The sequence below is a fragment of the Luteimonas terrae genome, assembly GCF_031457535.1.
GTDB lineage: Bacteria > Pseudomonadota > Gammaproteobacteria > Xanthomonadales > Xanthomonadaceae > Luteimonas > Luteimonas terrae_A.
The window spans coordinates 115344-173014 of record NZ_JAVDWO010000004.1 but is presented as its reverse complement, the minus strand read 5'-3'; the positions used below and the strand labels follow the sequence as shown (position 1 = coordinate 173014).

General features: G+C 67.6%; 50 protein-coding genes and 2 pseudogenes (2 of these 52 cut by a window edge). All 52 read left to right on the top strand.

The genetic code is table 11. The annotated features are described in order from the left end of the window. Window positions 1-144, top strand: partial view of a flagellin gene (locus J2W68_RS06390; protein WP_310233906.1) — the final stretch only. It extends 690 nt beyond the left edge of the window; 144 of the gene's 834 nt are visible here — the last part of the coding sequence; its start codon lies beyond the left edge, outside the window; the stop codon is at window positions 142-144. A gap of 303 nt (window positions 145-447) precedes the next feature. Continuing rightward, window positions 448-1734, top strand: coding sequence for a DegT/DnrJ/EryC1/StrS family aminotransferase (locus J2W68_RS06385; RefSeq protein ID WP_310233751.1), 1287 nt, complete (start codon window positions 448-450; stop codon window positions 1732-1734). A gap of 75 nt (window positions 1735-1809) precedes the next feature. After that, complete coding sequence (locus J2W68_RS06380) at window positions 1810-2904, top strand: hypothetical protein (RefSeq protein WP_310233749.1); 1095 nt, start codon at window positions 1810-1812, stop codon at window positions 2902-2904. 14 nt (window positions 2905-2918) lie between these two features. Then, window positions 2919-3683: a class I SAM-dependent methyltransferase gene (locus J2W68_RS06375; protein ID WP_310233746.1), complete on the top strand. Its 765-nt coding sequence runs from the start codon at window positions 2919-2921 to the stop codon at window positions 3681-3683. Continuing rightward, window positions 3680-7381, top strand: coding sequence for a glycosyltransferase (locus J2W68_RS06370; protein WP_310233905.1), 3702 nt, complete (start codon window positions 3680-3682; stop codon window positions 7379-7381). The genes J2W68_RS06375 and J2W68_RS06370 overlap by 4 nt, the downstream gene beginning before the upstream one ends. A gap of 143 nt (window positions 7382-7524) precedes the next feature. Continuing rightward, the gene (gene fliD / locus J2W68_RS06365) at window positions 7525-8862 is read left to right on the top strand and encodes a flagellar filament capping protein FliD (RefSeq protein ID WP_430539679.1); all 1338 of its coding nucleotides are present in this window, start codon (window positions 7525-7527) and stop codon (window positions 8860-8862) included. Window positions 8863-8935: 73 nt separating this feature from the next. Continuing rightward, window positions 8936-9355: a flagellar export chaperone FliS gene (gene fliS / locus J2W68_RS06360; RefSeq protein WP_310233742.1), complete on the top strand. Its 420-nt coding sequence runs from the start codon at window positions 8936-8938 to the stop codon at window positions 9353-9355. Continuing rightward, window positions 9352-9645, top strand: a complete 294-nt coding sequence (locus J2W68_RS06355; RefSeq protein ID WP_310233741.1) for a hypothetical protein — start codon at window positions 9352-9354, stop codon at window positions 9643-9645. Before fliS ends, J2W68_RS06355 begins: the two co-directional genes overlap by 4 nt. Further along, window positions 9642-10214: a PilZ domain-containing protein gene (locus tag J2W68_RS06350; protein ID WP_310233740.1), complete on the top strand. Its 573-nt coding sequence runs from the start codon at window positions 9642-9644 to the stop codon at window positions 10212-10214. The genes J2W68_RS06355 and J2W68_RS06350 overlap by 4 nt, the downstream gene beginning before the upstream one ends. 61 nt (window positions 10215-10275) lie before the next feature. Further along, a complete protein-coding gene (locus J2W68_RS06345; protein ID WP_310233738.1) occupies window positions 10276-10908 on the top strand; it encodes a response regulator transcription factor in 633 nt (210 codons plus the stop codon). A gap of 176 nt (window positions 10909-11084) precedes the next feature. Continuing rightward, on the top strand, window positions 11085-12491 hold the full coding sequence (gene rpoN, locus J2W68_RS06340) for an RNA polymerase factor sigma-54 (RefSeq protein WP_310233736.1): 1407 nt from the start codon (window positions 11085-11087) through the stop codon (window positions 12489-12491). Window positions 12492-12501: 10 nt separating this feature from the next. Then, window positions 12502-12897, top strand: a complete 396-nt coding sequence (locus tag J2W68_RS06335; protein WP_310233733.1) for a response regulator — start codon at window positions 12502-12504, stop codon at window positions 12895-12897. Beyond that, window positions 12894-14354, top strand: a complete 1461-nt coding sequence (locus J2W68_RS06330; protein WP_310233731.1) for a sigma-54 dependent transcriptional regulator — start codon at window positions 12894-12896, stop codon at window positions 14352-14354. The genes J2W68_RS06335 and J2W68_RS06330 overlap by 4 nt, the downstream gene beginning before the upstream one ends. A 224-nt stretch (window positions 14355-14578) precedes the next feature. After that, window positions 14579-14962, top strand: coding sequence for a flagellar hook-basal body complex protein FliE (gene fliE / locus J2W68_RS06325; RefSeq protein WP_310233729.1), 384 nt, complete (start codon window positions 14579-14581; stop codon window positions 14960-14962). 29 nt (window positions 14963-14991) lie between these two features. After that, window positions 14992-16692, top strand: a complete 1701-nt coding sequence (gene fliF / locus J2W68_RS06320; protein WP_310233726.1) for a flagellar basal-body MS-ring/collar protein FliF — start codon at window positions 14992-14994, stop codon at window positions 16690-16692. Between the two features lie 10 nt (window positions 16693-16702). Then, window positions 16703-17692, top strand: a complete 990-nt coding sequence (fliG, locus tag J2W68_RS06315) for a flagellar motor switch protein FliG (RefSeq protein ID WP_310233903.1) — start codon at window positions 16703-16705, stop codon at window positions 17690-17692. Continuing rightward, entirely contained in the window at window positions 17689-18303 is a 615-nt protein-coding gene (locus J2W68_RS06310; protein ID WP_310233723.1) for a FliH/SctL family protein, read from the top strand. Before fliG ends, J2W68_RS06310 begins: the two co-directional genes overlap by 4 nt. Continuing rightward, window positions 18300-19691: a FliI/YscN family ATPase gene (locus tag J2W68_RS06305; protein WP_310233721.1), complete on the top strand. Its 1392-nt coding sequence runs from the start codon at window positions 18300-18302 to the stop codon at window positions 19689-19691. Before J2W68_RS06310 ends, J2W68_RS06305 begins: the two co-directional genes overlap by 4 nt. Further along, window positions 19688-20143 carry a flagellar export protein FliJ gene (gene fliJ, locus J2W68_RS06300; RefSeq protein ID WP_310233720.1) on the top strand — a complete coding sequence of 152 codons (456 nt, stop codon included), beginning with the start codon at window positions 19688-19690 and terminating at the stop codon, window positions 20141-20143. The genes J2W68_RS06305 and fliJ overlap by 4 nt, the downstream gene beginning before the upstream one ends. After that, window positions 20140-21195, top strand: a complete 1056-nt coding sequence (locus J2W68_RS06295) for a flagellar hook-length control protein FliK (protein WP_310233718.1) — start codon at window positions 20140-20142, stop codon at window positions 21193-21195. Before fliJ ends, J2W68_RS06295 begins: the two co-directional genes overlap by 4 nt. A gap of 342 nt (window positions 21196-21537) precedes the next feature. Beyond that, a complete protein-coding gene (locus J2W68_RS06290; RefSeq protein ID WP_310233717.1) occupies window positions 21538-22023 on the top strand; it encodes a flagellar basal body-associated FliL family protein in 486 nt (161 codons plus the stop codon). 10 nt (window positions 22024-22033) lie between these two features. Further along, complete coding sequence (fliM, locus tag J2W68_RS06285; RefSeq protein ID WP_310233714.1) at window positions 22034-23044, top strand: flagellar motor switch protein FliM; 1011 nt, start codon at window positions 22034-22036, stop codon at window positions 23042-23044. Then, entirely contained in the window at window positions 23041-23391 is a 351-nt protein-coding gene (gene fliN, locus J2W68_RS06280; RefSeq protein WP_310149434.1) for a flagellar motor switch protein FliN, read from the top strand. The genes fliM and fliN overlap by 4 nt, the downstream gene beginning before the upstream one ends. Before the next feature lie 224 nt (window positions 23392-23615). Continuing rightward, window positions 23616-24008: a flagellar biosynthetic protein FliO gene (gene fliO / locus J2W68_RS06275; protein ID WP_310233901.1), complete on the top strand. Its 393-nt coding sequence runs from the start codon at window positions 23616-23618 to the stop codon at window positions 24006-24008. Window position 24009: 1 nt separating this feature from the next. Then, a complete protein-coding gene (fliP, locus tag J2W68_RS06270) occupies window positions 24010-24780 on the top strand; it encodes a flagellar type III secretion system pore protein FliP (protein WP_310233712.1) in 771 nt (256 codons plus the stop codon). 10 nt (window positions 24781-24790) lie between these two features. Next, window positions 24791-25060, top strand: coding sequence for a flagellar biosynthetic protein FliQ (locus tag J2W68_RS06265; protein ID WP_310233710.1), 270 nt, complete (start codon window positions 24791-24793; stop codon window positions 25058-25060). 28 nt (window positions 25061-25088) lie between these two features. Then, on the top strand, window positions 25089-25889 hold the full coding sequence (fliR, locus tag J2W68_RS06260) for a flagellar biosynthetic protein FliR (RefSeq protein WP_310233708.1): 801 nt from the start codon (window positions 25089-25091) through the stop codon (window positions 25887-25889). A 116-nt stretch (window positions 25890-26005) separates the two neighbouring features. Then, window positions 26006-27142 (top strand): flagellar biosynthesis protein FlhB, encoded by a 1137-nt coding sequence (flhB, locus tag J2W68_RS06255; RefSeq protein ID WP_310233706.1) that lies wholly within the window; start codon window positions 26006-26008, stop codon window positions 27140-27142. After that, the gene (flhA, locus tag J2W68_RS06250; RefSeq protein WP_310233703.1) at window positions 27139-29223 is read left to right on the top strand and encodes a flagellar biosynthesis protein FlhA; all 2085 of its coding nucleotides are present in this window, start codon (window positions 27139-27141) and stop codon (window positions 29221-29223) included. Before flhB ends, flhA begins: the two co-directional genes overlap by 4 nt. Window positions 29224-29494: 271 nt before the next feature. Further along, a complete protein-coding gene (gene flhF, locus J2W68_RS06245) occupies window positions 29495-31072 on the top strand; it encodes a flagellar biosynthesis protein FlhF (RefSeq protein WP_310233899.1) in 1578 nt (525 codons plus the stop codon). Further along, window positions 31059-31916 (top strand): P-loop NTPase, encoded by an 858-nt coding sequence (locus J2W68_RS06240; RefSeq protein WP_310233701.1) that lies wholly within the window; start codon window positions 31059-31061, stop codon window positions 31914-31916. The genes flhF and J2W68_RS06240 overlap by 14 nt, the downstream gene beginning before the upstream one ends. After that, the gene (locus J2W68_RS06235; RefSeq protein ID WP_310233700.1) at window positions 31913-32677 is read left to right on the top strand and encodes an RNA polymerase sigma factor FliA; all 765 of its coding nucleotides are present in this window, start codon (window positions 31913-31915) and stop codon (window positions 32675-32677) included. The genes J2W68_RS06240 and J2W68_RS06235 overlap by 4 nt, the downstream gene beginning before the upstream one ends. 25 nt (window positions 32678-32702) lie before the next feature. Then, window positions 32703-33095: a chemotaxis response regulator CheY gene (cheY, locus tag J2W68_RS06230; RefSeq protein ID WP_310149411.1), complete on the top strand. Its 393-nt coding sequence runs from the start codon at window positions 32703-32705 to the stop codon at window positions 33093-33095. Next, window positions 33092-33697 carry a protein phosphatase CheZ gene (locus J2W68_RS06225; protein ID WP_310233699.1) on the top strand — a complete coding sequence of 202 codons (606 nt, stop codon included), beginning with the start codon at window positions 33092-33094 and terminating at the stop codon, window positions 33695-33697. The genes cheY and J2W68_RS06225 overlap by 4 nt, the downstream gene beginning before the upstream one ends. 3 nt (window positions 33698-33700) lie before the next feature. After that, window positions 33701-35674, top strand: a complete 1974-nt coding sequence (locus J2W68_RS06220; protein WP_310233697.1) for a chemotaxis protein CheA — start codon at window positions 33701-33703, stop codon at window positions 35672-35674. A 63-nt stretch (window positions 35675-35737) separates the two neighbouring features. Beyond that, window positions 35738-36478: a flagellar motor protein gene (locus J2W68_RS06215; protein ID WP_310233695.1), complete on the top strand. Its 741-nt coding sequence runs from the start codon at window positions 35738-35740 to the stop codon at window positions 36476-36478. A gap of 9 nt (window positions 36479-36487) precedes the next feature. Then, on the top strand, window positions 36488-37480 hold the full coding sequence (motD, locus tag J2W68_RS06210) for a flagellar motor protein MotD (protein WP_310233693.1): 993 nt from the start codon (window positions 36488-36490) through the stop codon (window positions 37478-37480). Then, window positions 37480-38259: a ParA family protein gene (locus tag J2W68_RS06205; protein ID WP_310233690.1), complete on the top strand. Its 780-nt coding sequence runs from the start codon at window positions 37480-37482 to the stop codon at window positions 38257-38259. Before motD ends, J2W68_RS06205 begins: the two co-directional genes overlap by 1 nt. After that, a complete protein-coding gene (locus J2W68_RS06200) occupies window positions 38256-39026 on the top strand; it encodes a chemotaxis protein CheW (RefSeq protein WP_310233689.1) in 771 nt (256 codons plus the stop codon). Before J2W68_RS06205 ends, J2W68_RS06200 begins: the two co-directional genes overlap by 4 nt. Before the next feature lie 85 nt (window positions 39027-39111). Further along, on the top strand, window positions 39112-39438 hold the full coding sequence (locus J2W68_RS06195) for an STAS domain-containing protein (RefSeq protein ID WP_310233688.1): 327 nt from the start codon (window positions 39112-39114) through the stop codon (window positions 39436-39438). After that, complete coding sequence (locus tag J2W68_RS06190) at window positions 39435-39800, top strand: response regulator (RefSeq protein ID WP_310233686.1); 366 nt, start codon at window positions 39435-39437, stop codon at window positions 39798-39800. Before J2W68_RS06195 ends, J2W68_RS06190 begins: the two co-directional genes overlap by 4 nt. Before the next feature lie 42 nt (window positions 39801-39842). Next, a pseudogene (locus tag J2W68_RS17995) lies at window positions 39843-40539 on the top strand (Hpt domain-containing protein); the annotation flags it as partial. A gap of 122 nt (window positions 40540-40661) precedes the next feature. Further along, window positions 40662-41834, top strand: a pseudogene (locus tag J2W68_RS17990) (chemotaxis protein CheA); the annotation flags it as partial. Window positions 41835-42332: 498 nt separating this feature from the next. After that, entirely contained in the window at window positions 42333-44489 is a 2157-nt protein-coding gene (locus tag J2W68_RS06180; RefSeq protein WP_310233682.1) for a methyl-accepting chemotaxis protein, read from the top strand. 94 nt (window positions 44490-44583) lie between these two features. Continuing rightward, window positions 44584-45354, top strand: coding sequence for a flagellar brake protein (locus J2W68_RS06175; protein WP_310233680.1), 771 nt, complete (start codon window positions 44584-44586; stop codon window positions 45352-45354). A gap of 90 nt (window positions 45355-45444) precedes the next feature. Then, complete coding sequence (locus J2W68_RS06170; protein ID WP_310233679.1) at window positions 45445-45924, top strand: chemotaxis protein CheW; 480 nt, start codon at window positions 45445-45447, stop codon at window positions 45922-45924. A gap of 101 nt (window positions 45925-46025) precedes the next feature. After that, the gene (locus tag J2W68_RS06165) at window positions 46026-46409 is read left to right on the top strand and encodes a hypothetical protein (RefSeq protein WP_310233678.1); all 384 of its coding nucleotides are present in this window, start codon (window positions 46026-46028) and stop codon (window positions 46407-46409) included. A gap of 65 nt (window positions 46410-46474) precedes the next feature. After that, complete coding sequence (locus J2W68_RS06160) at window positions 46475-48838, top strand: methyl-accepting chemotaxis protein (protein WP_310233677.1); 2364 nt, start codon at window positions 46475-46477, stop codon at window positions 48836-48838. Between the two features lie 153 nt (window positions 48839-48991). Continuing rightward, complete coding sequence (locus tag J2W68_RS06155; protein ID WP_310233676.1) at window positions 48992-51682, top strand: methyl-accepting chemotaxis protein; 2691 nt, start codon at window positions 48992-48994, stop codon at window positions 51680-51682. Window positions 51683-52257: 575 nt separating this feature from the next. Beyond that, on the top strand, window positions 52258-54351 hold the full coding sequence (locus J2W68_RS06150; protein WP_310233675.1) for a methyl-accepting chemotaxis protein: 2094 nt from the start codon (window positions 52258-52260) through the stop codon (window positions 54349-54351). Between the two features lie 233 nt (window positions 54352-54584). Beyond that, entirely contained in the window at window positions 54585-56840 is a 2256-nt protein-coding gene (locus J2W68_RS06145; protein WP_310233673.1) for a methyl-accepting chemotaxis protein, read from the top strand. A gap of 581 nt (window positions 56841-57421) precedes the next feature. After that, window positions 57422-57671: the start of a methyl-accepting chemotaxis protein gene (locus J2W68_RS06140; RefSeq protein ID WP_310233671.1), read on the top strand. 2009 nt of this gene lie beyond the right edge of the window; 250 of the gene's 2259 nt are visible here — the first part of the coding sequence; the start codon lies at window positions 57422-57424; the stop codon falls past the right edge of the window.

Sequence of the window (57671 nt, the reverse complement as noted above, 5' to 3'; positions counted from 1 at the left end):
GCGTCGCGCAGCCGCATCCAAGACACCGACTACGCCAAGGAGACGGTCGAACTGACCCGGACGCAGATCCTCCAGCAGGCCGGTACCGCGATGCTGGCGCAGGCCAAGTCGGCCCCGCAGAGCGTGCTCAGCCTGCTGCAGTAATTCCGCCTCGTAGTGCGAAAAATAGAACCCGCCTCCGGCATCGGAGGCGGGTTTTTTGCTGTCTGGCGAGCCTGTAGGCGCGGTGTGCCTATGCCGGTCTTCCCGCGCGGATCAAGGCCTGGCGAAAAGCCAGGCAGCTCACCGGACGATGGAGGTCAATCGCAGCTCCGCGTCACGAGAGACCCCGGCTGCGGTCACGGCGCAGCCGGGGATCCGATGCACGTCGCACGCCCCGGCACGCCTCTTGCAACGTCAGCGGCATCCGGCGGCCGTAACGACCGCTCGTCCTCCTTGGAGCCTGCGATGTCTGTCGACGAAGCCTCATCTGCACGGTTGCACAGCGTATCTGCCACTCATGGCAGCGCCGTCGACAGCGTGCTGCTGAACGCACTGCCCGGCTTCGGGCCGGCAGCACAGCGGACGACGCATACGGAAGCCGCGACGTTGCCCGCGCCGGAGCCGGAGCCGGAGCCGGAGCCGGAGCCAATCTATGTCACCCGCCCCCACCTGCCACCGCTGGAGGAGTTCATCCCCTATCTGCAGGGCATATGGGACAGGCAGATCCTGACCAACAACGGGCCGTGCCATCGGGAACTGGAGGTCCGGCTGGCCGAATACCTGGGCGTCGAACACATCTCGCTATTCGCCAACGGCACCCTGGCGCTGCTGACCGCGCTGCAGGCGCTGCGCATCACTGGCGAGGTCATCACCACCCCTTACAGCTTTGTGGCGACCTCACATGCGCTGCTGTGGAACGGCATCAAACCGGTGTTCGTGGACATCGACCCGCGGTCGCTGAACCTCGACCCGACGCAAATCGAAGCCGCGATCACGCCACAGACCACGGCGATCCTGCCAGTGCACTGCTATGGACGTCCTTGCGATGTCGAAGCGATCCAGACAATCGCCGACAACTACGGGCTGAAGGTTGTCTACGACGCCGCCCACGCCTTCGGCGTGCAGGACATCGGCGGCAGCATCCTGCGCCACGGCGACCTGTCCGTGCTCAGCCTGCACGCCACCAAGGTGTTCAACACATTCGAGGGAGGTGCCATCGTCTGTCCGGATGCACGCACCAAGCGCCGCATCGACCACCTCAAGAACTTCGGTTTCGTCGACGAAACCACCGTGGTCGCGCCGGGCATCAACGGCAAGATGAGCGAGATCAATGCCGCTTTCGGCCTGCTCCAGCTCGAGCACATCGACACGGCGCTGGCGCAGCGCCAGCGAATCGTGGAGCGCTACGAGGCAGGCCTGAACGGCGTGCCCGGGATCACGCCGGTGCGCAGCGATGCATTCCGCCACAACCATGGCTACTTCCCGATCCTGGTGTGTCCGCACTACCCGCTGTCCCGCGACATGCTGTACCAAGCCTTGAAGGATGCCGGCATCCATGCGCGCCGCTACTTCTATCCCTTGATCAGCAGTTTTCCGATGTATCGGGGGCTGCCCTCATCAGACCCCGCACGGCTGCCGCACGCAAACGCGATCGCCGACCAGGTAATCTGCCTGCCGCTGTACCCGGGCCTGCCGCCCGAGGCACAGGACAGGATCATCGCCATCGTGGCTCGCGCCGCCGGGCCGGCGTGACGTCGGCAGAGACTGGTCCTGGACGCGCACCCCACCATCCGCTACGTGATCTTTTCCGGCGCCAACGAGCGCGCGGTGCTGGCGATCTGTCGCTCGTTCTCCAGACGAGACCTGCCCTGCTCCCTGGTCGCGCGGCCCGGCGCCGATCCATTGCGGCGAACCCGCTACCGCAGGTGGATCGAAGCCACCCGGCGTGTGGACACGTTGGACCTCGACGACATGATCGACTGCGTGCGCGCGCTGACCGCGCGGCATCCAGGCCAGGCATTGGCGTTCATGCCCACCGCCGAATCGATCAACAGGCTGGTGCTGCGCCACAGGCGACGCTTCGAACAGGCCGGGCTGGCCGTGCCTCTCGTCAGTGAGGCGATCTACGCGGCGGTCTCCGACAAGGCGAGCCTGCTGGAGCGGGCGGCGAGTTTTGGATTGCGCGTCCCGCCGCTCCTGGATGCAGCTGTTCCCGCGGCGCTGCCACTGGTGGCGAAGCCGCGATGCGAGTTTGCCGCGGACGGACGCAAGCTCTACCCGGAACTGATCCACGATGCCGTGGCGCTGGAAGCGTTTCTCAGGAATGCCGACCTTTCGCAGTACTTTTTCCAGTCCTATCTCGACGGCGCCAGCTACTACTATCTCGCCCATTTCGGCCGTGACGGCGCCGCCACGTTCGCTTATCAGCGCAACCTGCTGCAGCAGGCAAACGGCAAATCGATCATCGCCGCTGAACTGTGCGGATGTCCCGACGTGTCGACCCGCGAGCGACTGACCGCGCTGTTCCAGGGTCTGGGCTATCACGGCTACGCGATGATCGAGACAATGGAGCTGGAGGGCCTGCACTACCTCATCGAAGTCAATCCGCGCTTCTGGGGGCCATGGAGCCTCGCCGACCGCGCCGGGTTCCTGCCCGAGGCGTTCACCGGATACGGTCGCCCGCTGTCCGGCGACATCGCCGGCGGGCGCTATGTATGGCTGGGTGGCTGGTTGGCCGACTGGGGACACAAACGCCGGCCACGCATCTATCCGGCCGCACGCAAGCTGGGGCTCGGCGACTGCCTCGCGCTGCTTGCCTGCGACGTGCATTTCAAACGCGACAGCTTGTGCCTGTCTTTCAGCGAGATCGTCGGCGCGCTGAAGTCGCGTCTGTTTCACACCTCTCGTCCCATCAAACCATGACCACGGATTCCACCATGTCCGACGCCGTGTCCTCGCTGCGCGAGGCATTCGAACGTACCCGCCTCGGCAGCAAGCACGCCTGCTACCAGGAAATCCCGGCCCTGCTGTCGCCCCATCTGGCCGACAGCACTCTGCCCGTGCTGCGTCGATACGAAGCGGCGCGACTGCGCTATGTGCTGGACCTGATTGACGTGGACGGCCAAAGCGTCCTGGACATCGGCAGCAACGGCGGTTTCTTCCTGATGGAAATGCTGCGACTCGGCGCCAGTCATGCGACCGCCTACGAGGGCAGCCCCGACCACGCTGCGTTTCTCAATGCCGCACGGCGGGTGCTCGGGCTCGACGCACGCATGGAGGTCCATGCGCGCTACTTCGACTTCGAGCGCGAGCGAGGCCACTACGACGTCGCCCTGCTGCTGAACGTGTTGCACCACGTCGGCGACGACTACGGCGACAAGGCGCTGTCCGTGGACGGCGCCCGCGGCGAGATCATCCGCAGCCTGCGACGGATGCGCGAGCACTGCGACACCCTTGTGTTCCAACTGGGGTTCAACTGGAAGGGCGACCGAGACGCGGGCCTGTTCGAGCACGGCACCATCGACGAGATGGTTGCGTTCGTGGAGTCGGGCATTGATGGCGCATGGCGGGTCCGCCACGTTGGTGTCGCCGAGCGCGATACGTCAGGAGAGATCGTCTATCGCGACCTTTGCGATGGCAACCGCCATCGCAAAGACGATCTGGGCGAGTTTCTCAATCGACCGATCTTTGTACTTGCATGAACATCGTGACCGAGCCAACGCAGCGCAATCGCGCTCCGACAGAGGAGCGTGAGCGCACGTCCCACGCCGAAGCAGGCGCCCTGCATGCGCCCATCGTGCCGATCCCGGCGGCGTCCCCGCAAACCGGGCGCCTTCATCGCCGCGTGGAATTTCCCTACTACGTGGTCGCCCCGGACTACAGAGAGACCTCATCGGGCATCCAGTGCCTGCACTACCTTTGCCACGCACTGAATCTCGAGGGCGCGGACGCATACGTGACCGGTTGCACGACCGTCCACCCGCGGCTCAAGACCCCGCGCCTGACCGACGAGATCCGTGATCAGCACATCGCAGACCGCCGCCCTTTCATCGCGGTCTACCCGGAAACCGTGAGTGGCAATCCCCTGGGGGCGGACGTGTGCGTTCGCTACATGCTCAACAGGGAAGGCGTCATCGGCGGCAACACGATGGATGCGGCGCCCGGCGACATATTTGTCTATCACCGTGCGGAGTTCGTCGATCCGGCCCGGCCCGGCGAGGTTCTGACCCTGCCGATGGTGGATCCCGACACGTTCTCGCCAGAACCCGCGGAAGAGCGAACGCTCGCACTGCTGTATCTCAACCGGGTGCCGAAATCGGCAATCGATTTCCAGAAGCTCCCCGCCGATGTGCAGGTGCTCTCGCCGGATGCTCCCCTCCCTCTCGACGCGCTTGCCCCGCTCTTTCGTCGGGCGCGAGTGCTTTACACCTTCGAATCATCCACGACCTGCCGCTTGGCCGCGATGTGCGGTTGCCCGGTTGTCGCCCTGACGGCGCCGGGCTACGACCGCTATGCGTGTACGCCGCAGACGCGGGCAGACGTGGGCGGTGGCATCGTCTGGAACGATTCGCCGGCCTCGCTCGCCCAGGCGCACGCGGAGACTTCGGCAGTGCACCGCCAGCATGTGCAGGCCGAAGACCGTTTCTGGACCCGGCTGCAGGCCTTCACGTCAACGACGCAGGAGGTCATGCGCAAGAAGGTCTCCGGCGAAGATACTCCGAAGGTCGCGCCATCCATGCAGCAGTGGCTGGAGCGACGCATGCCGACCGCCGCCCAGAGCGCGATCGTGGCGCAGGCGCTGCAGACCGCGACGTGCCCGACGTTCGGTGTGATCGTCGTGGGCCAAGCACCCTCGCCGGATGCGGCCGCAGCCACCCTCGCAAGCCTGCAGCGGGCGCATGGCCTTTATCCGTATCTGCGACTCGACTGGCTGGGCAAGCCGCCTCCGATGCAAACGGCAGTCGGGAGTGCGACGGCACTGCAGATCCACTTCCATCCGGAGGGCAGCTACCCGGACGTCAATCGAATCGTGCAGAACGGTGACTGCGACTGGATCATCGTGGTCGACGCCGGCTCTGAATTCATCGCCTCCGGCATGCTGGCGGCCGCGCTCGAGCTGATTGCAACGCCACACACGCGCGCGCTTTGTGCCGACGAGATGATGCGCAGCGGTACCGGCGAACTGTCCGCCCTGCTGCGACCCGACTTCAATCTGGATCTACTGCTGTCGATGCCGTCGGGCCTGTCGCGTCACTGGCTGTTCCGCCGCGATGCGTTTCTCGACGCGGGCGGCTTCGATCCCGCGTTCGCCGACGCACCGGAGTTCGATCTCTTGCTCCGGCTGATCGATGCCGGCGGCATCGAAGGACTCGGACATGTGCACGAACCTTTGCTGATCCTGCCGCCGCAGGAAGTGCGCACGCGCGACTCGGAACTCGAGCTCTTGCATCGCCACCTGCGCAATCGTGGCTACGATCGCGCCTCAATCGAGGCGCATCAGCCCGGTTGCTACAGGATCGACTATGGACACCAGCCGACGCCGGGGGTTTCCATCATCATTCCCAGCCGGAACCAGTTCGGCCTGCTCAACCGATGTATCGAGTCGCTGCTGGAGAAGACGCGCTACGCGAACTACGAGGTGCTGATCGTCGACAACGGTAGTACCGACAGCGATGCCTGCAGCTGGCTGGACGGCATCGCGGCGATGGACAGCCCCCAGTTGCGGGTAATGCGCTACGCGCAGCCCTTCGATTATGCAGCGATGGTCAATCTCGCCGCGCAGAGTGCGCGAGGCGAGTATCTGCTGCTGCTCGACAACGACACCGCGGTCCTGCGTGATGACTGGCTGGACGCGATGCTCAATCATGCGCAACGCCCGGAGGTCGGGATTGTCGGCGCAAAATTGCTTAATCCTGATGGCACGGTGCAGCACGCCGGCTCGGTGCTGGGCTTGCATGGCCCAGCGGCGCCCGCGTTCGCGGGCGGGAAAATCGACGCGCCAGGCTACATGTACCGCCTGCAGGTGGACCAGAATTACAGTGCCGTCTCGGGTTCGTGCCTGATGATCCGCAAGTCACTGTTCGACGAGATTGGCGGTCTTGACGGCGGGGCGCTGCGCAACGCCTATAATGACGCCGATCTGTGCCTGAAGGTCGGTCAGGCGGGCTATCTGATCGTGTGGACGCCCCACGCGCTGCTCCTCCACGAAGGTGGCGCCAGCCAGGTTCGGGAAGACAGGACGAGTATTGAGACGAAAGCGCGGTTGCGCATCGAGGCGCAGGACGCGATGTACGCGAAATGGCTGCCGGTCCTCGCCCGCGACCCGGCATACAACCGAAACCTGACGCTCAACGGCGCTGCATTCAAGGTCGAAACGGACAGCACGTTCAACTGGAACCCCTTGCCTTGGCGTCCCCTGCCGGTGGCGCTTGTGCTGCCCGCCGATCGCTACGGATGCGGCCACTACCGAGTGATCCAGCCCGCCGCTGCAATGAACGACTTCGGGATTGCCGACGTCAGAACCGGCGACCGCTACTGCACGCCAGTGGAGATGGAGCGCCTCGCGCCTGACGTGGTGGTGTTGCAGCGGCAGATGCTCAAGAGCCAGCTGGAGCCGCAGAAGCGCATGCTCCGGTTCAGTCGCAGCTTCAAGGTCGCAGAACTCGACGACTACCTCCCCAATGTGCCAATGAAGAGTGCACACAAGGGGCAGTTGCCGAGCGACGTGCTCAAGACGATGCGCGATGCGCTGAAGCTGGTGGACAGGTTTGTCGTCTCAACCGCGCCGCTCGCGGAAGCACTGGACGGCCTGCATCCGGATATCCGTGTCGTCGAGAATCGACTGCCGCTGCCTTGGTGGGGCGCGGTGACGGCGCAGCGACGTCAAGGACGCCGCCCCCGCGTGGGCTGGGGCGGCGGTTCCGGACATCGCGGCGACCTTGAACTGATTGCCGATGTGGTGCGCGAGCTGGCCGACGAGGTCGAATGGGTGTTTCTCGGCATGTGCCCGGACAAGCTGCGCCCCTACGTGCACGAGTTCCATCCCGGCGTCGCGATCCAGGACTACCCTGCCCGACTGGCAGGCCTGAATCTCGATCTCGCATTGGCCCCGCTCGAGGACAACCTGTTCAACCGCTGCAAGAGCAACCTGCGACTGCTCGAGTACGGCGCCTGCGGGTTCCCCGTCGTGTGCAGCGATGTCGCGCCATACCGTGGCGACCTGCCGGTGACACGCGTCAAGCCGCGTTTCCGGGACTGGGTCGAGGCCATCCGGATGCACACCCACGATCTGGATGCCGCGGCCCGGGCTGGCGACGCGCTGCGCACGGCCGTCCACCTCGACTGGATGCTGGACGCGGAATACGCCGGGTTCTGGCTGTCGCAATGGCTGCCGGATTGAGCCGGGCGGCGAGCTTCCCGCTGCGGGCCGCGGTACGTTTCTTGCAACAGAGGGCTATACCTCAAGTCCAAGCGAAGTGGGCCGATATCCAAAGCGCTCCCGGTAAAACGGGGCTGCAGGAAGGCACGCCCCGATAACAGGAGATCGACATGGCTATTTCCGCGACCGGCTCCGGGATCGACATCCCCAGTCTCGTGGCCAGTCTGGTGAGCTCATCTCGAGCGCCCACCGAGCAACGCATCACAACGGTCGGCACAGCCGTCAACGCCAAACTGTCGGCGGTCGGCCAGGTCAGGAACGCGATGGCCAATCTGCAGACCGCGTTGAACCGGCTTTCGACCAGCGCCGATAAACCAGCTTTCAAAGCGACGACCGGCGCGGACGCTGGTTTTACCGCGACGGCAGCCACGGGCGCCGTGCCCGGGAGCTACAGCGTGCGCATCGATGCGCTCGCCGGCGCGCAGAAGCTGGCATCAGCCGGCCATGCGCAGGACGCCGCGCCCGGAAGCGGCACGCTGCGCTTCGCCTGGGGCGAGGATCAGAGCCTGGAGGTCGAGATCGGCGAAGGCGCGACGCTGGCCGACATCGCCAACGCCGTGAACCGGGCGGCGGCCGGCAAGGGTGTGGGTGCCACGGTCGTGACGTCCAGCCAAGGCCAGCAACTGGTCTTCACCGCGGCCGAAACCGGTCTTGCCAACAAATTGACCATTACCGCAGAAGGCGGAGATGGCGGCCTGCAGGCGTTGACCAACGGACCTAGCGGCGGACTGACCGAAACCGTCGCGGCGACCGATGCAGTCGTCTTCGTCGACGGCCTTGAGCGCCGATCGTCCAGCAACAGCGTTGCCGACCTCGTGCCGGGCACCACGCTCGACCTGACGCGCGTCACCGAAGGCACACAGACCCTGCGCATCGCCCAGGACAACGAGGCGCTCAGCGCGAACGTCGCCGCCTTCGTCACCGCGTACAACAGTGTCGTCAGCACGCTCAAGTCCAGCAGCAGCTACAACGCCACGACCAAGTCCGCGGCCGCGCTAAACGGCGACTCTCTGGTCCGTACGCTGCAGCAGCAACTTCGCGGCCAGATCGGCGAGCAGTCTGGAAGCCTCAAGGCACTCGGCGTCACCGCCGGCAAAGACGGCCTGCTGAGCTTCAGCGCCAGCGACTTCGCAGTCGCCATCGCTGCCGATCCGGTCGCTGCCAAATCGGTCTTCGGCGCCGAGGGCGGCTACACCGCGAACCTGTCGACGCTGCTCAAGGACAATCTCGATTCCATCAGCGGCAGTCTGGTCAAGCGGACCGAGGGTCTGAACAAGCAGGTCTCTGACCTGGAAAAGCAGCTCGACGCGCTCGACGTGCGCATGACACGCCTGTCCAGCCTGTACACCGCGCAGTTCACCGCGATGGAGATGATGGTCGTCCAGATGCAGAGCAGCAGCAGTTCGCTCAACAGCTTGCTGTCGTCCAACAGCAACAACTGAGCCTCAAGTCCGGGGCCCGCGCCGCCGATATCACTATGCCGGCATCCCGGCTTCGTCACTCCAGGGACATTTCATGTACGGATCCAACCGCCAGCATGCAGACCAGTACCGCCGGATGGCAGTCGCCACGAGCGTGGCCGAGGCCGATCCGCACAAGCTGATCGCGCTGCTGTTGGCGGGTGCCTGCGAGCGGATCCGGCTGGCCGAAGCCTGTATCGCCAACGGCGACCAGCTGCGCAAAGGCAAGGCGATCGGCGAGGCATGCGCGATTGTCAGCCATCTCAACGGCTCACTCGACCACGAAGCCGGCGGCCAGATCGCCGGCAATCTGGCGTCGCTTTACGACTACCTGGTCCGGCGCCTGACCGAGGCCAACCTGCACAACGACGTCGACGCCCTGCAGGAATCGCTGGCGCTGCTGGTGGAGATCGAGGCTGCATGGCACGCAATCCAGCCTGCCGCGGCGCCGATGACCGCCGGAGCGGCGGCGTGACCACGCCCGATTTGGCGGAGCTCCACGCGCGTCTCGACGCGCTCGGAACCGCCCTCGATGGCGATGTCCAAGATGCGAGTGAACAGATGGCCGCGTATCACGAGCAGTTGCACCTCTACATCGCCGAGGTCGGCCCACAGGCGCCCGTCGAGGCGCTGCGCGGCCTGCTGCAGTTGCAGAACGCCCTGCTGCTGCGGATGCATGCGCGTCAACAGGTCATCGGCGAGGCATTGCGTCTGGCCCGTCGCACCGAGAGCGCATCGCGCGCCTACGCCGGAGACGCCTTGTGAGCCCCGATGTCGACCCCCCGCAGGTCTACGATGCCGATGCGCAGCTGTTCGGTGACTCACTGAGCTGCGATATCGATCTTCCGGTTGCAATTGAGCCCACGTCGTCCCGCGGCCGCCAGGCCCAGGCGGTCACCCTGTTGCACGGCCTTGCGCAGATCGAGGACCTGCGCAAGGAGGAAGGCTCCGACGAGCATGGAGACCTGCCACTGCTGGCCCAGCGGATGGATGCGAAACTCGATCTGATCCTCGCACTGGTCGGGCGTCTGGCGATGCGCGCCGACGGCCTGTCCGAGCGGCCGCTTCGATGGTCGGCCGCGGGATTGCGGGTTGACCTGGAATCCGCGGGGGACTTGGCGCCCCAGACTGCAGCCCTGATTCGCCTGCAACCCGCGGCATGGCTCCCCGACCACCTCGAACTGCCCGCCCGCGTGATCGCACGGCGGGAGATCCCCGTTGGAATCCGCCTCTGGCTGGCCTTCGTCGACCTGCGCCCGGATCTGGTCGAAGCGCTCGACCGTCACCTCTTCCGGCTGCATCGCCGCGCCGTCGCCGAGCAGCGCCGGCGCTGAGGATCGGCGTCTGTCGTATCCTTGCGGCACCGGGCATGCCCGGGTGCAGGGAGAGCTGCTGTTGCGAGTACTGATCGTCGACGACCACACCCTTGTGCGGGCGGGCCTGGCCCGCCTGCTGCAGGGTTTCGGCGGTGTCGACGTCTGCGCTGAAGCCAGCCGCGCCGAGGAGGCGCTGGAGCTGGCCTTGATCCACCGCCCCGATGTCGTCCTCATGGACCTGTCGCTTCCGGGCCGCAGCGGCATCGAGGCGATGACCGCGATCCATGCGGAACTCCCCGCCGTACGGGTGCTGATCATGTCGATGCACGACGACGCCCAGCATGTGCGGGGTGCCCTGGAGCATGGCGCTGCGGGGTTCGTGGTCAAGGACGCTGCACCGCTGGAGCTTGAACTGGCGTTGCGGACCGCGCTGGCCGGCGAGGTGTTCCTCAGCCCCCGGCTGTCGTCTCGCATGATGGCGCCACTGTTCGGCCGGCCCAAGACATCGGGCGTGGACGCACTGTCGAACCGGCAACGACAGATTCTCGACCTGATCGGGCGCGGGCTGAGCAGCAAGGAGATCGGCGTCAAACTCGAGATCAGCGTCAAGACGGTGGAAACGCATCGCGCGCGGATGATGGAAGTGCTCGGCTGCCGCCGTGCGAACGAGCTGGTGCTGCTGGCGGCGCGTCAGACCCGCAGCGATCCCTGACTCGCCCCCCGACAAAAAGCCGCCACCTGCATGTCCGCCCCGCTGTCGGGGAAACCCCTACAGACGTGGGGCGCACCCCGGCGGGCATGGGAAACGCCCTGATAGCGGATCCGTCACCATGGCTTCACGATCCCTTTACTGGCGCAAGGCGCGCCACGACGGAATCCGGACACGCCATGAAAGCCAGCGCCACCACCTCGATGCAGCTTGGCCAGGGCCTGCAGATGACGCCGCAGCTGCTGCAGTCGATTCGCCTGCTCCAGCTCGACGGTCTGCAACTGGAGCTGGAAGTCCGTCGCGTGCTGGAGCAGAACCCGCTGCTCGAACTCGAAGAAGACACCACTGCAAGTCCAGTGCCGGAACGCGCCGATGGCGGCACCGAAGTTGCGGCATTCGACGAGTTGCCCGAGTCGTCGATGTGGGACGTGCGCGGCGGCAGCTGGAGTGGCGAGGACGAGGACGGCCTGCACCGGATTGCCGCGGCCGAATCGAGCGATCCGCATCTGCGCATCCTGCAGCGCCTGGCGACGACGCTCGACGCCGACGACCTTCCGATCGCCGCCTTCTGGCTCGAGCACTGCGACGACGCCGGCTACCTCGCTGCGCCGTACGCCATGCTGCTCGACGAGGCCGTGATCCGCTTCGGCCGCACGGCCGCCAGGGTGGAAAGCGTGCGTCGGACGCTGCTTGCCGGTGATCCGGCCGGCGTGGCCGCGCGCGATCTGCGCGAGTGTCTGCTCGCCCAGCTCGACGCCCTGCCCGGCCGCGTGGCCGGTCGCGGTCTGGCGCGGCGCGTGATCGACGAAGCCCTCGATCTGCTCGGCACCCACGATATCGCGGGCGTTGCCCGGCAGTTGCAGCGCGACGAAGCCGACATCCACGAGGCGGTGCGGCTGATTCTGTCGCTCGACCCGCGCCCCGCTGAAGCAGGCGCACCGGTCGAAAACACGGCGGTCGTCCCGGACGTCGTCGTGTGGCATGCCGACGCCGGCTGGCGCGTAGCCCTCAATCCTGCGGCCGCGCCGCGGGTGTCGATCAACGCCGGCTACGAGCGCGCGCTCAGCGATGGCGAAGCCAGCGGCCCGATGCGCGAGATGCTGCAGGAAGCACGCTGGTTCACGCGTGGCCTGTCCATGCGCTACGACACCCTGCTGCGCACGGCGCGGGTGATCGTCGAGCGCCAGGCCGCGTTCCTGGAGCGCGGCGAAGAAGAAATCGCGCCGCTGACCCTCAAGGACGTGGCGGATGCGATCGGCATGCACGAATCCACGGTGTCGCGCATCACCAGCGGCAAGTTCCTGCAGACCCCGCGCGGCACGATCGAGATGAAGCGGTTCTTCGCCGTGCGCCTTGATGGCGCGACGGTTTCCGGCGCCGCGGTCAAGGCCATGGTGCGCAGGCTGATCGAGGCCGAACCGGCGCAGCGCCCACTGGCCGACGATGCAATCGCCACCCTGCTCGCCCGCCATGGCGTGCACATCGCGCGTCGCACCGTGGCCAAGTACCGCGAACAGCTCGACATCGCCCCGGCGCGCGCGCGCCGTCGCGGTGCCCGCCCCACCCTGCTCGCCCGTGCGGGCTGAGGACATCGGAATGCAGACCATCCACGTACTTCTGGTCGACGACCACGAAGGCTTCATCAACGCCGCGCAGCGCCACTTCCGCAAGGTGGACTGGCTCAAAGTGGTCGGTACCGCCAGCAACGGCCTCGAGGCGATCGCCCAGTCCGAGGCGCTGCGTCCGGACGTGGTGCTGATGGATCTGGCCATGCCGGAGATGGGAGGCCTGCAGGCCGCGCGCCTGATCAAGGCGCAGGACGCGCCGCCCTACATCGTCATCGCCAGCCACTTCGACGACGCCGAGCACCGCGAACACGCGATGCGCGCCGGCGCCGACAACTTCGTCAGCAAGCTGTCCTACATCCAGGACGTCATGCAGATCCTCGAATCGCTGCACGCGGAAGCGCCGCGTGATGGAGTCGTGTCGTGAGTGAAGCCCGCATCCTCGTCATCGACAGCAACGGCGACCGCGCCGAGCGTCTGTGCACGCTGCTGGAGTTCATGGACCTGCGTCCGCGTTGGGTGTCGGAGCCCGGCGAAGTCTCGGCTGCACGCAATCGACCGAACGACTGGATCGCCGTGCTCGTCGGCGCGATCGACGACCCGTCCGCCGCGCAGGCCTTCTTCGGCTGGCTCGGGCAGGACGCCGTGCCGCCGCCCGTGCTGCTGCTTGACGACGAGCCCGCCGTCTTCGCTGCGACGCACGGCCTGCACGAGGCCGGGGTGTGGGCGCTGGAATCGCCCCTGCGCCACGCCCAGCTGGAGAATCTGCTTCGCATGGCCAGCCTCAAGCGACTCGACGCGGACGAGAAGGCCAAGACCGACGACGCAGGCGGCCCCACCGGCATGAGTGCGTCAGTGCAGGCGCTGCGGCGGATGATCGACCAGGTCGCACCATTCGATACGACCGTGCTGGTGCTCGGCGAATCGGGCTCGGGCAAGGAAGTCGCCGCGCGGGCGATCCACCAGCGGTCATCGCGTCGCAACGGCCCGTTCGTTGCGATCAACTGCGGCGCGATCCCGGCCGAACTGCTGGAAAGCGAGCTCTTCGGTCACGAGAAGGGCGCCTTCACCGGTGCCCTGTCCGCGCGCAAGGGCCGCTTCGAGATGGCCGAGGGCGGCACCCTGCTGCTCGATGAAATCGGCGACATGAGCCTGCCGATGCAGGTCAAGCTGCTGCGCGTGCTGCAGGAGCGCTGTTTCGAGCGCGTGGGCGGCAACCAGAGCATCAAGTGCGACGTGCGCGTGATCGCAGCCACCCACCGCAATCTCGAAGCCCGCATCGGCGACGGCCAGTTCCGCGAGGACCTGTTCTATCGCCTCAACGTCTTTCCGATCGAAATGCCGGCCCTGCGCGAACGCCGCGACGATCTGCCCGAGCTGGTGCGCACGGTGGCCACCCAGTTGGCCCGCAACGGCCGCGGCGAGATCCGCTTCGCCGCCGATACGCTCGATGCGCTGGCGGGCTATGCCTGGCCGGGCAACGTGCGCGAACTGTGCAACCTGGTCGAGCGTCTCGCGGTGCTCAATCCCGGTGGCCTGGTACGTGTGCACGACCTGCCGCAGCGCTATCGCGAGCATCTGTATGCGGACGTGGTGCCGGCGGTCGACGCGCCCCCCGCCCCAGCGGTGCTGACGGCCGTCGCCGCACCGCCGGCACCCGCACTGGCGGAAGCCTCTGCAGGCGTCGACGACAGCGCCCACTTGCCCGAAGACGGCATGGACCTGCGCGACCACATGGCGCGGATCGAACTGGGCCTGATCCGCGAAGCGCTGGAGCGCAGTGACGGCGTCGTCGCCCACGCGGCACAGCTGCTCGGCCTGCGCCGCACCACGCTTGCCGAGAAGCTGCGCAAGTACGGCATCGAGCGCGATCTCGCGGCCTGAGCAAGGGCCGCGGCCCCGCTGGTGACCACCGCCGGGGCCGCGTGCGCCCTGCGGTGTGGGATCCAGTGTGCCCGCCGGCCTGATCGCGCATCACCGCAGTGCGCGGCGGCGCGCAGGCGATCACCGCGCCGCCGTACGGGGCGCCGGAATCCCGCCTCCACCAGACCCGCGTTCCGGCACACGTCTTGCATCAACGCTGACAGGTTTCCGTCCCCGGCCATCCCATGAGCCACTCCGTCAATTCGATCCTGTCGCAGATCCGCAGCTACCAGGGCCAGGTGACCCAGTCGCGGCCCATGGCCGGCGACGTCGCGCGCAGCGACGCGATCGCCGTGCAGGGCGGCGTCGGCGGGATGCAGGGGATCGGGGCGACCGGCGCAGCGGCGCCGACCTTCGGCGCGACGCTGCGCAACGCGCTGGAAGGCGTGAACGGCGCGCAGCATAAGTCGGGGCAGCTGGTGCGGGCATTCGAACTGGGCGAGCCCGGCGCGGATCTGGCCAAGGTGATGGTCGCCTCGCAGCAATCGCAGGTGGCCTTCCGCGCCACCGTGGAAGTGCGCAATCGACTGGTACAGGCGTACCAGGACGTCATGAACATGCCGCTGTGATGCGGCCCGGACAGGAATAAGCGAACACCATGGCGATCACGCTGTCCAAAGAAGCCCTCAACACCGAGGCGGCCAGCCGCAAGGCGGTCGATGTGCTCGATCGTCTGGAGAAAATGCAGATCGCCGGGCGGCTGGCGAAGATGATGCTGCTGGCCGCAGCCATCGCGGTCGGGCTGATGGTGTTCTTCTGGGCGCAGAAGCCCGGCTATGTGCCGCTCTACGCCGGGCTCGACGCCAAGGCCACCGCGGAAGCCACCGACCTGCTGCGTGCCGCGCAGATCCCGTTCAAGATGGACCAGGCCTCCGGCGCGATCTCCGTGCCGGAAGCCAATCTCCACGACGCGCGCCTGAAGCTGGCCGGGTCCGGGCTGGGCGAGTCCGGCCGCATCGGCTTCGAGCTGATGGAGCGTGATCCGGGCTTCGGCGTCAGCCAGTTCGTCGAGAACGCGCGCTACCAGCACGCACTCGAAACCGAGCTGGTGCGCACCATCGCCGCCCTGCGACCGGTGCGCGATGCCCGCGTGCATCTGGCGATCCCCAAGCCCTCGGCCTTCACCCGTCAGCGCGAAGCGGCCAGCGCATCGGTCGTGCTGGAGCTGCGCGGCGGCGCGACGCTCGAGCGCGGCCAGGTCGACGCGATCGTGCATCTGGTCGCGTCCAGCATTCCCGACCTCTCGCCCGACCGGGTCACGGTCGTCGACCAGAACGGCCGCATGCTCAGCAGCGATGGCCAGGACCCCGCAGCCGCACTCAGCGCGCTGCAGTTCGAACAGGCGCGTCGCCAGGAAACCTCGTTCAACCAGCGCATCCGCGAATTGCTCGAGCCGATGACGGGCGCCGGCCGGGTCAATGCCGAAGTCACCGTCGACATGGATTTCTCCGTCAGTGAAGAAGCGCGCGAGCTGTACAACGCCGATCCGCCGAAGCTGCGCAGCGAGCAGCTGAGCGAGTCCTCCAGCCGCGATGCGGTGGCCCAGGGCGTCCCCGGCGCCACGCCGAACCTGCCGGACAACGCGATCAATCCTGCCCCGCTGGACGCCCAGGTGGCCGCTGCCACCGGCGGCGAGGCTGCTGGCGACTCCTCGCGCAGCTCCACCCGCAATTTCGAACTCGACCGGACCCTCAGCCACACCCGGCAGCCGCCCGGCCGCATCCGCCGGGTCAGCGCTGCGGTGCTGGTCGACCACGTGCCGCGCACCGGCGCCGATGGCACCTCCACCACGCAGCCGCTGACCGCCGCGGAGCTGCAGCGCGTCGAAGCGCTGGTGCGCCAGGCCGTCGGTTTCGACGAAGCGCGCGGCGACACGGTCTCGGTCATGAACGCACCGTTCGTGCGTGAGGCGTCGGAAGGATTCGAAGGTCCGCCGTGGTGGCAGCAGCCGATGCTGCGCGACATCGCGCGGCTGGCGCTCGGTGCGCTCGTGGTCCTGGCCCTGCTGTTCGGCGTCGTCCGCCCGGCCGTCCGCCAGATTGCCGGCCCGTCCAAGCTGCCTGCGCCGAAGAAGCCGGCGACGGCCGAGGTCACCCTGCTCGACGGCGATCAACCGCTGCCGGCGCTGGCCGACGACACCGCCAGCATCGACACACTGGCCGGTGCACGTGCGCCGATCGCATTGCCATCGGATGCCTACGAGGACCGTCTGCGCGTTGCGCGCGAGGCGGTGAAGACGGATTCCAAGCGCGTGGCGCAAGTAGTCAAGGGATGGTTGGACGATGAAGCGGCCGCATGATCTCAACGCCCTGACGGGCGTACAGCGCGCAGCCGTGCTGCTGCTCTCGCTCGGCGAAGTGGACGCGGCCGAGGTGCTCAAGCACATGGACGCCAAGGAAGTGCAGAAGCTCGGCCTGGCGATGGCGACCATGGGCTCGGTCAGCCGCGAGCAGGTCGGGCACGTGATGGAGGACTTCTCCGGCGCGCTCGACCGGCAGACCTCGCTCGGCGTCGGCGCCGACGACTACATCCGCGCGGTGCTGGTCCAGGCGCTGGGCGCCGACAAGGCCGGCGGCGTGATCGATCGCATCCTGCTCGGCCGCAACACCACCGGTCTCGACACGCTCAAGTGGATGGACCCGCGCGCGATCGCCGACCTCGTGCGCCACGAGCATCCGCAGATCATCGCCATCGTGCTGTCGCACCTGGACGCCGACCAGGCCGCCGATGCGCTGAAACTGCTGCCCGAACGCACCCGCGCCGACGTGTTGCTGCGCATCGCCACGCTCGACGGCATTCCGCCCAATGCGCTCAACGAACTCAACGAGATCATGGAGCGCCAGTTCGCCGGCAACCAGAATCTCAAGTCGTCCGCCGTGGGCGGCATCAAGGTGGCGGCGAACATTCTCAACTTCATGGATACCGGTCCCGACCAGGGCCTGCTCGCCGCGATCCGCAAGGTCGACGAAGTGCTGGGACAGCGCATCCAGGACCTGATGTTCGTATTCGACGATCTCAACGAGCTCGACGACCGCGAACTGCAGTCCGTGCTGCGCGAGGTCTCCGGCGAGCGTCTCGGTATCGCCCTGCGCGGCGCCGATCCCAAGGTCCGCGACAAGATCACCCGCAACATGTCGCAGCGTGCGGCCGAGATCCTGATCGAGGACATGGAGGCCCGTGGGCCGGTGCGTCTGTCCGACGTGGAAGCCGCGCAGAAGGAAATCCTGACCCTGGTCCGGCGCATGGCTGACGAGGGCACGATCTCGCTCGGCGGCGGCGCCACCGAGGCGCTCGTATGAACAGTGCCGTGCGTTGGTATGCACCTTCTATGGAGGAGCCAGTACCGCCGGTCTGCGAAGAAGAGCCGGTGGAGATGCCGCACCCGCCGTCGCTCGAAGAGATCCAGCAGATCCGCGACGATGCCCAGCACGAAGGCTTCAATGAGGGCATGGCCCAGGGCCACGCCGAAGGGCTGGCCCAGGCCCAGGGCGAAATGCGCCGTCTGACGGCGCAGATCGAGGGCATCCTCGACAACTTCTCGCGCCCGCTGGTCAGGCTGGAGAACGAAGTGGTCGCCGCGCTCGGCGACCTCGCCGTGCGCATTGCGGGCGGTCTGGTGGGCGGCGCGTACGAGGCCGATCCGGAACTGATGGCCGGCCTGATCGCCGAGGCCGTGGACGCGGCCGGCGGCATGGCCCGCGAGGTCGAGGTGCGCCTGCACCCCGACGACATCGCTGCGCTGGCGCCCCTGCTGACCCTTGCGCCGGCCACGCGCCTGGTGGCCGATCCGGCCCTGGCCCGCGGCGACCTGCGCGTGCATGCGGAAACCGTGCGCATCGACGGCAGTCTCGACGCCCGTCTGCGCGGCGTGCTGGACACCGTGATGCGCCGCGCGGGGACACGCACATGAGTCCCGTCGCCCTCCCCTTCGCCGATCCGGCCGACTGGCTGACCGCGCGCAACCTGCGCCTGGCCACGCGCCTGGATGCGACCGGCCCAGATCCCGCGGCCAGACGCGGTCTGGTGCGTGAAGGCATCCTGCGCCGCGCCGTGGGCCTGACGCTGGAAGCCGTCGGCTGCGAAGCGCCGATGGGCGCCACCTGCAAGGTGGAAGTCGATGGCGGCTGGGTCGAGGCCGAGGTCGTCGGCTTCGCCGGCGATCGCACCTCGCTGATGCCGAGCGCCGAAACCCACGGTCTGCTGCCGAATGCACGTGTGGTGCCGGTGCTGCGCCGCGGCGGCGTCGAGGTCGGCGAAGGCCTGCTGGGCCGGGTGATCGATTCCGACGGCGTACCGCTCGACGGCAAGGGCCCCATCCGCGCCGAAGGCAGCGTCGGCATGGCCGGCGTCTCGATCAATCCCTTGGCGCGCGAACCCATCATCCAGCCGCTGGACGTCGGCGTGCGCGCGATCAATGCGCTGCTGCCGATCGGTCGCGGCCAGCGCGTCGGCCTGTTCGCCGGTTCGGGCGTCGGCAAGTCCACCCTGCTCGGCATGATGACCCGCTTCACCGCGGCCGATGTCATCGTCGTCGGCCTGATCGGCGAACGTGGCCGCGAAGTGCGCGATTTCGTCGAGAGCACGCTCGGCGAAGAGGGCCTGCGCCGCGCGGTCGTCGTCGCCGCACCGGCAGACCGTCCGCCGCTGGCGCGCCTGCACGGCGCCTACCGCGCCACGGCCATTGCCGAATGGTTCCGCGACCAGGGCCTCAACGTGCTGCTGCTGATGGATTCGCTGACCCGCTTCGCCCAGGCCCAGCGCGAGATCGGCCTGTCGGTCGGCGAGCCGCCGACCACCCGCGGCTATCCGCCGAGCGTGTTCGCCAAGCTGCCGGCACTGGTCGAACGCGCTGGCAACGGCGCTGCCGGTCGCGGCTCGATCACCGCCTTCTACACCGTGCTCACCGAGGGCGACGATCCGCAGGATCCGATTGCCGATGCCGCGCGCGCGATCCTCGACGGTCACATCCTGCTGTCGCGCCGGATCGCCGATGCCGGCCTGTATCCCGCGATCGACGTGGAATCCTCGGTGAGCCGCGTGGTCACCGAGATCGCCGACGAGACCTGGCGCCAGCGGATCCGTTCGCTGAAGCGGCTGATCTCGGCCTACACCGCCAACCGCGACCTGATCGCCATCGGCGCCTATCAACGCGGCGCCGATCCGGCGGTCGACGAGGCCCTGGCGCGTTGGCCCGAGATCGTCGAATTCCTGGGCCAGGACATCGCCCATGCCGCCGATCTGACCCACAGCCGTGAAGCGCTCGAGCGCCTGCTGCATCCCGAGGAACCCGCCGCATGAAACAGTCCCGCCGCATCGATCCCCTGCTCAACCGCGCCCAGGAAACCGAAGACGCGGCGGCGCGCGTGCTGGCCGAGCGGCAGAGCACGCTGGCCCAGCACGAGGCCCAACTGGACGAGCTGCGCCGGTATGCCGACGAGTACGGGCACAGCCAGATGGCCGCCACCAATCCCGCCCAGCTGGCCAACCGCCGCGCCTTCATCGATCGGCTGCAGTCGGCAGTCGAACAGCAGTCGCGCGCGGTCGACAACAGCCGGCAGACGGTCGAAGTCGAGCGCGGCCGGCTGCTGCTGGCCAGCCGTGACAAGCAGGTGCTCGAGCAACTGGCCGCAAGTTATCGCGCGCAGGAGCGCCAGGTCGACGAACGCCGCTCGCAACGGGAGCTCGATGACCTCGGTGCGCGACGGGTGCGCCTCGCCCAGCTCGCCGCCGCGGATGGAGCAGATCCATGAACCCGTTGACTGCAGCGCCGCCCACACCCTCGCCAGCGCCCGCCTCGGCCAAGAGCGGCGCGCCCGCAAACGACGCCGGCAACGGTGAATCCAATGCGTTCGCCAAGGCGCTGCAACGGCGCCAGGCGGCAGACGGTGGCGCCGGAGCGCAGCGTGCCGCAAGCCCCGGACCGGAGGATCCGGCGACGCCGGCCGACATGGGCCCGCAAACACTCACGCCGAAGCGCGGCACGCTTGCGCCCGAAGTCGAACCGGCTGCGCCTGCCGCACCGGCCGCGATTGACGCGCAGCCTCCTGTTCCAGGCTGGCCACCCGCCGGTTTGGCCGGGCTGCTGGGTTTCGCGGACGACGATGCGGTGCCGCTGTCCGAGCCTCAGCTCAGTACGCCGGCACAAGCCCTGTTGCCGGAGGCGCTCGGCGTTGCCGGGCGCGCAACAACGCCAGGCCAGGCCGCAATCGCCGCCGCCCCGCTGTCCCTGGCGGCACTGCCGGCCCCGGACGAAGCGCTGCTGCCGGTGCCCGTGCTGGTGGCGGAACAGGCACTGACGATTGAAGGCGGTGAGCCCGCGCCCGTCACCTTCGTGCTGCCGGCGCCGGCCCCCTTGCGCGAACCGCCGCCGCTGCTGGCAACGCCGCTGCCCACCCCCCATGTGGGCGCGGAAGATTTCGAAGCGCAGTTCGGTGCCCAGCTCGAGTGGATGGCCGACCGCAAGATCAGCGAGGCCCGCATCCGGGTCACGCCGAACGATCTCGGGCCGGTCGAGGTGCGTCTGCACCTGGACGGCGATCGCATCCGCGCCGATTTCATCAGCGCCAATTCCGAAACCCGTCAGGCCCTGGAACACGGGATGCCACGCCTGCGCGACCTGCTGGGCGAACACGGCTTCCAGCTGGCCCACGCCAATGTGGGCAGCGGTCAGACCGGTACCGGCCAGTCCGGAGACTCGGGCCCGGGACGCAGCGACAGCACCCCCGGCGACGACGAAGGGAGCGGCACGCTTGCGCCCGCGCCGCGTGCGCGCACGCTCGGTCTGCTCGACGCCTACGCCTGATCCCGGCTGCGTCGCACGCGCATGGGTGACCGGAGCGCTGGCCGCGCAGCGCTGACGCGCGGGCCGGCCTTGGGAGTTCGGTCCACGTCCGCCCGCCTCGCGTCCGCGGGCGGTGTCGAGCGCCTACAACGCAGCGCATCGCAGCGGAGGACACGCGGCAGGCCGAGACCTGCTGCGGTGACGGAATTCCGTCCCAGCCCTCCGCCCTGGCTGCCACGCTGTCCGCGCCGCATCGGGCGCCACGGCTCGGAAGCCCGCTCCCGTCGGGCCTGACGGAAATCCGGCGCGGTTTCGGCATGGAGATTGCATCCCTTCCGGTGGATTCCCAACCGGTACAGACCCTTGACCGCCGTCAGCCCCGCGTCGCCCGCGCCGTCCAAGAAACGCCGCCTGCTCATGATCACCATCGGCCTGCTCGTGCTCGCTGGCGCCGGCGGTGCTGGCTGGTACATGTTCATGCACAAGGCGGCAGCCGAAGAGCCGGAAGCCAAGGCAGCGCTGCCTGCGCCCGCCCAATACCTGCCGATGACGCCTGCCTTCGTGGTGAACCTGGACGAGACCCCGTCGGGTCCCGGCTATCTGCAGGTGGAGGTCCAGCTGGTCACCCGCGATCCGCTGGCGGGCGCCGAACTGCAGGCGCACGAGCCGGCGCTGCGCGCACGCCTGCTGATGCTGTTCGCGCAGCAGACCTACGACGGCGTGTCCACGCGCGCCGGCAAGGAGGCGCTGCAGGCGCAGGCCTTGAAGGAAGTGCAGGCGCTGATGACCGAAGAGACCGGCAAGCCGGTCGCCGAAGCGCTGCTGTTCACCAGCTTCGTGACCCAGTGAGCCCGACCCGATGAGCAACGACCTGCTCTCACAGGACGAGATCGATGCGCTGCTGCACGGCGTCGACGCCGGCGTCGTGGACACCGAGCCGGCGCCCGACCCGGGCGTCGCCCGCACCTACGATTTCGCCAGCCAGGACCGCATCATCCGCGGCCGCATGCCGACCCTGGAGATGGTCAATGAGCGCTTCGTGCGCCTGTGGCGGATCGGCCTGTTCAACCTGATCCGGCGTTCGGCGGATGTCTCGGTGCGCGGTATCGACCTGGTGAAGTTCGGCGATTACCTGCACCAGCTCTACGTCCCCACCAACCTCAACCTGATCAAGTTCAAGCCGCTGCGCGGCACCGGGCTCGTGGTCTTCGAACCCAAGCTGGTGTTCGCCGTGGTCGACAATTTCTTCGGCGGCGATGGGCGTTATCCCACGCGCATCGAAGGGCGCGAGTTCACGGCCACCGAAATGCGGGTGATCCAGCTGATGCTCAAGCAGACCTTCGCCGACATGGCCGAGGCCTGGGCGCCGGTGCTGGACGTGGAATGCGAGTACATCAACTCCGAGATCAATCCGCACTTCGCCAACATCGTCACCCCGCGCGAGTACGTCGTGGTCAGCCGCTTCCACGTGGAACTGGAAGGCGGTGGCGGTGAGATCCACATCACCCTGCCGTACTCGATGCTCGAGCCGATCCGCGAACTGCTCGACGCCGGCATCCAGAGCGACCGGGTCGACCGCGACGAGAGCTGGAACATCTCGATGCGGCAGCAGCTGATGAATTCCGAGGTCACCGTGTCGAGCGTGCTGGCCAAACGCAACATCGAACTGCGCCAGCTCACCTGCCTGAAGGTCGGCGACATCCTGCCGATCGACCTGCCCGCCGAAGTGCCGATCTGCATCGAAGGCATTCCCGTGTTCACCGGCCGCTTCGGCACCGCCGGTGGCTACAACGTCGTGAAGATCACCGAGACCCATCCGCCGGGCACCACGCCCGTGCGCCGCACCGAACCCCAGGATCTGCCCGCATGAGTGACCAGGACAACGTGTTTCCACAGAACGCCGCCGCGCCCGCCAAGTTCGACGACCTGCGCGCCGACGGCCCGATCGACGGCGCCGACCTCAACCTCGACGTGATCCTCGACGTGCCGGTGGCGCTGTCATTGGAAGTCGGACGCACGCGCATGCCGATCCGCAGCCTGCTGCAGCTCAACCGCGGTTCGGTCATCGAACTCGAGCGTGGCGCCGGTGAGCCGCTGGATGTCTACGTCAACGGCACCCTGATCGCGCATGGCGAAGTCGTGGTCATCAACGACCGCTTCGGTGTGCGCCTGACCGATGTCGTCAGCCCCAGCGAGCGGATCCGGAGACTGCGGTGACCCCGGCGCGCGTCGAAGCGACGGCGGCGGAAGCCGCCCTGCCGTCGATCGCTGCCGAGATCGGCCTCGAGCCGGAGGCCGACGCCGCCCCGTCCGAGGTCGACGCCGACACCGGAACGACGGCCCTGGCCACAGGCGAAGACGGCGCGGCCGAGGCCGACGGTCCGGCCGATTTCTCGCTGGTGGTCGCCTCGACCACGGCGCCCGCGCGTGCGAACGACACGATCGCCAGCGTCGCACCGCCGGCCAAGCCGATCGTCATCGGCGCGCACGCGCCGCAGGGACCCGGGCTCGGTGGCGCGTTCCTTGCACTGGTACTGGTGCTGGGGCTGATCGTCGGGCTGGCCTGGCTGCTCAAGCGCCTGCCCGGCGGCGGTTTCCGCCAGGCGGATGGGCTGCGCATCGTCGCGAGCATTCCGCTGGGCGCCAAGGAGCGCGCGGCGGTGGTGCAGGTCGGTGACCAGCAGCTGCTGCTGGGCATCGGCGCCGGCGGGGTGCGCACCCTGCACGTACTGCCGCAGCCGCTGCCCGAGGCACCGCCCGCGCAGATGCCGACGCTCAAGAACCTTCCCGATTTCAAGCAACTGCTCGCGCAGCGCCTGCGCAAGGACACCTGACATGCCACGCCGCACCCGTCCGCGCTGGATCGCGCTGGTCGCCCTCGTCCTCGGTCTGCTGCTGCCGCTGTGGGCCGCAGCCGCCACCGGCGCGCCGCAGCTGCCCGCGCTGCCCGATGTGACCGTGGGCCAGATCGGCAACGCACCGGTGAGCCTGCCGCTGCAGACACTGCTGCTGATGACGGCGATCACGCTGATCCCGTCGATGCTGCTGGTGCTGACCGCGTTCACCCGGATCATCGTCGTGTTCGCCCTGCTGCGTCAGGCGCTGGGCACGGGGCAGACGCCGTCGAACCAGGTGCTGGTCGGCCTGGCGCTGTTTTTGACCGCGCTGGTGATGACGCCGGTGTGGGAGGCGGCCTGGAACAGCGGCTTCGGACCCTACCTCAACGGGCAGATCGACTTCCGCACCGCCTGGGACCTCGGCACCGCGCCGCTGCGCGGCTTCATGCTGGCCCAGGTCCGCGAGACCGACCTGATGACCTTCGCCGGCCTGGCCGGGCACAGCACCTACGCTGGCCCGGACGACGTGCCGTTCCAGGTCCTGGTGGCGTCCTTCGTCACCAGCGAGCTCAAGACCGCGTTCGAGATCGGGTTTCTGATCTTCATCCCCTTCATCATCATCGACCTGGTCGTGGCCAGCGTACTGATGTCGATGGGCATGATGATGCTCTCGCCGATGCTGGTCTCCGCGCCCTTCAAGATCCTGCTGTTCGTGCTGGTCGACGGCTGGGTGCTGACGGTCGGCACCCTCGCCGCCAGTTTCAACTGAAGGCGCGCGCATGTCTCCCGAACTCGCTCTCACCGAGCTGCGGCGTGGGCTGGAAGTCGCCCTGTGGGTCGGCGGACCGCTGCTCGCCGTGGTGCTGGTGGTCGGTGTGGTGGTCGGCGTCGTGCAGGCGGCTACACAGATCAACGAGCCCACCATCGCCTTCGTCGCCAAGGCCGCGGCCTTGACGGCGGCGCTGTTCGCGCTGGGCGCGCTGCTGCTCGGTTACCTGGTCGACTACACCATCACGCTGTTTCGCAACATCCCCCATCTGATCGGCTGATACCGCCGATGCGCAGGCACACACGCTGATGGATTCCGCGACCCAGATGGCGATCGATGGCCAGCAGGCCTTCGCCATGATCGGCACCCTGCTGTGGACCGCCCTGCGGGTCGGTGCGCTGCTGATGGCGATGCCGCTGATCGGCACCCGCGCCCTGCCCGCGCGCATTCGGGTCATGGCGGCGCTGGTGCTGAGCCTGGCGCTGGCGCCGCTGTTGCCGGCGCCGCCGCCCTGGACCGGATTCGACGCCGCCACCGTGCTGTCGGTCGCGCGCGAGCTGGCGGTCGGCGCGGCGATGGGGTTCATGCTGCGCCTGGTGTTCGAGGCGGGTGCCCTGGCGGGTGAACTGATCTCGCAGGGCTCGGGCCTGTCGTTCGCGACGATGAGCGACCCTATGCGCGGCGTGCAGTCCGGCGTCGTCGCCCAGTGGTTCTATCTGGCCTTCGGCCTGCTGTTCTTCGCCGCCAATGGCCATCTGGCCGTGGTGGCGCTGCTGGTGCACAGCTACGAAACGCTGCCCATCGGTACCGCCCTGCCCGATGTCCAGTCCACGTTGCGTATCGCGCCGGAGTTCTTCGCCCTGGTGCTGCGCGGCGGCGTGACCCTGGCCCTGCCGGTCATGGTGGCGCTGCTGGCGGTGAACCTCGCCTTCGGCGTGCTCGCGCGCGCGGCGCCCGCGCTCAATCCGATCCAGCTCGGTCTGCCGATCTCGGTCCTGGTCGGCCTGTTCCTGATCGCGATGCTGGCCGGGGAGCTCGGCCCGCCGGTGCAACGCCTCTTCGACAGCACCTTCGACGCCGCCGGGCGGGTACCGCTGGGCGGCCCATGAGCCGGCGGCGCTCGCGCCGAGACGCGCGACGGGCGTCACCGCGTCTGTAGCGGGCAGCCGCACTCGCGGGCACGGCGCTTGCAACGGGAACGTCGACTCCCCGCGCATGCAGGCCCATGGCCGAGAACGAAAACGGTCAGGAAAAGACCGAACTCCCCAGCGACAAACGGCTGCGGGAGGCCCGCGAAAAGGGCAACGTGCCGCGGTCGAAGGAACTGGGCACAGTCGCCGTCTTCGGCGCCGGGGTGGCGTCGCTGCTGACGATGGGCGGCGGCGTGACCGCGCGGGCCAAGGACTGGATGCGTGGCGCGATGACGCCCGATCTCGGCCTGTTGCAGAGCCCGCAGAACCTGTTCGGCTATTTCGGCGAACTGCTGCTGAGCCTGCTGTCGATTCTCGCCCCGCTGATCATCGCGACGCTGATCGCCTGCTTCGTGGCGCCCGCGGCAATGGGCGGCTTCAATTTCGCCACCAAGGGTCTGGTGCCCGATCTCAAGAAGCTCGACCCGCTGGCCGGGCTCAAGCGCATCTACGGGCCGGAAGGCCTCGCCGAATTGCTGAAGTCGATACTCCGCGTGCTGCTGGTCGGCGGCGCCGCCGCATTGTTTTTGTGGCCGGCCATGCCGCGGCTGCGGGCGATGCTGCACCAGCCGCTGGAACAGGCCGCGGCAGGCGGGCTGAAGTTCGCCCTGTGGCTGTTGATGGCCACCGCCGCCGCGCTGCTGCTGCTGGCTCTGGCCGACGCGCCCTACCAGAAGTGGAACTGGCGCCGGAAGCTGATGATGACGCGCCAGGAAATGCGCGAGGAAATGAAGGAAAGCGAGGGCCGGCCGGAGGTCAAGGGACGTATCCGCCAGCTGCAGCACGAGATGTCGCAGCGGCGGATGATGGAAGACATCCCCACCGCCGACGTGATCGTCGTCAACCCCACCCACTACGCGGTGGCGCTGAAGTACGACGGCGGTGCGATGGGCGCGCCCCGTGTCGTGGCGAAAGGTATCGACGAAATGGCGCTGCGCATCCGCGAAGTCGGCAAGCGGCACCGCGTCGCGCTGGTCGAGGCGCCGCCACTGGCACGCGTCTTGTATAGGGAAGCGGAGATCGGTCAGGAAATCCCCGTGAAACTCTACGCCGCTGTTGCCCAGGTGCTCTCCTACGTCTACCAGCTGCGCGACTGGCGGGCGGGCACGCCGCAACCGCAGCTTGCCGATCTGGGCGTCGTCGACGCTGATACCCGCGGTGCAGGCGCATGAGCGCGGTGATCGCGTCCGGCCCCCGCCGCGCATTTGACATGCTGCGCGGCGGCTTGGGTGCGCCACTGCTGGTGATTGCGCTGCTGGCGATGATGGTGGTGCCGCTGCCGCCTTTGATTCTGGACATGTTGTTCAGCTTCAACATCGCGATGTCGCTGGTGGTGCTGCTGGCGGTGATCTACGTCCAGCGACCGCTGGATTTCAGCATCTTCCCGATCGTGCTGCTGATCACCACGATGCTGCGCCTGGCGTTGAACGTGGCGTCCACCCGGGTGATCCTGCTCAACGGCCAGGACGGCCCGGGCGCGGCGGGCAAGGTCATCGAATCCTTCGGCGAATTCGTCGTCGGCGGCAACTTCGCCGTCGGCATCGTCGCGTTCGCCATCCTGACCATCATCAACTTCGTGGTGATCACCAAGGGTGCGGGGCGCGTGTCCGAAGTCACCGCGCGCTTCATCCTCGATGCCATGCCCGGCAAGCAGATGGCGATCGACGCCGATCTCAACGCCGGCCTGCTCAATCGCGACGAGGCCAAGGCGCGGCGCGAGGAAGTCCGCCAGGAAGCCGACTTCTACGGCGCGATGGACGGCGCCAACAAGTTCATCCGCGGCGACGCGATCGCCGGCATCCTGATCATGTTCGTCACCATCTTCGGTGGCCTGGCGATCGGCGTGATGCAGCACGGCCTGCCGGTCGGCGAAGCCGCTGCCATCTACACCCTGCTGTCGATCGGCGACGGCCTGGTGTCGCAGATCCCCGCGCTGCTGGTGTCGTCGTCGGTCGCATTGCTGGTCACCCGCGCCTCGCGCAAGCAGGACATGGGCGGCGCGATGAGCGGCCAGGTGTTCGGCCAGTACAAGGCGCTGACGATCGCAGCGATCATCCTGCTGGTCGTCGGCCTGGTGCCGGGCATGCCCAACCTCGCCTTCCTCAGCCTGGCGGCTGTGGTCGGCTACGGCGCCTGGGTGATGCGCAAACGCGCCCTGGATGCCGAACGCGCCGCCGTCGATCCTGATCTCGCCGCGCTTCCCTCGCCGGAACAGGTGGCCAATGCCGACCTGGGCTGGGATGACCTGCGGCCGGTGGATCCGCTGGGCCTGGAAGTCGGCTACCGGCTGATTCCGCTGGTCGACAAGGCCCAGGGTGGCGAGCTGATGGCGCGGATCAAGGCGGTGCGCCGCAAGCTCACCCAGGACGTCGGCTTCCTGATTCCGCCGGTGCACATCCGCGACAACCTGGAACTCGCACCCACCGCGTATCGCCTGCTGGTCCATGGCGTGCCGGTGGCCACGGCCGAGGTGCACCCCGACCGGCTGATGGCGCTCGATTCCGGCGGCGCCCTGCATCCGATCGACGGCATTCCCGGCAAGGACCCGGCCTTCGGCCTGGACGCGTTGTGGATCCTGCCGCTGCAACGTGCGAATGCAGAAGCCGCGGGCTACACCGTGGTCGATCCGGCGACGGTCGTGGCCACGCATCTGTCGCATCTGGTGCGTGAGCAGGCCCCCGAGCTGCTGGGCCATGAAGAAGTTCAGCAATTGCTGGCCACCCTCGCCCGCAGCGCGCCCAAGCTGGCCGAAGACCTCACGCCCAAGGCACTGCCGCTGGCGGTCGTGGTGCGTGTGCTGCAGAACCTGTTGATCGAGCGCATCCCCGTGCGCCAGCTCCGCCGCATCGCCGAGGCGCTGGTCGAACATGCCGCGCATACCCAGGATCCGGCCCAGCTGACCGCGGTGGTGCGTACCGCGCTGGGCCGCTTCATCGTGCAGGAAATCGCCGGCCCGTCCGAGGAGCTGCCGGTCTACACGCTGGCGCCGAATCTGGAACGCGTCTTGCAGGATTCTGCCCAGGGCGCCGGCGCTGCATTGGAACCGGGCTTGGCGGAACGCCTGCAACAGAGTCTGGCCACGTGCGCCGGGCAGCAGGAAGCCAAGAACGAGCCGGCGGTGGTGCTGGTGCCCGGACAGGTCCGCGCCGCGCTGGCGCGCTTGGTCCGGCACAGCGTCCCCAACCTGTCGGTGCTGTCTTACAACGAAGTGCCGGAAGACAAGCGCTTGAAGCTCCTCGGAACGATCAATTGAACAGCGATAGGTCAAACGTGATGGACGACGCGATGCAGACGGAAGACGCGATGCAGGAGACGACCGACGCAGCGCGGGCGTACCGCCAGGCCATGCAATGGCCGCTGCGCCGACTGCCGACGCCCGCACTCGCGGATCCGGCCGGCCGCCACAGGCAGCTTCCGATGTTGCGCTTCATTCCCTGCGACGGCCCATCGGCCGACCCGCAGGATGCTTCGCCCCGCCGCGCCTCGAACCACTCTTCACGCAACACGAATCACGGGCTCCCGACATGAAAATCCGCCGTTTCGTCGCCGCAGACATGCGCAGCGCCCTGCAGATGGTGCGCGAGGCCCATGGCCCGGACGCTGTGATCCTGTCCAACCGCCGGACCGACGAGGGCGTGGAGATCGTCGCGGCCAGCAACTACGACGAAGGTTACGTGCAGCGCGCCATCGAGGATGCGCAGCGTGAAACGGCGGTGGCCGCGCCGCCTTTGGCCACCATGCTGCGCGACAGCCGGACGGCACGCGACGCCGACGCTGCGCTGGCGCCGTCCGAGCGCTGGCTCCGCGACCTTACGGCTCCGAGTCCCCCGCCGGCATCGCCGGCCCCCGCCCAGCCCACGGTACGGCCCGAGGCCAGCGTTCGCCCGGCAGCGCCGGCGTCCGCGTCGCCGGTTACTGCGGCCCCGGGCCCGGTGCCGGCCGCGTTTGCGCCGCCCGCCGAGCTGGCGCGCTTCGATCTCGACGGCCCCACGTTCGCCGAGCTTCTGGCCGCCGGCCATCGCGACGACACGCCGACGTTGCCCAGACCGCCGGCTGCCGCTGCGGTCGCCGCGACACCCCGCCCCGCGATCGTTCCCGAGATGACGGACGTTGCCGCGGATGACGGTTTTTCGTCGCCGATCGTGCCCGAGCCGGTCGTGCTGTCGGCCGTCCCGACCCTGCCGGCCCCCTCGAGCGACAGGGAACTGGCGCGGATGCGCGACGAGCTGGCGCAGATGCGCATGATGATCGAGCGCGAGATGGCCCGTCTCACCGACGAGCGCCTGCGCGGTTCGCCCGCCCGCGCCCAGGCCATGGAGTTGATGGAGGATTACGGCTTCGACGCCGGCATCACCCGCGACACCGTGTTGCAGATTCCCGCCGACACGCCCGATTCTCGGGTGCGCGGCCTGATGCTCGCCCTGCTGTCCAAGCGCCTGCCGGTCTGTCCGATCGACCCGCTGAGCGAAGCGGGCGTGATCGCCCTCGTCGGTCCCACCGGTGCCGGCAAGACCACGACCATCGCCAAGCTGGCGGCGCTGTATGCGTCCCAGCACCAGGCGCGCGATATCGCCCTGGTGACGACGGACACTTCGCGCATCGGTGGACGCGAACAGCTGCACAGCTACGGCCGCCAGCTCGGCATCGCCGTGCATGAGGCCGATAGCGAAACCGGCCTGGTGCAGTTGCTGCAGAAGCTGGAGGACTACAAGCTGGTGCTGGTCGACACCGCGGGCCTGAGCCAGCGTGACCGTGCGCTGGCCGGCCAGCTGAACTGGCTGCGCGCCGCCCGCAACGTGCGCACCCTGCTGGTGTTGCCCGCCAACACCCATTTCGCCGATCTCGACGAGGTTGTCCGCCGCTTCGAAAGCGTGCGCCCGCAGGGCGTGGTGCTGACCAAACTGGACGAAACCGGCCGTCTCGGCAGCGCCCTTTCAGTCGCCGTCGACCATCAGCTACCGCTGACCTGGGTGACCGATGGCCAGCGCGTGCCCGAAGACCTGCACCGGGCCAATGCCGCCCATTTGGTGCTTCGCCTTGAAGATCTGCGCCGCGATGCCGATAAGCCGATTGTCCCGGAACATAACCATGCCGTCGCCTGAGCTGCTCCCGATGTCCTCCGCTCCCTTCCAGCCCGTCCGCACCTTGGCCGTCACCGGCGGCAAGGGCGGCGTGGGCAAGACCAACGTGTCGGCCAATCTGGCCGTCGCGCTGTCGGGCATGGGCCAGCGCACACTGCTGCTCGATGCCGACCTGGGCCTGGCCAACGTCGACGTGCTGCTGGGCCTGTCGCCCAAACACACGCTGGCCGATCTCGTGGCCGGACGCTGCGAGCTCGACGACATCATCCTCGAAGGGCCCGCAGGCGTGCTCGTGGTCCCGGCCGCTTCCGGGCGTCGACATATGGCCGAGCTGCGCCCTGCCGAACATGCGGGGCTGGTCAACGTGTTCAACGACCTGCAGCGTGACCTCGACCTGCTGGTCGTCGACACCGCGGCCGGCATCACCGATTCGGTGTTGACCTTCTGCCAGGCCGCGCAGGACGCGATTGTCGTGGTCTGTGACGAGCCCGCCTCGATCACCGACGCCTACGCGCTGATCAAGGTGCTGGCGCGCGAGCGCGGCGTCGACCGGGTACAGGTGATCGCCAACATGGTCCGCAGCCCGCAGGAAGGCCGCAACCTGCACGAGAAACTTTCGCGCGTGTGCGAGCGCTTCATCGGCGACGTGTCGTTGAACTATCTGGGCGCCGTGCCGCAGTGCGACTGGCTGCGCATGGCCGTGCAGCGCCAGCAGGCGGTTGTCACCGCCTATCCGGGCAGCCCGTCGGCGCGCGCACTGATCGAGATCGCGCAGCGCGTATCGCGATGGCAGGCCCCGACCGCGCCGCGCGGCCACGTGGAATTCTTCGTCGAACGCATGTTGAGACAGGGAGCAGCTGCATGAGCCTCGCCGCACGCCAGCAGTACCAGTCGGTACAACGCGCCGTCACCACCGACGTCGATCCCCTCGTGCAGCACGCCGAACTGGTGCGCCGGATCGCCCACCACCTTGCCGCGCGCCTGCCGGCCAGCGTCGAAATCGACGACCTGATCCAGGCCGGCATGATCGGCCTGCTCGAGGCCTCGCGCAGCTACGACGCCGACCAGGGCGCCTCGTTCGAAACCTATGCCTCGATCCGCATCCGCGGCTCGATGATCGACGAGATCCGCCGCGGCGACTGGGTGCCGCGTTCGGTGCACCGTCGCGCCCGCGACGCGGCCTCGGCGATCCGTTCGATCGAGCAGACCACCGGACGCGCCGCGAGCGCGCACGAGGTTGCGGCGAAACTCGAGATGCCGCTGGAGGATTACCAGCGCCTGCTCGAGGACGCCGCACGCGGCCAGGTGCTGAGCCTGGACTCGCACATCGAAGACCACGGCGAAGTCGAACCCGTCAACCGCGGCGGCGGCCCCACGCCCCAGGAAAACCTGGTGCGCGGCGAGTTTGGCCGCGAACTGATGGACGCGATCGGCCACCTGCCCGAGCGCGAGCAGCTGGTGCTGTCGCTGTACTACGAACAGGAACTCAATCTGAAGGAAATCGGCGCCGTGCTCGGCGTCAGCGAGTCGCGCGTCTGCCAGATCCACGGCCAGGCCGTGGTGCGCCTGCGCGGCCGTCTCACCGCCTTCGAACTCGCCGACACCGGATACGGTGCCGACGACTGATGTCACGCTCACACTGGAGTCCGTTTTGAACAAGAACATCCGCATCCTGGTCGTCGACGATTTCTCGACGATGCGCCGGATCGTCAAGAACCTGCTGTCCGATCTCGGCTTCAACAACACGGTCGAGGCGGAAGACGGCAACAGCGCCCTCGCGGTGCTGCGTCAGGACGCAGTCGAACTTGTCGTCACCGACTGGAACATGCCGGGCATGACGGGTATCGAGCTGCTGCGCGAGATCCGCGCCGACCCCAAGTTCCGCGCCCTGCCGGTGCTGATGGTCACGGCCGAGGCCAAGCGCGAGCAGATCATCGAAGCCGCGCAGAACGGTGTGAACGGCTACATCATCAAGCCGTTCACGGCGCAGACCCTCGAAGAGAAGCTCGGCAAGATCTTCGAACGTCTCGGGACCGCGGCATGAGCACGCCCGACATCGAACGCACCAAGCTGGCCGGCCTGCTCAACGACGCGCTCGAAGCACTGGAGCGCGGCGACGAGGACGGCTGGCGCAAGCAGGTCGACGCGCTGGCGAGCGCCCGCGCGCGCACGCTTGTCACCGGTCTCGGTCGCCTGGCGCGCGAGCTGTCACAGGCGCTCGACACCCTGCCCCCGCCGCCGGGTGAGGGCGTCAACGGGCTCGACGACGCCTGCTCGAGGCTCGACCACGTGGTCGAAATGACCGAACAGGCCACGCATCGCACGCTCGATCTCATCGACGACAGCCGTGCGCTGGTGGCGCGGCTGAAGGAAGGCCCGCTGGACCATACGCAGACCGACACGGTCGAATCCCTGCGCGAGAACCTGCGCGAGATGGCCCTGGCGCAAAGCCACCAGGACCTGGGCGGGCAGATCATCCGCCGCGTGGCAGGCATCGTGCGCGGCGTGCACGAGGGCTTTGGTGCACTCGGCCTGCCGCCGAAGGAAGACAACGCGCGCGGCAACGGCCCGGCTGTCTCGGGGCTGGACCGCAACACCGTCGGCCAGAGTGACGCCGACGATCTGCTTTCGAACCTGGGGCTCTGAGCCATGCAGGCGCCCGAGATCGTCGCCGACTTCGTGCTCGAGGCACGCGAACTGCTGGACGACCTCGGCGGACAGCTTGTCGGCCTTGAGCAGACACCCGGCGACCGCGAACGTCTCAATGCGGTGTTCCGCGCGTTCCACACGCTCAAGGGCGGTGGCGGGTTTCTCGGCGCCACGCCGCTGGTGCAGCTGTGTCATGCCGCCGAGGAAACCCTTGGCATGGTGCGCGCCGGCCAGGCGGCGCTGCTGCCGCGTCACTTCGACGCCGCGCAGCAGTCGCTGGACTGGCTGCAGGCGATGGTCGATGCGATCGAATACCAGGACACCATCCCGAGCGCGCCGGACGCACTGATCGCCGGCTTCGCGCCGTTCGACATCCCCGCGGCTGCGCCGGTGCGCGCGTCGGCGCAGCCCCAGGCCGCGCCCGCAGCCGGCGGCGACGGCATGATCACCGACGACGAATTCGAGTCGTTGCTCGACCAACTGCATGGCGAACGCGCACCGGGCCTGCAGACCAGCCCCGCGCCCGACCCGGGCATGATCGGCGACGACGAGTTCGAAGCCCTGCTCGACCAGCTCCACGGCGCAGGCGTGCCGGGTGCGTCTGTTGCCGCAGCGCCGACCGCCGCCGCTCCGCCTGCCGACGACATGATCGGCGACGACGAATTCGAGGCCCTGCTCGACCAACTGCATGGCGGCGCCGCGCCGGGCACGGTCGCGACGTCGGCTGCCGCGGCACCCGCGGTGCCTGCTGCCATCGCACCGCCGCCGCGTCGTCCACCACCGCCGCAGTCGGCCGCCAGCGCGGATGCAGCGGCGGCGCCGACGGAGCGCGAACAGACCGTCCGCGTCGACACCAAGCGCCTCGATGTCATCGTGGATCTGGTCGGCGAACTCGTGCTCGCACGCAACCGGCTCAAGACCCTGCGCACGCGTCTGCGCGACGAGGATCTCGACCGCGCGGTGACCACGCTCGACAACGCCACCGCGCGCCTGCAGAGCGCGGTCATGCGCACGCGCATGCAGCCGGTCGGCAAGGTGTTCTCGCGCTTCCCCAAGCTCGCCCGAGACGTCGCGCGCGCGCTCGACAAGGAAGTGGACCTGGACCTGGTGGGCGCGGAGACCGAGCTCGATCGCAACCTCGTCGAGGCATTGGCCGATCCGCTGATCCATCTGGTGCGCAACGCGATCGACCATGGCATCGAAATGCCTGCACTGCGCGAAGCCACCGGCAAGCCGCGCGCCGGCCGCGTACGCCTGAGCGCGCAGCAGCAGGGCGACTACGTCGGCATCGAGATCCAGGACGACGGCGCCGGTATCGATCCCGAACGTCTGCGTTCGAAAGCGCGCGACAAGGGCCTGATCGATGCCGAGTCGGCTGCCAGGCTCAGCACCGAGGAATGCCTCCATCTGATCTTCATGGCGGGCTTCTCCACGCGCGACGAGGTCAGCGACATCTCCGGCCGCGGCGTGGGCATGGACGTCGTGCAGTCGCGCATCCGCGAACTCGGCGGGCAGATCCAGGTGACCTCCGAGCTCGGCCGCGGCAGCCGGTTCTCACTGCGCGTGCCCTTGACCCTCGCGATCCTGCCGACCCTGCTCGTGCACGCCGCGGGCGATGCCTATGCGCTGCCGCTGGCCCGCGTGCAGGAAGTGCTGCACGCACCGTCGCGCACGGTGAACTGGTTCGACGGACGCGCTGCGCTCGACCGCCGCTCGCACACGCTGTCACTGCTCGACCTGCGCCACTGGCTGGGCACATCGGCGCAGGAAACGACCCTGCTGACCATCGTGGTCCTGCAACGCGGCGACAGCCGGTTCGGCCTGGTCGTCGATGAAGTCCGCGGCCGCGAGGAAGTGGTGATCAAACCCCTGCCCAGGGCCCTGCGCGGGCTGCCGGGATATGCCGGGGCCACGCTGATCGGTGACGGGCGCCTGGCGCTGATTCTCGACGTCGACGCGCTGCGCCTGCGCTGATCGCCGGGCGCTGCTTGCCAGCGCCCCATTCAAGTCCTTCCAGTCTCCGCCGATACCTACCCCATGGACCTTTTCAGCGTCGCCGGACTCGTGCTTGCCCTGATCGCGATCATGGGCGGCAGTGTGCTCAAGGGCGCGGGCCTGAGCGCGCTCTGGTCGCCCGCCGCCTTCCTGATCGTCATGGTCGGCACGGTCGCGGCGATCATGCTGCATACGCCGGGCAGCACCCTGAAACACGCCTTCAAGATTGCCGGCTGGGTGGTCAAGCCGCCGGTGTCTGATCGCGCGGCGCTGATCGCGCAGCTCATCGAGTGGAGCAATGTCTCGCGCAAGCAGGGCCTGCTGGGGCTGGAAAGCCATGTCGCAGCGCAGACCGATCCGTTCCTCAAGAAGGGCCTGCAGATGCTGGTCGACGGCGTCGAGCCCGAGGCCATCCGGCACATGCTGGAGATCGAACTGCAGGGCGAGGAACACCACGACCTCGCTGCGGCCAAGGTGTTCGAAGGCATGGGCATCTATGCGCCCACGCTGGGCATCGTCGGCGCGGTGCTCGGGCTGATCGCGGTGATGAAGAACCTCGCCGATCCGAGCAAGCTCGGCCACGGCATCGCCGCCGCGTTCACCGCCACGATCTACGGCATCGCCTCGGCCAACATGTTCTTCCTGCCGATGGCGGCCAAGCTCAAGAGCGTGATCGGTCGACGCAGCGGCGAGCGCGAGCTGGCCATCGAAGGACTGATCGCGATCGCGCAGGGTGAGAACCCGCGCAACATCGAGGCTCGGCTCGCCGGCTTCCTGCACTGATCCGCAGACATGGCACGCAAGAAGCCCCATGAGGACCACGTCAACCACGAAGCCTGGGCCATCCCGTATGGCGACCTGGTGACGCTGCTGCTCGCGTTCTTCGTGGTGATGTACGCGATCTCCTCCGTCAACGAAGGCAAGTACCGCGCCGTCGCCGCATCGCTGGCGAGTGCGTTCAACGCACCGCCGAGCACGCTCGATCCGATCCAGATCGGCGACAACCAGAAGATGGAAGCGTCGATCGGCAAGCCGACGCCGGTGCCGCGTGGCGCCCGGCAGGGGCCTTCCTCGCAGCCGATGCTCGACTCGCCGCTACGGCCGATCCTGGAATCCAAGCTGCGCGCAGACCGGATCGGCGACAGCGGCGCCGACGCCGCATCGATCGCCGCGTCCCGCAACCAGCTCGCGGGCCTGGCACTGCAGCTCGAAGACACGCTGTCGGAGATGGTCAAGGCGCGCCTGATCACCGTGCGCCGGTCCGACCTGTGGCTCGAGGTCGAGATCAACAGCGACCTGCTGTTCGCGAGCGGATCGGCCACCCTCGAATTCCGCGCCCGCGAACTGCTGGGGCGGCTTGCCGTGGTGCTGCGCGACCTGCCCAACCCGATCCGCATCGAGGGCTACACCGACGATCGGCCGATCGCGACCGCCCAGTTCCCGTCGAACTGGGAGTTGTCGGCGGCGCGCGCGGCCAGCGTCGTCCATCTGTTCGTCAGTGAGCGCTTCGCACCCGAACGCCTGGTGATGGTGGGATATGGCGAATACCGTCCAAAGGCCGACAACACCTCCGATGCCGGCCGCAACGCGAACCGGCGCGTGGTGCTGATGGTGCTCGCCACGCAGGACACCGCGACTGCACCGCGCGCCGCGTCTGCCCCGGCGCCAGCGTCGCCACCGCCGGCGCCCGCCTACCCGGCGGCACCGGTGCCGCAGCCTGCCGTTGCCGACTCTTCCACCGTCCCTCCCCCCATTTCTTCCCCCCCACCGCAAGGAGACAGCTGATGCGTGTCTGGGCGATTGCCAACCAGAAGGGAGGCGTGGGCAAGACCACGACCTCACTCGCCCTCGGACGCGCCATGGTGGCGCGCGGGCTGCGTGTGCTGCTGGTCGATCTCGACCCGCACGCATCGCTGACGCGCGCCTTCGGCGTCCCGAGCGATCCACCTCCGTCAGGCGTCGTCGACCTGTTCGGCGCACCGCCGCCGACGCTGGAGTCGCTGATGCGGGCGTCGCCGACCGAAGGCCTGGACTTCGTCTGCGCGCAGACCGCGCTCGCCACACTGGAGCGGCGCAGTGCCACCCAGCCGGGCCTGGGTCTGGCGCTGTCGCAGGCCATCACCCGCCACGGCAACGGACACGACGCGATCCTGCTCGACTGCCCGCCGACGCTGGGCCTGCTGATGGTCAACGCCCTGGCCGCGGCCGATCGCCTGATCGTGCCCACGCAGTGCGAACCGCTCGCGCTCTACGGACTGGCGGGCATGGTCCGCACCGGCGAGATGGTCGAAAAGTCCCGTCAGCGACCGCTGCCGGCCTCGATCATTCCGACGATGTACGACCGCCGCACGCGCATCGGCCGCGACACGCTCGCGCAGCTGCAGGACGAGTACCAGGGCCGCATTTGGAGCGAGGCGGTGCCGGTCGACACACAACTCAGCAATGCCGACGTGCTGGCCTGCCAGGTGTTCAGCGGCGACATGCCGGGCCGCGCGATGTCAGCCTATACGCGCGCCCTGGATTGGCTGCTCGCGGAAGAGCAGGCCGTGGAGCAGGCGGCATGAGCGCGGCCGGGATCGTCGACGATTATCTGGGCATGCTGCTTGCGGCGCCGGCTGCTGCCGCGCCGCCGGCGCCACCGATCGCGCCCGTCGCAAAGCCCGAACCCGTGACCGCCCCGCCCCCGCGTCGCGCGCCCCTGCCCGCCCCGCCGCCGGCGGTGACGCCGCCTGCGGAGCTGCGTCACCCCGTGGCACCGGCAACACCGCGCGCGATCCCTGCGCCCAATGCCGCGCCGGGCGCGAAGATCTCCATCGCGCCGCTGCCGCGCGTTCCCGGCGAGGTGAGCGATGCGACACAGACATCTCCCCAGCAACGCAGAAGCGCCGACCGCCTGGCGCGATGGCTGCGTCTGCGCTGCGGCCCACAGGCCTATGCGATCGAACTGCTGAAGATCCGCGAGGTCGTGCTGCCCGCGCCGCTGCTGTCGCTGCGTGGCGCCGCGCCGTGCGTGCTCGGGGTCATGAACCTGCGCGGGCAGGTGGTGCCGGTGGTCGACCTGGGCCTGCAGCTCGGCGCAGCGCCGGTGAAGGAAACCCTGCTCACCCGCATTATCGTGCTCGACGACAACGGCGACGTGCTCGGCCTGCGGGTCTCGGCCGTGGAGGACGTCGTGCTGATCGGTGACGCACAGATCGAAGGCACGCATACCTCTCGGCTGGCGCCGGTCGGCGACCACCGCATCCGCGGCATCGCACGCCTGGGCGGCATGGTCACCCTGCTGCTGGACTCGGCCAAGCTCATGGCGATTCCGCTGTTCTCGTCCGACTGATCGGCCGAACTCGCCGGCGCGGCTAAAGATCGTCGCCGCGATGCCGCTATTTCTGACCACCCCCTTTGAATTTGTCGGAGATGTGATGGACACCGTGCACCTAGGCGATGACCTCGGGATCGAGGCCAGCACCGGCCTGAAGGAACGGCTTGCGCCCTACCTGGACCGTGTGGACGCCGTCGTTCTCGACGCCGCCGACGTGCGGCGGGTGCATACCGCCGGCATGCAGGTGCTGTGCGCCTTCTTTGCAAGCCGGGCCGGCATCGGCCATCCCACCCGCCTTCAGGGCAGCAGCGAGCAAATGCTCGATGCCGCCCGGCTGCTCGGCCTGGGTCCGGTGCTCGGACTCGGTGACGGCAGCCCAGATCCCTCTAACGCAACAGACGCAAGCACAGTGGAGAACGCCGCATGAGCGCACGCATTCTGGTAGTGGACGATTCGGCCTCGATGCGCCAGATGGTGGCCTTCGCCCTGACCTCGGCCGGTTTCACCGTCGACGAGGCCGAGGATGGCCAGGTCGCGCTCGGGCGTGCCCAGGGCCAGCGTTTCAACGCGGTGGTCACCGACGTCAACATGCCGAACATGGACGGGATCTCGCTGATCCGCGCCCTGCGCGGCATCCCCGACTACAAGTTCACCCCGATGCTGATGCTGACCACCGAGTCGGCCGCCGACAAGAAGGCGGAGGGCAAGGCCGCAGGCGCGACCGGCTGGCTCGTCAAGCCGTTCAATCCCGAGCAGCTCATCGCCACCGTCCAGAAGGTGCTGGGCTAAGCCCGGCCGCCCTCCCTCACACCGATCGCAGGCCGAGTTCCCATGAGCATGGACATGCAGCGCTTTCACGTCACCTTCTTCGAAGAAAGTCGGGAGGGACTCGAGGCGATGGAAGCCGGTCTGCTGCAGCTTGAACAGGGCAACCGGGATTCGGACCTGATCAATTCGATCTTTCGCGCGGCGCATTCGATCAAGGGCGGCGCCGCCACCTTCGGCTTCGAATCGGTGGCCGGGCTGACCCACGTGCTGGAAACGTTGCTCGACGAACTGCGCGCCGGCAAGCGCGCCGTCACCGGCGCCGCGATCGACGCGATGCTGGCCTCGGTCGATGTGCTGCGCGCCCTGCTGGGGGAAGCCGAAACCGGCCACCCGGCCGACCCGCAGGCCTCGCAGGCCGTGCAGGCACGCCTCAATGCGGTGCTCACCGGCACCGAGGTGCCAGTGCTCGCAGCGGTCAAGGCCGAAGTACCCGAGGCCGAACCCGCGGGCTGGCGCATCGGCTTCACCCCCGCACCTTCGCTGTTCATGAGTGGCAACGATCCGCTGCGCATCATTCGTGAGCTCGACCGCCTGGGCAACCTCGACGTCGCCTGCCGCATCGAGCGCCTGCCCGGCTTCGAGCAGATGGATCCGCTGGAAGCCTATCTGGCCTGGGACCTGGGCCTGATCGGCGCGGTGCCGCGCAGCGCAGTCGACGACGCCTTCTCCTGGGTCGAAGACGATTGTGAGCTCGATGTGCAGGCGATCCTCGCCAAGGCGTCGGCCGACACCGATGCATCCGATCTGGTGATGCCCGCCGCGCTCGAGCCGTCCACCGGTCCGGTGGCGGTCGCCGCCGAAGGCAAGAGCGGTGGCCAGGATCCGGCCGAGAGTTCGATCCGCGTCAGCACCGACAAGATCGACGGCCTGATCAATCTGGTCGGCGAACTGGTCATCACCCAGGCCATGCTCAAGCAGGTCAGCGCCAACCTCGATCCGGCCCTCGCCGAGCGCCTGTTCGAAGGCCTGGACCTGCTGGAGCGCAACACCCGTGACCTGCAGGAAGCCGTGATCGGCGTGCGCATGTTGCCGGTGGAGGCTGTGTTCCGCCGCTTCCCGCGCTTGGTGCGCGACCTGTCGGCCCGCCTGGGCAAGCAGGTCCGCCTGAAGACCCTGGGCGAAGGCACCGAGCTCGACAAGGGCCTGATCGAGAAGATCGCCGATCCGCTGGTGCATCTGGTGCGCAACTCGATCGACCATGGTCTGGAGCTGCCCGACGCGCGCCTCGCCGCGGGCAAGGACCAGACCGGCACGATCACCCTCGCCGCCTCCCATCAGGGCGGCCACATCGTCATCGAAGTCGCCGACGACGGCCGCGGCCTGGACCGCGAGCGCATTCTGGCCAAGGCCGCCGAGCGCGGTCTGGTGGTGCCCGAAAAGCCCACCGACAGCCAGGTCTGGGATCTGATCTTCCAGCCCGGCTTCTCCACCGCTGATGCGGTGACCGACCTGTCGGGCCGCGGTGTGGGCATGGACGTGGTCCGCCGCAACATTCAGGCCCTGGGCGGTGAAGTGCAGCTGGAAAGCGGCACGGGGCGCGGCACCCGCGTGGTCATCCGCCTGCCGTTGACGCTGGCGATCCTCGACGGCATGACGGTCGCCGTCGGCGATCAAACCCTCATCCTGCCGCTGTCGCACGTCATCGAGGCGCTGCAGCCCGAGCCCGACGACATGCGCAGCGTGGCCGGGGAAGGCCGCGTGCTGCGGGTGCGCGGCGAATACCTGCCCCTGGTCTCGCTCAACGAGTACTACCGCTACGGTCAGGCGCGCCGCGACGATGCGATCGTGGTGGTGGTCGAAGGCGACGGCCAGAAACTGGCGCTGCAGGTCGACGACCTGGTCGGCCAGCAGCAGGTCGTGGTCAAGAACCTCGAGAACAACTACCGCCGCGTCGATGGCATCTCCGGCGCCACCATCCTCGGCGACGGCCGCGTGGCCTTGATCGTCGACATCGGCGGTCTGGTGCGCTCGCTGCGGGTACCGCAGGCGGCCTGAAGCAGCATCGTCACGGCCGGTCCTATGCCGGCCGTGATCGCCACTGGTCGCATCGCCCGCAAATCCTGAATGCGCTTGTAAGTCGATTCTGACAAGCGTCGACGACGCGCCATGCGGTCGACCCATCAACCGCGCTCAGCGCCCTGGCGCCGAAGCCTGTTGCCGCCCGCCCCAGGTCACCTCCGCGAAAGCCGAGGTGGAGCAGCAAAGCCCGCGTACAGGTGTCGTCAACTGAATCGCGTTGCGCGTCCAGGGCCGGCCCACCGACGCTCTGCGCCGCGAGACCCGCAATCGTGGGCGCCGAGCGCGCCGCGCGAAGTGCCTGCAGCTTCGCCGGTGCCGGGATCGCGCCGTCGCCGATATGAACTGCCAGCTTTACCACTTTGCCGGATTTGATTTTTCGCAATCAAGGCGCCGCCGCCGGGGCCGATATCCATCACAGCAACACCCTGCGCCTTGCGGACATCCGTGCCAGGCGCGCCCTTACGGAGACTCCGCATGAACTGGCTCAACAACATGTCGATCGCGCGCAAGCTCGGGATCGCCTTCACCCTGATTTCGCTGTTCGCGATCGGCGTCGGTGGTTTCGGCCTGGCGCGCTTGTCGAGCATCAATGACGAACTGCAGAAGGTCAGCACCGACGACATGCCCGCGGTGCAGTACCTGGGCGAAATCCGCTCCCAGCTCGGCGAATACCGCACCTTCGAGATCGCCCAGCTCACCCGGCTCGACGAACCCGATGCCGTGCAGGACTACAACGAACGTCTGGCCAAGATCGAAGTCAGCATCGCCGAGCACCAGGCGCTTTACGAGGCGCTTCCGTTCGCAGCCGAGGAGCGTCGCCTCTACAGCGTCGTCGACGAACGCCTCGAGGCCTATCTCGGCGCGCACCGTGAGATCGAGCGCGCGCTCGAGGCCGGTGACGCCGTAGCGGCGCAAGCCGTTTCCGACGAACAGTCGCGTCCCTTGCGTCGCAGCCTGTTCGAAGCGATGGCGGCCTTGAACACCTTCAATGTCGACCGCCTCAACGAGGACATCGCCCATTCCAACGCCACGTACCAAAGCAGCGTGGTGGCGATGGTGATCGGCATCGTGCTTCTGATTGCCGTGGCAGTGGCCATGGGGTTTTTCATCGCCCGCACCCTCTCTGTTTCGATCGGTTCGGCGGTGAAGCTGGCCGAAAACGTGTCTGCCGGTCGTCTCGACGGGCAGATCGCACTGGGTCGCCGCGACGAGGTGGGCCAACTGTTGGCGGCGATGGGCCGGATGCAGGACCAGCTGCGCTCGGTGATCGGCGCGCAGCGCGACATGTCGCGCGAGCATGACGCGGGTGCCATCAGCTACCGCATGGATTCCACCGCGTTTCCGGGCGATTACGGCGTGATGGTCGCTGGCACCAACGAACTCGTCGACGCGCACATCGCGGTCAAGATGCGTCTGGTCGATCTGATCAAACGCTATGCGGTCGGCGATCTGTCGCAGGACATGGAGCGCTTGCCTGGAGAGAAGGCGGTGATCACCCAGTCGATGGATGCGGTGAAAGCCAACTTGACCGGCATCAACGGTGAGATCCGTCGGCTGGTCGACGCGGCGTCCGCCGGCAACTTCACTGTGCGGGGCGATGCCGGACGTTTCGAATACGAATTCCGCGACATGATCGAGGGCCTCAATCACCTGATGCGCACCGCCGACGAGAATCTGGCCGACGTATCGACCGTGCTGCAGGCCATTGCCAGGGGCGATCTCACGGCGCGCATGGACGGCGAGTTCCAGGGCGTATTTGCCCAGATGCGCGACGACGCCAATGCCACCGTCTCGCAGCTGACCGCCATCGTCGCCCGCATCCAGGCCGCCTCCGGCGCGATCAGCACAGCGTCTGCGGAAATCGCTGCCGGCAATGACGACCTGTCGCAGCGTACGGAGCAGCAGGCCGCGAATCTTGAAGAGACCGCGGCGTCGATGGAGGAATTGACCTCCACCGTGCGCCAGAACGCCGACCACGCCCGCCAGGCCAATCAACTCGCCATCGGCGCGGCCTCGGTCGCCTCGCAGGGGGGCGACGTGGTGAGCCAGGTCGTGACAACCATGGCCGATATCGAGAAGTCCTCGCGCAAGATCGGCGACATCATTTCGGTCATCGACGGCATTGCCTTCCAGACCAACATCCTAGCGCTTAATGCCGCAGTGGAAGCGGCGCGCGCCGGCGAACAGGGCCGCGGCTTCGCGGTCGTGGCCTCGGAAGTGCGCACGCTGGCCCAACGCAGCGCTGCGGCCGCCAAGGAGATCAAGGGCCTGATTGAAGATTCGACCAGCAAGGTCTCCGATGGCGCGGCGCTTGCCGGCCAGGCTGGCAAGACCATGGGCGAGATCGTGTCGTCGGTGCAGCGTGTCACCGACATCATGTCCGAGATTGCCGCCGCCTCGCAGGAACAGGCCTCGGGCATTGAGCAGGTCAACCAGACCATCACCCAGATGGACGAGACCACGCAGCAGAACGCGGCGCTGGTGGAAGAAGCCTCGGCGGCCGCACGTTCGATGGAGGAACAGGCCACAGACCTGACCGAAACCGTGGCGGTGTTCCGGATCGATGCGACGACGGCACTGCTGCAGAACACAATGGAGCGGGCGTCGGGACTGCAAGCGCAAGCGGCCTGACACCGGCGACATTCTTGACGACGCGGCCGCGCACCTCAACTCCGGGGTTGCGCGGCCGCTATCGTCATGACTGGACACTTCCCGACCCCGGACGATGCTCGTTGCTGAAGACCCCGCGTCCCTACTCGACGACGACGAAGATTCCCCGTTCGCGCTGCGGCATCCGCTCGAGATCGCCAGCGTGCTCCGCACGCTGGTCGAAGCGCGATCGATCATCACCGCGCATCTGGTCCCCGGCGGACTGCCCTGCCCGACCGCGCTGCTGGCCGTCCACGACGACGGCACGCTGATCCTGGACGGCAACCGGCAAGAGGCGATGAACCGACGCATGGCGGACGCCAGCCGGCTGGTCTGCAGGACCCAGCTCGATCTGGTGCCGATCCGGTTCCGCCTGCCGGCACCGACACCGATGGACTACCAGGGCTACGCGGCGTTTCTCGCGCCGTGGCCCGACTTCCTGCTGCGTCTGCAGCGCCGCGAACTGTATCGTCTGCAGGTCGCCCCCACCGCGCCTGTCACGCTGTACATCGGAGACGGCGACACCGCACCGGATCTCGGCGCGCCCGGCCTGCGCGTGCTGGACATCAGCGGTGGCGGCGTTGCAGTTGCCGTGCCCGACGAGGAGGCAGGCCGGTTTGCTATCCGCTCGCGCGTCGCGCCGTGCCTGCTGCGTGTGGGTGATTTGGCGCCGATGCAGGTGGTACTCGAAGTCAGCCACATCGAACGTTTCGATCTTCGCGGCGCGCTGTTCTGGCGCGCCGGATGCCGTTTCGTCGGTCTGCCCGCCGCCTACGAGCAGCGCGTGCTGCAGTACATCTTCCAGATCGAGCGCCTGCGCAATGCACGTCAGCGCCACGGCGGTTGACGCGGGGCTAAAGTTGTCGCCGCGCCGGCCGATCTCCTGCAGGTCACCACTCGCCGCACTTTTGCGGCCCACGCAGCAGGAGCGCACCGCATGACCAGTTCCACCCCGAGCGCCGCTGGCGAATACCTGACCTTCACGCTTGGCGCCGAGCACTATGGCGTCGACATCCTCAAGGTCCAGGAGATCCGCGGCTATGACGCGGTGACCCGCCTCCCCGACGCACCCGACTACATCAAGGGCGTCATCAATTTGCGCGGCACCATCGTGCCGGTGATCGACCTTCGGCTGAAGCTGCGTCTGGCCGAAGCCCGCTACGACAGCTTCACCGTGATGATCGTGCTCAACGTCGAAGACCGCGTGGTCGGCATCGTCGTCGACGGCGTGTCCGATGTCGTACCGCTGGGCGAAGACCAGGTCCGCGCGACGCCGGAGTTCGGTGCCACGGTCGACACCAAGTTCATCGCCGGCATCGGCACCCTCGAAGATCGCATGTTGATCCTGCTCGACATCGAGACCCTGCTCGACAGCGCTGATTTCGTCGATGCCGCCGTGCTCGACGTCGCGGCGTGAAATTCGTCTGAAATCGTTCTCAAGTTTCCCGACCCGTCGCCGCTACAGGGGCAACGGGCTGCGGAACGATGGCCCGATATCCCCGACTGGAGTAGATCGCAATGCCCTTCAAGATCCCGACCCGCCTTCTGGCCGCGCTGCTGCTGAGCGGCGTCGCGTCCGCCGCCGTGGCCCAGGACGCCATCCGCCCCGACCAGGCGGTCCGCTTCGCCGGACAGAGCGGCATGGTCTGCGGCAAGGTCGAGAAGACCCGTTACGCCGAGAACTCGGAAGGTCAGCCCACCTTCCTGCACATGGGCGGTGCGTTCCCGCGCCACACCTTCTCTGCGCGCATCCCCCAGGATCAGCGTGGCAACTTCCGCCCGACTCCTGAAGAACTCGAAGGCAAGGACGTCTGTGTGCTGGGCACGATCCAGCGCGATGCCGGTCGTGCCGAGATCGCCGTCCGGTCGCCCGCCGACGTCAAGCTCGCCACGATCAAGTGATGCCGCGGCCCGGCCCCAACCCAGGGGCCGGGCCGTTCTTCATTCCGTCGCAAGGAAGTAGACATATGCAGTGGTTCTCGAATCTCAAGCTCGCGCCGAAGCTCATGCTGGCTTTCGGCCTCGTTCTGCTCATCATGGTGGTCCAGGGAATCGGCGCCTACAGCGGCCTGCGCTCCATGGACCGGGTCACGACGAACCTCGTCGAAGGTGTCCTGCCCAGCGTCACCCTCGTCGGCGATACGCGCGCCCTGCTCGGCGAGTACCGCACCACCTCGTATCGTGGCCTGGTACGGGCCAGCGATGCGGTCAAGCAACAGGCACGTGAGGACGCAACGGCCATCGATAGCCAGCTCGCGACCAACTTCGAAGCCTATGAACGCTTCACCTCCACGCCCGAAGAGCGTCGCCTGCTTGAAGAGCTCGTCACCGCATGGGCGGCGGCAAGAACCTCCTACGATTCGGTCAACGAGATGCTCGACCTCGAGCTTCCCGACGACGCCACCGACACCTTCATCGGCGAAACCAGTCGCCTGCACGATGTCGCCAGCGATGCGCTGGCGACGCTGGCCGTCGAGGCCAACCGTGTCGCCGCCGAATCGCAGGCCCAGGCCGACACCGCCTACACCGCCTCCAGCACGATGCTCGTCGTTTTGCTGCTGGCTGGCATCGCCAGCGGCGTGGTGATCGCGTGGCTGATGGCCCGCAGCCTGACGTCGGCGGTCCGCGAAGCGGCATCCGTGACCCAGGACGTCGCCAACGGCAAGCTCGACAGCCACATCGACACCCGCCGCGCCGACGAGATCGGTGATCTGCTCAAGTCGATGCAGCGCATGCAGCGCGACCTGCGCGAGCGTATCGAACGCGACCAGGCCATCGCCAGCGAGAACCTGCGCATCCGCACCGCACTCGACAGCTCGGGCACCAGCGTGATGATCGCCGACCCGGCGCGCACCATCATCTATGCGAACGCGGCCGTCACCGACCTGCTGCGCCAGTACGACGCCGATGTCCAGGTCGCCCTGCCCGAGTTCGACATCGACACGCTGCTGGGCAGTTCGATCGACACCTACCAGCCCCACCCCGAGCGCACCGCCGGCGTCCTGGCCCAGCTGGACGGCGTGCATCAGGACGAACTCTCGATGGGCGGCGCGCACTTCGGCCAGACCATGGCCCGCGTCGACGACGACGCCGGCAACCTGCTCGGCTACGTCATCGAGTGGCGCGACCGCACGCCGCAGGTCCACGTGGAAGGGGAGCTGGCGCGGGTGATCGACGCGGCCGCCGCGGGCGATCTGACCCATCGGATCGGCCTGGACGGCAAGACGGGTTTCTATCTCCAGCTCGCCAGCCAGCTCAACAGCCTGCTCGACGCCAATGCCGCCAGCCTCGACCAGGTGTCGAACGTGCTGACCGCGCTGGCCAGCGGTGACCTCACGGTGCGCATGGACGGCGACTTCCAGGGCGTGTTCGCCCGGATGCGTGATGACGCCAATGCCACCGTTGCCCAGCTCACCGGCATCGTGTCGCGGATCCAGCAGGCCTCCGGCGCCATCGGTACCGCGTCTTCGGAAATCGCCTCCGGCAATAACGACCTGTCGCAGCGCACCGAGCAGCAGGCCGCGAATCTCGAAGAAACCGCAGCCTCGATGGAGGAACTGACCTCCACCGTGCGTCAGAACGCCGATCACGCCCGTCAGGCCAATCAGCTGGCCATCGGCGCGGCCTCGGTGGCTTCGCAGGGCGGCGACGTGGTCGGACAAGTGGTCACCACGATGGCCGACATCGAAAAGTCCTCGCGCAAGATCGGCGACATCATTTCGGTCATTGACGGCATTGCGTTCCAGACCAACATCCTGGCGCTCAATGCCGCGGTCGAAGCGGCGCGCGCCGGTGAGCAGGGTCGTGGCTTCGCGGTCGTGGCATCGGAGGTGCGCACCCTGGCCCAGCGCAGCGCCGCGGCTGCCAAGGAGATCAAGGGCCTGATCGACGATTCGACCAGCAAGGTCTCCGATGGCGCGGCGCTTGCTGGCCAGGCCGGCAAGACCATGGGCGAGATCGTGGCCTCGGTGCAGCGCGTCACCGACATCATGTCGGAGATCGCCGCCGCCTCGCAGGAGCAGGCGTCGGGCATCGAGCAGGTCAACCAGACCATCACCCAGATGGACGAGACCACGCAGCAGAACGCCGCGCTGGTGGAAGAAGCCTCGGCCGCCGCACGTTCGATGGAAGAACAGGCCGCGGGTCTGGCGCAGACGATCTCGATCTTCCGCCTCGATCCCACGCAGGTCGCCGTCCAGGCCGCGATGTCGGTGCAGAAGGTGGCGCCCATCGCTGCACCGGTCGCGCGTCGCAAGCCCACGCCGGCGGCACGTCCTGCGCCGATGAAGCAGGCCCCGAGCGTAAGCGAGACCAACTGGGCCGAGTTCTGACGTTCTACCAACGTTTCACCCCGCTCCGCCGCGACGCCCCGGTCATCGACCGGGGCGTCGTCGTGTGTGGCGACCGCTCGTCGGCCGCAATTCAAGCGAGGCATTCACGTGCCGATAACGATCGTGAACAAATTCACAAATTGGAGTGCTTGAATGCAACGCGCCCTGCAACACGCCACGATCGGCACCCGACTCTCGCTTGCCGCGGGCCTTGCTGCGGGGCTCTGCCTGCTGCTGCTGGCCGTCATCGTCTATCGCGATTCCGCTGCCGTATACGAAGAGCAGGCCCGTGTCTCGCTTGCCGATGCCGCGGATACCATCGGCGAAAGCGTCGCGCTCTACGAGCGCACCCTCGTCGACAACACCCAGCGTCTGGGCAGCGCATTCGCCGCCATGCTGCCCGCGGGCAGCCCGGCGCTCGACGCCGCCAGCACCGTCGTCGTAGGCGAGCGCGAGACGCCGACGCTGCTGCTCGGCGGCCAGGTCGCCAATCTCGATTTCGCCAGTGTCGATCGCTTCACCGAAAACACCGGCGCCGTGGCGACCATCTTTGCGCGCGATGCCGATGCCCTGGTCCGGGTGACCACCTCGCTGACCAACGACGCCGGCAACCGGGTGATCGGCACCGCGCTCGATGCTGCGCATCCGGCCTACGCACGCCTGTTTGCGGGCGAGTCGTATACCGGCCGTGCGCGCCTGTTCGGTCGCGACTACATGACCCACTACCGTCCGCTGCTCGATGCCGAGGGCGCTCTGGTCGGCAGTCTGTTCATTGGCCTGGACTACACCGAAGGCCTGGCCGCATTGACGACGCGTCTGCGCGAGACCCGCATCGGCGGTGACGGCTACATCGTCGTGGTCGACCGCAGCGGTGACGCGCCGGTGCTGGTGTCCCATCCCGCAGGCATTGATGGTGATCCGCTTGCGCTGGCCGACGCCGGTGAGCAGGCCACCCTGATCGCCCTGCTCGCCGATCCAGCGGCCAATGGTGACCTGCGGATGTCGCTGTCTCCTGATGGTTCGGCATCGCCGGCGAGCGCCGACCTGCATGCGGTCGCATTCGAGCCCTGGAACTGGGTCCTGGTGGCGGTCAAGCCGCGTCAGCATGCCGAAGCTGTGCTGGGCGCGATGCGCTGGAAAGTCGCGGGCGTGTCGCTATTCGCGCTCTTCGTCCTCGTGACGGCCATCGTGGTCGCCAGCCGCCGGCTGGTCTCGCGACCGCTGGCCCGGGCAATCACGATCGCTGATCGTGTCGCCGCCGGCGATCTGGACACCACGATCACCACCGTCGGGCACGACGAGACCGCAAAACTGCTGCAGGCACTGGCACGGATGCAGGACGGCCTGCGCCAGCGCGCCGAGGCCGACCTGGTCGTCGCGCGCGAGAACCTGCGTATCCGCACCGCGCTCGACAGCGTGACCACCCACGTGATGATCGCCGACACCGCGCGCGACATCGTCTACGTCAACCGTCCGCTGCAGCTGATGCTCGCCGAGGCGCAGGCGGATCTGCGCCGCGATCTCCCCGCCTTCGATGCCGCCACGCTGGTCGGCAGCAACATCGACGGCTTCCACCGCGCGCCCGAGCATCAGGCCGCGATGCTGGCGAAGTTGCGCGATACCCATCGCGCGCAGATCCACGTCGGTGGCCGCACGATGCAGCTGATCATCAATCCGGTGCTCGCCGCCGATGGCCGTCAGGAAGGCTTCGTCGTCGAATGGGCGGACCGCACCGCCGAAGTCCGGGTCGAGGCCGAGGTCTCGCGGATCGTCGCCGCAGCGGCGGCCGGCGACATGTCGGGCCGCGTCCGCACGGACGACAAGCAGGGCTTCCTGCTGCAGCTCGCGCAACAGCTCAATGGTCTGCTCGACGCCAATGCCACCAGTCTCGACCAGGTGTCGAGCGTGCTGACGGCCCTGGCCGGCGGCGACCTCACCGCCCGCATGGACGGCGACTTCCAGGGTGTGTTCGCGCAGATGCGTGACGACGCCAACGCCACCATGGGCCAGCTGGCCGGCATCGTCGCGCAGATCCAGGACGCCTCGGGTGCCATCGGAACCGCGTCTTCGGAAATCGCCTCCGGCAACAACGACCTGTCGCAACGCACCGAGCAGCAGGCCGCGAATCTCGAAGAGACTGCAGCCTCGATGGAGGAACTGACCTCCACCGTGCGCCAGAACGCCGACCACGCCCGCCAGGCCAATCAGCTGGCCATCGGCGCGGCCTCGGTCGCCTCGCAGGGGGGCGACGTGGTGAGCCAGGTCGTGACAACCATGACCGATATCGAGAAATCCTCGCGCAAGATCGGCGACATCATTTCGGTCATCGACGGCATTGCCTTCCAGACCAATATCCTCGCGCTCAATGCCGCAGTGGAAGCGGCGCGTGCCGGCGAACAGGGCCGCGGCTTCGCGGTCGTGGCTTCCGAAGTGCGCACCCTGGCCCAGCGCAGCGCGGCAGCTGCCAAGGAGATCAAGGGGCTGATCGACGACTCGACCAGCAAGGTCTCCGATGGCGCGGCGCTTGCCGGCCAGGCCGGCAAGACCATGGGCGAGATCGTGTCCTCGGTGCAGCGCGTCACCGACATCATGTCGGAGATCGCCGCGGCCTCGCAGGAACAGGCGTCGGGCATCGAGCAGGTCAACCAGACCATCACCCAGATGGACGAGACCACGCAGCAGAACGCCGCGCTGGTGGAAGAAGCCTCGGCCGCAGCGCGCTCGATGGAAGAACAGGCCGCGGCGTTGTCGCAGACTGTCTCGGTCTTCCGGCTGCAGTCCGACAGCGGAACGCTGCCGCCTGCGCGCGGACGTGCGATCACGCAGGACCGTGTGATCGCCTGACGGCATCCGAATCGCCATCGACGCGGAAGCACCGCGTCGATGGCATTGGTCTGAAGCACAGACCGCGGCGTATCCAAGTGCACGCCAGGGAAGGTCTGGATCATTCCGCTTTTGGCCCTCATTCCCGCGGCTTTCAACGGACGCATGTCCGGTCAGGCGGCGACGACGGCAGTTATTTGATTCTTCCTAACGGATCAGGCCTAGCGCCCTTTCGGCAGCCGCTGGACATCTGCGTAGCTGGCCCTCCCAGCACGCCCTCATCCACGTCCGTGGATCTACCCGAAGGCTTGCGCGAGGCGCTTCAAGACACGCGCAGCGCGATGGCTCCGCGTGCGCGCGTCCACATCCCATCAGCTGGCGTCGGCGATGCCGTTCCGTAACGTCAGCCAGGCGAGCAGCGCGAGACGCGCATGTCATACGTATCTCGACCAGGTTTGGATCCGAAAATCCGGCCACATGATTCGTTGCATTTTTGAGCACTCAGAGTTGGATTTCGGCGCCGCTATCCCAGTTCGACCGGAGCACCCGACGGTCCTGGATAGCGCGGCACAACCGGGTCCAACGACGAGACCATCATGCATATCGGCAACTTTCGAATTGGGCAGCGACTCGCTGCCGGCTTCTCCGTCCTCATCCTGATGACGCTCGTGCTGAGTGTGGTGAGCATCCAGCGTGTCCACCGCATCAGCGACAGCCTGCACACGATCAACGACGTCAACAGCGTCAAGCTGCGGCATGCCATCAACTTCCGCGGCAGTGTCCACGATCGCGCCATCGCGCTGCGCGATGTCGTACTGGCCGAAAGCCCCGACGCCATCGGCGCGGCCGAAGCGCGGATCGACGCGCTGGCGTCGTTCTACGCCGAATCCTCCGCGCCGCTGGACACCCTGGTGGCCCAGTCCACAGATCCGCGCGAAGCGCAGATCCTCGCCAGCATCCAGACGATCGAGGCGGAAGCCCTGCCCCTCACCGCCCAGGTTCGCGCGCTGCGCGAGGCCGGTGACGCGGAAGCAGCCCAGCAGGTCTTGATGCGCGAGGCGGCACCCGCGTACGTCACCTGGCTGACCCGCATCAATGCGTTCATCGATCTGCAGGAAGGCAAGAACCAGCAGGAAGCCACGACCGCGGTCGATGCCACCGACGGCTTCGCGATCTTCATGCTCACGCTGACCTTGCTGGCGACGGCGGCCGCCGGCGTGATCGCGTTCGTGCTGACGCGCAGCATCACCGCGCCACTGCGGCTCACGCTGGACGCGGCGGAACGGGTCAGCCGTGGTGAACTCGATGGCGCCATCGGCACAGACCGCAAGGATGAAGTGGGTCAGGTGCTCGCGGCGATGGCGCGGATGCAGACGCAACTGCGTGCGGTGATCGCCGCGCAGCGCGAGATGGCCGTTGCACACGAAGCCGGCACGATCAGTTACCGCATGGACGCCGCCTCGCTGCCCGGCGACTACGGCGTGATGGTGGCAGGCACCAATGCCCTTGTGGCCGCACATATCGAAGTGAAGATGCGTGTGATCGAACTGGCCGGTCGATACGCGGTAGGCGATCTGTCGCAGGACATGGACCGCCTGCCCGGCGAGAAGGCACGCATCACCGAAACTATGGATGCGGTGAAGGCCAATCTCGTTGCGATCAATGGCGAAATCCGCCGTCTGGTCGAAGCGGCTGCGCGTGGCGACTTCAGCGAGCGCGGCGATGCGGCGCGCTTCCAGTACGAGTTCCGCGACATGGTCGACGGGCTCAACCGCCTGATGCAGACGGCCGATGGCAACCTCGCCGATGTGTCCACCGTGCTGCAGGCCATCGCGCGCGGCGACCTCACCGTGCGCATGGACGGCGACTTCCAGGGTGTGTTTGCGCAGATGCGTGACGACGCCAATGCCACCGTCGCCCAGCTGACCGGCATCGTGTCGCGGATCCAGCAGGCCTCGGGCGCCATCGGCACCGCGTCGTCGGAGATCGCCTCCGGCAACAACGACCTGTCACAGCGCACCGAGCAGCAGGCCGCGAATCTCGAGGAAACCGCCGCCTCGATGGAGGAACTCACTTCCACCGTGCGCCAGAACGCCGATCATGCCCGTCAGGCCAACCAGTTGGCGATCGGTGCGGCTTCCGTCGCCTCGCAGGGTGGCGAGGTGGTGAGCCAAGTCGTGACGACCATGGCCGACATCGAACAGTCCTCGCGCAGGATTGGCGACATCATTTCGGTCATCGACGGCATTGCCTTTCAGACCAACATCCTCGCGCTCAATGCAGCGGTCGAAGCGGCGCGCGCCGGTGAGCAGGGTCGCGGCTTCGCGGTCGTGGCCTCAGAGGTGCGCACACTGGCGCAGCGCAGCGCGGCGGCTGCCAAGGAGATCAAGGGCCTGATCGAAGATTCCACCAGCAAGGTCTCCGATGGCGCGGCGCTGGCCGGCCAGGCTGGCAAGACCATGGGCGAGATCGTGTCGTCGGTGCAGCGGGTCACCGACATCATGTCGGAGATCGCCGCGGCCTCGCAGGAACAGGCTTCGGGCATCGAGCAGGTCAACCAGACCATCACCCAGATGGACGAGACCACGCAGCAGAATGCGGCGCTGGTGGAAGAAGCCTCGGCCGCCGCACGTTCGATGGAGGAACAGGCCGCAGACCTCGCGCAGACAGTCGCGCTGTTCCGGGTCTGAGGCGGACCGCATCCGGGGCGCCACTATCCCCGGATGCATCGCCCCGAAACCGCCTCGACACGAATCCCCCGCGCGCAGAACTTCGATCTGTGCCGCGGGCCGTCTTAGCGAACTGCGGTACCGGGTTCCGAGACGGCACGCTCGGCACTGCATTCAAGCCAAAACCGCAAAAGAAATGAGATGGGCGGCCGATACCGGAAGCAGAGCTATCACTCTCATTCCGGGATCCCTCCATGAATTTCAGGCCCGCCGTCTACGCACGGCTTTCCAATCTGTCGATGCGGCAGAAATTCCTGATGCAGACCATCTTCGTTGCCATCGGCATCGTCGCGCTGGCCGTGGTGGCCGCACGCATCCAGTATCTCGATCTCAACGCTACACGCCAGGCAGCGCTGCGGGCGCAGACGGAAATGGCCTTTGGCGTGATCAAGCAGTACGCCGCCCGCGCCGAGGCCGGCGACGTGGATCTGGCAACCGCCCAGGCCGGGGCGCTCGATACGCTGCGGGTGATGCAGGCATCCGAAGGTGTTGACTACTTCTTCATCACCGATGACTCACCGCGCATGCTGATGCATCCGCTTCGCGACGATCTCACCGGCAAACCTGTCGGCGATGTGCTCAGCCCGGACGGCAAGGCGATCTTTCCCGAGTTCGTCCGCGTCGCCAAGGCCGGCGGCGGGTTTGTCGACTACACCTGGGCCAAGGCCGTTGAGCCGGACCCGGTGCAGAAAACCTCGTACGCAGCCGAGTACGCACCGTGGGGCTGGGTGGTGGGCACGGGCGTCTATCTCGACGACACCCAGGCCCAGGCCATGAGCTTTACCGCCATCATGGCGGGCGCCGGCGGACTGCTGGTGCTGCTCAATTTGCTGATCGGCTGGGCGATCGGCGCCTCGGTGCTCGATTCCATCGGCCGTGCGCTCGGTGCCATCCGCGGCGTGTCGCGCGGTGATCTGAAGGTGCGCACCGGCACTCACGGCCGTGACGAGATCGGCCAGATGCTCAAGGCCACCGACGAGATGGTGCACACGCTGGAGCGCTTTTCCGGCCAGGTGCGCGAGATGACCCGCAAGCACGAATCCGAGGACATGGGCCATCGCATGCCCGAGGATTTCCCCGGCGTTTACGGCGAACTTGCCGTCGGCATCAACACGATGATGTTCGAGCACCTGGACGCGATCGTCGACGCCATCAGCGTGCTTCAGGACTATGCCAACGGGGATCTCACACGCGACGCGCGCCGACTGCCTGGCAGCCGCGCTGTCCTGCACGAATCGATGGATGCCGCCAAGGCCAGCCTGCGCGCGATCAACGGCGAAATCCGCCGCCTGGCCGACGCCGCCGCTGCGGGCGACTTCAGCGTGCGTGGCGACGAGGCGGCCTACCAGGCCGATTTCCGCGCCATGGTGCGCGACCTCAACGCGATGATGGCGACCAGCGACCACAACCTGGGCGAACTGTCGCGCCTGTTCCAGGCCATGGCCCGCGGCGACCTGACCGTGCGCATGGATGGCGAGTTCCAGGGCGTGTTCGCCCGGATGCGCGACGATGCCAATGCCACCGTCGCGCAGCTGACCGATATCGTGTCGCGCATCCAGGAGGCGTCAGGCGTAATCGGCACCGCGTCTTCAGAAATCGCCTCCGGCAACAACGACCTGTCGCAGCGCACCGAGCAGCAGGCCGCCAACCTTGAGGAAACCGCAGCCTCGATGGAGGAACTCACTTCCACCGTGCGCCAGAACGCCGATCATGCCCGTCAGGCCAACCAGTTGGCGATCGGTGCGGCTTCCGTCGCCTCGCAGGGTGGCGAGGTGGTGAGCCAGGTCGTGACGACGATGGCCGACATCGAAAAGTCCTCGCGCAGGATCGGCGACATCATCTCGGTCATCGACGGCATTGCTTTCCAGACCAACATCCTCGCGCTCAATGCAGCGGTCGAAGCGGCGCGCGCCGGTGAGCAGGGTCGCGGCTTCGCGGTCGTCGCCTCCGAAGTCCGCACCCTGGCCCAGCGCAGCGCCGCTGCTGCAAAGGAGATCAAGGGGCTGATCGACGATTCCGCCAGCAAGGTCTCCGATGGCGCGACGCTTGCCGGCCAGGCCGGCAAGACCATGGGTGAGATCGTCTCGTCGGTGCAGCGCGTCACCGACATCATGTCGGAGATCGCCGCGGCCTCGCAGGAACAGGCCTCGGGCATCGAGCAGGTCAACCAGACCATCACCCAGATGGACGAGACCACGCAGCAGAACGCCGCGCTGGTGGAAGAAGCCTCGGCTGCGGCACGTTCGATGGAAGAGCAGGCCGTGGCACTGACCCAGACCGTCTCGGTCTTCCGTCTGGCCGGGGCGTCGGCCACGCTGGCCGCCGTGCCGCCACGCGTGGCCCCGATCGCGAGTCGGGCTGTGCACTCGGCACCGAAGATGCGGAAGGCACAAGCGTCGCCTGCCCCAGCCAAGCCCGCGCTTGCCGAAACGGACTGGGCCGAGTTCTGAGTGTCCGACCGGCGACCGCCTCGAATGGCGGGCGCCGGCTTCACTCGCGCCGTCTGCGGGACTTTGGACGCTCGCGGCATCAGGACCGTCACGCCCGCAGTCGAAACGAGAATTCAACGTCAGCAGCGCATCTGGGGTGCGCGGACGAACCGCATCCATTCCCCGCCTTTGCCGTTGCCCGCTACCCGCTTTAGCGCGCGCACGCTCGGCGTTCGTCTTCGATCTGCCGATCCAGCTTCAGCAAGCTGGCAGACCGCGAGTATCCCGTCGTAGTGAGATCAGTTGGCGACCCGTAAATACAGGACGCTCCGGTCACGCGATCGGCTCGGGCGATCCCCGATAGGCGTGCGGGATCGCGCCGCCGGCTGTGCGCATTCGTTCAAGTAATGGCGGAATCCGGCTTATCTCGTCGCCGGACTTTTGGAGTTCACATCGCCAGTTCCTGCTTGATACCGTTCGTCGCCTGCCTGCCTGGAACCGCTCAACTCGAGTGTGAATTCGCCGCTATCTGGTGTGCACCAGCGAATCGAGCACGACGTGCTCGTCTGGTCACTCCACCGCTACTCCACTCGGACTCCGTCATGAATGCATTTCTGCAGCGCTACAATGTAGGTCGCCGTTTGGGAGCGGCGTTTGGAATTCTGATTCTGCTGTCTGCGGCGCTGGTCGCCGCCGGCATCAGCACCATGTCTAGCGCGCGCGCCGAGTTGGACAACATCGTCAAAGTGAACGTCGAGAAGACGCGCTTGAGCAATGCAATGCTCGACGCGAATTCGGACATCTTTATAGCGCTCGGCGCGTTGGTCATCGTCGCCAGCGAGGAATTGAACG

Coding starts and splice junctions, on each gene's coding strand:
- J2W68_RS06385 (WP_310233751.1), top strand. CDS start 448: ATGTCTGTCGACGAAGCCTCATCTGCACGGTTGCACAGCGTATCTGCC.
- J2W68_RS06375 (WP_310233746.1), top strand. CDS start 2,919: ATGTCCGACGCCGTGTCCTCGCTGCGCGAGGCATTCGAACGTACCCGC.
- J2W68_RS06370 (WP_310233905.1), top strand. CDS start 3,680: ATGAACATCGTGACCGAGCCAACGCAGCGCAATCGCGCTCCGACAGAG.
- fliS (WP_310233742.1), top strand. CDS start 8,936: ATGTACGGATCCAACCGCCAGCATGCAGACCAGTACCGCCGGATGGCA.
- rpoN (WP_310233736.1), top strand. CDS start 11,085: ATGAAAGCCAGCGCCACCACCTCGATGCAGCTTGGCCAGGGCCTGCAG.
- J2W68_RS06335 (WP_310233733.1), top strand. CDS start 12,502: ATGCAGACCATCCACGTACTTCTGGTCGACGACCACGAAGGCTTCATC.
- fliE (WP_310233729.1), top strand. CDS start 14,579: ATGAGCCACTCCGTCAATTCGATCCTGTCGCAGATCCGCAGCTACCAG.
- fliF (WP_310233726.1), top strand. CDS start 14,992: ATGGCGATCACGCTGTCCAAAGAAGCCCTCAACACCGAGGCGGCCAGC.
- J2W68_RS06310 (WP_310233723.1), top strand. CDS start 17,689: ATGAACAGTGCCGTGCGTTGGTATGCACCTTCTATGGAGGAGCCAGTA.
- J2W68_RS06305 (WP_310233721.1), top strand. CDS start 18,300: ATGAGTCCCGTCGCCCTCCCCTTCGCCGATCCGGCCGACTGGCTGACC.
- fliJ (WP_310233720.1), top strand. CDS start 19,688: ATGAAACAGTCCCGCCGCATCGATCCCCTGCTCAACCGCGCCCAGGAA.
- J2W68_RS06295 (WP_310233718.1), top strand. CDS start 20,140: ATGAACCCGTTGACTGCAGCGCCGCCCACACCCTCGCCAGCGCCCGCC.
- fliM (WP_310233714.1), top strand. CDS start 22,034: ATGAGCAACGACCTGCTCTCACAGGACGAGATCGATGCGCTGCTGCAC.
- fliN (WP_310149434.1), top strand. CDS start 23,041: ATGAGTGACCAGGACAACGTGTTTCCACAGAACGCCGCCGCGCCCGCC.
- fliP (WP_310233712.1), top strand. CDS start 24,010: ATGCCACGCCGCACCCGTCCGCGCTGGATCGCGCTGGTCGCCCTCGTC.
- J2W68_RS06265 (WP_310233710.1), top strand. CDS start 24,791: ATGTCTCCCGAACTCGCTCTCACCGAGCTGCGGCGTGGGCTGGAAGTC.
- fliR (WP_310233708.1), top strand. CDS start 25,089: ATGGATTCCGCGACCCAGATGGCGATCGATGGCCAGCAGGCCTTCGCC.
- flhB (WP_310233706.1), top strand. CDS start 26,006: ATGGCCGAGAACGAAAACGGTCAGGAAAAGACCGAACTCCCCAGCGAC.
- flhA (WP_310233703.1), top strand. CDS start 27,139: ATGAGCGCGGTGATCGCGTCCGGCCCCCGCCGCGCATTTGACATGCTG.
- flhF (WP_310233899.1), top strand. CDS start 29,495: ATGAAAATCCGCCGTTTCGTCGCCGCAGACATGCGCAGCGCCCTGCAG.
- J2W68_RS06240 (WP_310233701.1), top strand. CDS start 31,059: ATGCCGTCGCCTGAGCTGCTCCCGATGTCCTCCGCTCCCTTCCAGCCC.
- J2W68_RS06235 (WP_310233700.1), top strand. CDS start 31,913: ATGAGCCTCGCCGCACGCCAGCAGTACCAGTCGGTACAACGCGCCGTC.
- J2W68_RS06225 (WP_310233699.1), top strand. CDS start 33,092: ATGAGCACGCCCGACATCGAACGCACCAAGCTGGCCGGCCTGCTCAAC.
- J2W68_RS06220 (WP_310233697.1), top strand. CDS start 33,701: ATGCAGGCGCCCGAGATCGTCGCCGACTTCGTGCTCGAGGCACGCGAA.
- J2W68_RS06215 (WP_310233695.1), top strand. CDS start 35,738: ATGGACCTTTTCAGCGTCGCCGGACTCGTGCTTGCCCTGATCGCGATC.
- motD (WP_310233693.1), top strand. CDS start 36,488: ATGGCACGCAAGAAGCCCCATGAGGACCACGTCAACCACGAAGCCTGG.
- J2W68_RS06205 (WP_310233690.1), top strand. CDS start 37,480: ATGCGTGTCTGGGCGATTGCCAACCAGAAGGGAGGCGTGGGCAAGACC.
- J2W68_RS06200 (WP_310233689.1), top strand. CDS start 38,256: ATGAGCGCGGCCGGGATCGTCGACGATTATCTGGGCATGCTGCTTGCG.
- J2W68_RS06195 (WP_310233688.1), top strand. CDS start 39,112: ATGGACACCGTGCACCTAGGCGATGACCTCGGGATCGAGGCCAGCACC.
- J2W68_RS06190 (WP_310233686.1), top strand. CDS start 39,435: ATGAGCGCACGCATTCTGGTAGTGGACGATTCGGCCTCGATGCGCCAG.
- J2W68_RS06180 (WP_310233682.1), top strand. CDS start 42,333: ATGAACTGGCTCAACAACATGTCGATCGCGCGCAAGCTCGGGATCGCC.
- J2W68_RS06175 (WP_310233680.1), top strand. CDS start 44,584: ATGCTCGTTGCTGAAGACCCCGCGTCCCTACTCGACGACGACGAAGAT.
- J2W68_RS06170 (WP_310233679.1), top strand. CDS start 45,445: ATGACCAGTTCCACCCCGAGCGCCGCTGGCGAATACCTGACCTTCACG.
- J2W68_RS06165 (WP_310233678.1), top strand. CDS start 46,026: ATGCCCTTCAAGATCCCGACCCGCCTTCTGGCCGCGCTGCTGCTGAGC.
- J2W68_RS06160 (WP_310233677.1), top strand. CDS start 46,475: ATGCAGTGGTTCTCGAATCTCAAGCTCGCGCCGAAGCTCATGCTGGCT.
- J2W68_RS06155 (WP_310233676.1), top strand. CDS start 48,992: ATGCAACGCGCCCTGCAACACGCCACGATCGGCACCCGACTCTCGCTT.
- J2W68_RS06150 (WP_310233675.1), top strand. CDS start 52,258: ATGCATATCGGCAACTTTCGAATTGGGCAGCGACTCGCTGCCGGCTTC.
- J2W68_RS06145 (WP_310233673.1), top strand. CDS start 54,585: ATGAATTTCAGGCCCGCCGTCTACGCACGGCTTTCCAATCTGTCGATG.